Annotated in this window: 54 protein-coding genes (2 of these 54 running past the window's edge); 38 read left to right on the top strand and 16 right to left on the bottom strand. The window is 68.0% G+C overall.

Annotated features, from left to right (window positions below):
* A protein-coding gene (locus AC5W54_RS04630) for an inositol monophosphatase family protein (RefSeq protein WP_495960898.1) crosses the window boundary here: on the bottom strand, positions 1–641 show its 5' portion. It extends 181 nt beyond the left edge of the window; 641 of the gene's 822 nt are visible here — the first part of the coding sequence; the start codon lies at positions 639–641; the stop codon falls past the left edge of the window.
* A 117-nt stretch (positions 642–758) separates the two neighbouring features.
* Between AC5W54_RS04630 and hybE the strand changes: the two genes are divergently transcribed.
* Together hybE and AC5W54_RS04620 are read left to right on the top strand one after the other, a co-directional pair.
* A complete protein-coding gene (gene hybE, locus AC5W54_RS04625; protein ID WP_495960897.1) occupies positions 759–1,178 on the top strand; it encodes a [NiFe]-hydrogenase assembly chaperone HybE in 420 nt (139 codons plus the stop codon).
* Between the two features lie 82 nt (positions 1,179–1,260).
* Positions 1,261–2,034 carry a 3-hydroxybutyrate dehydrogenase gene (locus AC5W54_RS04620; protein ID WP_495960896.1) on the top strand — a complete coding sequence of 258 codons (774 nt, stop codon included), beginning with the start codon at positions 1,261–1,263 and terminating at the stop codon, positions 2,032–2,034.
* A 103-nt stretch (positions 2,035–2,137) separates the two neighbouring features.
* Here AC5W54_RS04620 and AC5W54_RS04615 read toward each other — a convergent pair whose 3' ends face one another.
* The 5 genes from AC5W54_RS04615 to purU all read right to left on the bottom strand — a co-directional run bounded on the left by AC5W54_RS04615 (position 2,138) and on the right by purU (position 7,689).
* Entirely contained in the window at positions 2,138–2,677 is a 540-nt protein-coding gene (locus AC5W54_RS04615) for a response regulator transcription factor (protein WP_495960895.1), read from the bottom strand.
* Positions 2,678–2,717: 40 nt separating this feature from the next.
* A complete protein-coding gene (locus AC5W54_RS04610) occupies positions 2,718–3,989 on the bottom strand; it encodes an ATP-binding protein (RefSeq protein WP_495960894.1) in 1,272 nt (423 codons plus the stop codon).
* Positions 3,990–4,198: 209 nt separating this feature from the next.
* Positions 4,199–5,761, bottom strand: a complete 1,563-nt coding sequence (locus tag AC5W54_RS04605) for a trimethylamine methyltransferase family protein (RefSeq protein ID WP_495960893.1) — start codon at positions 5,759–5,761, stop codon at positions 4,199–4,201.
* Positions 5,762–5,820: 59 nt separating this feature from the next.
* Positions 5,821–6,786 carry a bifunctional methylenetetrahydrofolate dehydrogenase/methenyltetrahydrofolate cyclohydrolase FolD gene (gene folD / locus AC5W54_RS04600; protein WP_495960892.1) on the bottom strand — a complete coding sequence of 322 codons (966 nt, stop codon included), beginning with the start codon at positions 6,784–6,786 and terminating at the stop codon, positions 5,821–5,823.
* Between the two features lie 24 nt (positions 6,787–6,810).
* Positions 6,811–7,689, bottom strand: a complete 879-nt coding sequence (purU, locus tag AC5W54_RS04595) for a formyltetrahydrofolate deformylase (RefSeq protein WP_495960891.1) — start codon at positions 7,687–7,689, stop codon at positions 6,811–6,813.
* 311 nt (positions 7,690–8,000) lie between these two features.
* On the opposite strand from purU, the gene AC5W54_RS04590 reads away from it, so the two are divergent.
* The 9 genes from AC5W54_RS04590 to AC5W54_RS04550 all read left to right on the top strand — a co-directional run bounded on the left by AC5W54_RS04590 (position 8,001) and on the right by AC5W54_RS04550 (position 17,140).
* Positions 8,001–8,702: a corrinoid protein gene (locus AC5W54_RS04590; RefSeq protein ID WP_495960890.1), complete on the top strand. Its 702-nt coding sequence runs from the start codon at positions 8,001–8,003 to the stop codon at positions 8,700–8,702.
* Positions 8,703–8,720: 18 nt separating this feature from the next.
* Positions 8,721–9,356: a DUF1638 domain-containing protein gene (locus tag AC5W54_RS04585; protein ID WP_495960889.1), complete on the top strand. Its 636-nt coding sequence runs from the start codon at positions 8,721–8,723 to the stop codon at positions 9,354–9,356.
* Positions 9,344–9,649, top strand: coding sequence for a virulence factor (locus AC5W54_RS04580; RefSeq protein WP_495960888.1), 306 nt, complete (start codon positions 9,344–9,346; stop codon positions 9,647–9,649). Before AC5W54_RS04585 ends, AC5W54_RS04580 begins: the two co-directional genes overlap by 13 nt.
* Before the next feature lie 71 nt (positions 9,650–9,720).
* Positions 9,721–10,203: a methylenetetrahydrofolate reductase C-terminal domain-containing protein gene (locus AC5W54_RS04575; RefSeq protein ID WP_495960887.1), complete on the top strand. Its 483-nt coding sequence runs from the start codon at positions 9,721–9,723 to the stop codon at positions 10,201–10,203.
* Positions 10,200–11,258: a methylenetetrahydrofolate reductase gene (locus AC5W54_RS04570; RefSeq protein WP_495960886.1), complete on the top strand. Its 1,059-nt coding sequence runs from the start codon at positions 10,200–10,202 to the stop codon at positions 11,256–11,258. Before AC5W54_RS04575 ends, AC5W54_RS04570 begins: the two co-directional genes overlap by 4 nt.
* Positions 11,259–11,353: 95 nt before the next feature.
* Entirely contained in the window at positions 11,354–12,268 is a 915-nt protein-coding gene (locus AC5W54_RS04565; protein ID WP_495960885.1) for a dihydropteroate synthase, read from the top strand.
* 87 nt (positions 12,269–12,355) lie between these two features.
* Positions 12,356–14,377, top strand: coding sequence for an ASKHA domain-containing protein (locus AC5W54_RS04560; protein ID WP_495960884.1), 2,022 nt, complete (start codon positions 12,356–12,358; stop codon positions 14,375–14,377).
* Between the two features lie 170 nt (positions 14,378–14,547).
* Positions 14,548–16,137 carry a peptide chain release factor 3 gene (gene prfC / locus AC5W54_RS04555; protein WP_495960883.1) on the top strand — a complete coding sequence of 530 codons (1,590 nt, stop codon included), beginning with the start codon at positions 14,548–14,550 and terminating at the stop codon, positions 16,135–16,137.
* Between the two features lie 235 nt (positions 16,138–16,372).
* A complete protein-coding gene (locus AC5W54_RS04550) occupies positions 16,373–17,140 on the top strand; it encodes a TatD family hydrolase (RefSeq protein ID WP_495960882.1) in 768 nt (255 codons plus the stop codon).
* A gap of 47 nt (positions 17,141–17,187) precedes the next feature.
* Here the strand turns inward: AC5W54_RS04550 and ygfZ are convergent, their stop codons facing one another.
* The gene (gene ygfZ, locus AC5W54_RS04545) at positions 17,188–18,237 is read right to left on the bottom strand and encodes a CAF17-like 4Fe-4S cluster assembly/insertion protein YgfZ (RefSeq protein WP_495960881.1); all 1,050 of its coding nucleotides are present in this window, start codon (positions 18,235–18,237) and stop codon (positions 17,188–17,190) included.
* Positions 18,238–18,404: 167 nt separating this feature from the next.
* Here ygfZ and AC5W54_RS04540 point away from each other — a divergent pair, with 167 nt between their 5' ends.
* From AC5W54_RS04540 to AC5W54_RS04515, 6 genes are all read left to right on the top strand, one after another.
* Positions 18,405–18,602 (top strand): hypothetical protein, encoded by a 198-nt coding sequence (locus AC5W54_RS04540; RefSeq protein ID WP_495960880.1) that lies wholly within the window; start codon positions 18,405–18,407, stop codon positions 18,600–18,602.
* Positions 18,603–18,620: 18 nt separating this feature from the next.
* Entirely contained in the window at positions 18,621–19,043 is a 423-nt protein-coding gene (locus tag AC5W54_RS04535) for an OsmC family protein (RefSeq protein WP_495960879.1), read from the top strand.
* Positions 19,044–19,101: 58 nt separating this feature from the next.
* A complete protein-coding gene (gene uvrB / locus AC5W54_RS04530) occupies positions 19,102–21,129 on the top strand; it encodes an excinuclease ABC subunit UvrB (RefSeq protein WP_495960878.1) in 2,028 nt (675 codons plus the stop codon).
* Positions 21,130–21,333: 204 nt separating this feature from the next.
* Positions 21,334–22,839, top strand: coding sequence for a fumarate hydratase (locus tag AC5W54_RS04525; RefSeq protein WP_495960877.1), 1,506 nt, complete (start codon positions 21,334–21,336; stop codon positions 22,837–22,839).
* Positions 22,840–22,986: 147 nt separating this feature from the next.
* The gene (gene cls / locus AC5W54_RS04520) at positions 22,987–24,405 is read left to right on the top strand and encodes a cardiolipin synthase (RefSeq protein WP_495960876.1); all 1,419 of its coding nucleotides are present in this window, start codon (positions 22,987–22,989) and stop codon (positions 24,403–24,405) included.
* Positions 24,406–24,469: 64 nt separating this feature from the next.
* Positions 24,470–25,387, top strand: a complete 918-nt coding sequence (locus AC5W54_RS04515; RefSeq protein ID WP_495960875.1) for a LysR substrate-binding domain-containing protein — start codon at positions 24,470–24,472, stop codon at positions 25,385–25,387.
* Positions 25,388–25,396: 9 nt separating this feature from the next.
* Here AC5W54_RS04515 and AC5W54_RS04510 read toward each other — a convergent pair whose 3' ends face one another.
* The gene (locus AC5W54_RS04510) at positions 25,397–26,491 is read right to left on the bottom strand and encodes a bifunctional nicotinamide-nucleotide adenylyltransferase/Nudix hydroxylase (protein ID WP_495960874.1); all 1,095 of its coding nucleotides are present in this window, start codon (positions 26,489–26,491) and stop codon (positions 25,397–25,399) included.
* Between the two features lie 146 nt (positions 26,492–26,637).
* Between AC5W54_RS04510 and AC5W54_RS04505 the strand changes: the two genes are divergently transcribed.
* Positions 26,638–27,558, top strand: coding sequence for a YihY/virulence factor BrkB family protein (locus AC5W54_RS04505; protein ID WP_495960873.1), 921 nt, complete (start codon positions 26,638–26,640; stop codon positions 27,556–27,558).
* 48 nt (positions 27,559–27,606) lie between these two features.
* Here the strand turns inward: AC5W54_RS04505 and AC5W54_RS04500 are convergent, their stop codons facing one another.
* Positions 27,607–28,650 carry a Glu/Leu/Phe/Val family dehydrogenase gene (locus AC5W54_RS04500; RefSeq protein WP_495960872.1) on the bottom strand — a complete coding sequence of 348 codons (1,044 nt, stop codon included), beginning with the start codon at positions 28,648–28,650 and terminating at the stop codon, positions 27,607–27,609.
* Positions 28,651–28,867: 217 nt separating this feature from the next.
* Between AC5W54_RS04500 and AC5W54_RS04495 the strand changes: the two genes are divergently transcribed.
* The gene (locus AC5W54_RS04495; protein ID WP_495960871.1) at positions 28,868–29,140 is read left to right on the top strand and encodes an acylphosphatase; all 273 of its coding nucleotides are present in this window, start codon (positions 28,868–28,870) and stop codon (positions 29,138–29,140) included.
* 12 nt (positions 29,141–29,152) lie between these two features.
* On the opposite strand, the gene AC5W54_RS04490 is transcribed toward AC5W54_RS04495, so the two are convergent.
* From AC5W54_RS04490 to AC5W54_RS04480, 3 genes are read right to left on the bottom strand one after another with little or no spacing between them, the layout of a single operon-like run.
* Entirely contained in the window at positions 29,153–30,094 is a 942-nt protein-coding gene (locus tag AC5W54_RS04490) for a nucleoside hydrolase (protein WP_495960870.1), read from the bottom strand.
* 29 nt (positions 30,095–30,123) lie between these two features.
* The gene (locus AC5W54_RS04485; RefSeq protein WP_495960869.1) at positions 30,124–31,080 is read right to left on the bottom strand and encodes a ribokinase; all 957 of its coding nucleotides are present in this window, start codon (positions 31,078–31,080) and stop codon (positions 30,124–30,126) included.
* Between the two features lie 15 nt (positions 31,081–31,095).
* Entirely contained in the window at positions 31,096–32,031 is a 936-nt protein-coding gene (locus tag AC5W54_RS04480; RefSeq protein WP_495960868.1) for a D-2-hydroxyacid dehydrogenase, read from the bottom strand.
* Between the two features lie 183 nt (positions 32,032–32,214).
* Between AC5W54_RS04480 and AC5W54_RS04475 the strand changes: the two genes are divergently transcribed.
* The 13 genes from AC5W54_RS04475 to AC5W54_RS04415 all read left to right on the top strand — a co-directional run bounded on the left by AC5W54_RS04475 (position 32,215) and on the right by AC5W54_RS04415 (position 42,969).
* Positions 32,215–32,481 carry an FmdB family zinc ribbon protein gene (locus AC5W54_RS04475; protein WP_495960867.1) on the top strand — a complete coding sequence of 89 codons (267 nt, stop codon included), beginning with the start codon at positions 32,215–32,217 and terminating at the stop codon, positions 32,479–32,481.
* Between the two features lie 57 nt (positions 32,482–32,538).
* Complete coding sequence (aspS, locus tag AC5W54_RS04470) at positions 32,539–34,320, top strand: aspartate--tRNA ligase (protein WP_495960866.1); 1,782 nt, start codon at positions 32,539–32,541, stop codon at positions 34,318–34,320.
* Between the two features lie 168 nt (positions 34,321–34,488).
* A complete protein-coding gene (ruvC, locus tag AC5W54_RS04465) occupies positions 34,489–35,028 on the top strand; it encodes a crossover junction endodeoxyribonuclease RuvC (protein ID WP_495960865.1) in 540 nt (179 codons plus the stop codon).
* Between the two features lie 109 nt (positions 35,029–35,137).
* A complete protein-coding gene (gene ruvA / locus AC5W54_RS04460; protein WP_495960864.1) occupies positions 35,138–35,749 on the top strand; it encodes a Holliday junction branch migration protein RuvA in 612 nt (203 codons plus the stop codon).
* A 48-nt stretch (positions 35,750–35,797) separates the two neighbouring features.
* A complete protein-coding gene (gene ruvB / locus AC5W54_RS04455) occupies positions 35,798–36,835 on the top strand; it encodes a Holliday junction branch migration DNA helicase RuvB (protein WP_495960863.1) in 1,038 nt (345 codons plus the stop codon).
* A complete protein-coding gene (ybgC, locus tag AC5W54_RS04450) occupies positions 36,832–37,266 on the top strand; it encodes a tol-pal system-associated acyl-CoA thioesterase (RefSeq protein ID WP_495960862.1) in 435 nt (144 codons plus the stop codon). The genes ruvB and ybgC overlap by 4 nt, the downstream gene beginning before the upstream one ends.
* Positions 37,267–37,289: 23 nt before the next feature.
* Complete coding sequence (gene tolQ / locus AC5W54_RS04445) at positions 37,290–37,967, top strand: protein TolQ (RefSeq protein WP_495960942.1); 678 nt, start codon at positions 37,290–37,292, stop codon at positions 37,965–37,967.
* Between the two features lie 12 nt (positions 37,968–37,979).
* On the top strand, positions 37,980–38,420 hold the full coding sequence (gene tolR / locus AC5W54_RS04440; protein ID WP_495960861.1) for a protein TolR: 441 nt from the start codon (positions 37,980–37,982) through the stop codon (positions 38,418–38,420).
* Positions 38,421–38,429: 9 nt separating this feature from the next.
* Complete coding sequence (gene tolA / locus AC5W54_RS04435) at positions 38,430–39,509, top strand: cell envelope integrity protein TolA (RefSeq protein ID WP_495960860.1); 1,080 nt, start codon at positions 38,430–38,432, stop codon at positions 39,507–39,509.
* Entirely contained in the window at positions 39,509–40,801 is a 1,293-nt protein-coding gene (gene tolB, locus AC5W54_RS04430) for a Tol-Pal system beta propeller repeat protein TolB (RefSeq protein ID WP_495960859.1), read from the top strand. The genes tolA and tolB overlap by 1 nt, the downstream gene beginning before the upstream one ends.
* Positions 40,802–40,847: 46 nt before the next feature.
* The gene (gene pal, locus AC5W54_RS04425) at positions 40,848–41,381 is read left to right on the top strand and encodes a peptidoglycan-associated lipoprotein Pal (RefSeq protein ID WP_495960858.1); all 534 of its coding nucleotides are present in this window, start codon (positions 40,848–40,850) and stop codon (positions 41,379–41,381) included.
* Between the two features lie 32 nt (positions 41,382–41,413).
* Positions 41,414–42,190: a tol-pal system protein YbgF gene (gene ybgF / locus AC5W54_RS04420; protein ID WP_495960857.1), complete on the top strand. Its 777-nt coding sequence runs from the start codon at positions 41,414–41,416 to the stop codon at positions 42,188–42,190.
* 17 nt (positions 42,191–42,207) lie between these two features.
* Positions 42,208–42,969, top strand: coding sequence for a YciK family oxidoreductase (locus AC5W54_RS04415; RefSeq protein WP_495960856.1), 762 nt, complete (start codon positions 42,208–42,210; stop codon positions 42,967–42,969).
* Between the two features lie 107 nt (positions 42,970–43,076).
* Here the strand turns inward: AC5W54_RS04415 and AC5W54_RS04410 are convergent, their stop codons facing one another.
* From AC5W54_RS04410 to ubiG, 3 genes are all read right to left on the bottom strand, one after another.
* Entirely contained in the window at positions 43,077–43,643 is a 567-nt protein-coding gene (locus AC5W54_RS04410; RefSeq protein WP_495960855.1) for a hypothetical protein, read from the bottom strand.
* A gap of 342 nt (positions 43,644–43,985) precedes the next feature.
* A complete protein-coding gene (locus tag AC5W54_RS04405; protein ID WP_495960854.1) occupies positions 43,986–44,654 on the bottom strand; it encodes an HAD-IA family hydrolase in 669 nt (222 codons plus the stop codon).
* Positions 44,651–45,376: a bifunctional 2-polyprenyl-6-hydroxyphenol methylase/3-demethylubiquinol 3-O-methyltransferase UbiG gene (gene ubiG / locus AC5W54_RS04400; protein ID WP_495960853.1), complete on the bottom strand. Its 726-nt coding sequence runs from the start codon at positions 45,374–45,376 to the stop codon at positions 44,651–44,653. The genes AC5W54_RS04405 and ubiG overlap by 4 nt, the downstream gene beginning before the upstream one ends.
* A 218-nt stretch (positions 45,377–45,594) precedes the next feature.
* Between ubiG and galU the strand changes: the two genes are divergently transcribed.
* Together galU and AC5W54_RS04390 are read left to right on the top strand one after the other, a co-directional pair.
* The gene (gene galU / locus AC5W54_RS04395; RefSeq protein WP_495960852.1) at positions 45,595–46,485 is read left to right on the top strand and encodes a UTP--glucose-1-phosphate uridylyltransferase GalU; all 891 of its coding nucleotides are present in this window, start codon (positions 45,595–45,597) and stop codon (positions 46,483–46,485) included.
* A gap of 5 nt (positions 46,486–46,490) precedes the next feature.
* Positions 46,491–47,786, top strand: coding sequence for a nucleotide sugar dehydrogenase (locus AC5W54_RS04390; RefSeq protein WP_495960851.1), 1,296 nt, complete (start codon positions 46,491–46,493; stop codon positions 47,784–47,786).
* Positions 47,787–47,869: 83 nt separating this feature from the next.
* Here the strand turns inward: AC5W54_RS04390 and AC5W54_RS04385 are convergent, their stop codons facing one another.
* Positions 47,870–48,448 carry a superoxide dismutase gene (locus AC5W54_RS04385; protein WP_495960850.1) on the bottom strand — a complete coding sequence of 193 codons (579 nt, stop codon included), beginning with the start codon at positions 48,446–48,448 and terminating at the stop codon, positions 47,870–47,872.
* Between the two features lie 284 nt (positions 48,449–48,732).
* Here AC5W54_RS04385 and AC5W54_RS04380 point away from each other — a divergent pair, with 284 nt between their 5' ends.
* The 4 genes in view from AC5W54_RS04380 to msrA are tightly spaced (at most 46 nt apart) and all read left to right on the top strand, a layout consistent with a single transcriptional unit that may run on beyond the window.
* Positions 48,733–49,644: a hypothetical protein gene (locus tag AC5W54_RS04380; RefSeq protein WP_495960849.1), complete on the top strand. Its 912-nt coding sequence runs from the start codon at positions 48,733–48,735 to the stop codon at positions 49,642–49,644.
* 46 nt (positions 49,645–49,690) lie between these two features.
* Positions 49,691–51,571: an autotransporter assembly complex protein TamA gene (gene tamA / locus AC5W54_RS04375; RefSeq protein ID WP_495960848.1), complete on the top strand. Its 1,881-nt coding sequence runs from the start codon at positions 49,691–49,693 to the stop codon at positions 51,569–51,571.
* Entirely contained in the window at positions 51,571–55,557 is a 3,987-nt protein-coding gene (gene tamB / locus AC5W54_RS04370; RefSeq protein WP_495960847.1) for an autotransporter assembly complex protein TamB, read from the top strand. Before tamA ends, tamB begins: the two co-directional genes overlap by 1 nt.
* A 33-nt stretch (positions 55,558–55,590) precedes the next feature.
* Positions 55,591–55,981, top strand: the 5' portion of a protein-coding gene (msrA, locus tag AC5W54_RS04365) for a peptide-methionine (S)-S-oxide reductase MsrA (RefSeq protein WP_495960846.1). It continues 224 nt past the right edge of the window; only the first 391 of its 615 coding nucleotides appear in the window; the start codon lies at positions 55,591–55,593; the stop codon falls past the right edge of the window.

Raw genomic sequence — 55,981 nt, 5'->3', positions numbered from 1 at the left:
AAGTCCCAGGGCGAGACGCTCTCGTAGTAGGCGTCGAGCCGGCCGCAGGCGACGTCGCACAGGTCCAGTGCCGCCGAGCCGTTGCGGCGCACGTCCTGGCAGTGGTCGAGCACGGCGGCGAGCCGTCGCATCAGCGGTGGGCGGCTGTCGCGGCGGTAGGGGAAGCCGGTGCCCACGAGACAGCGCTGGAGGTTGGCGGCCCGGCTGGCCTGGATCGGTGCGTCGTTGCACCAGGCGCCCTGGCCGGCAATGGCGGTGAAGGTCTCGTCGAGGAAGGGGGCGTGGACCACCCCCAGCCGGATGCGGCCGTCGTGCGCCCAGGCGATGGAGACGGCCACATGGCGCAGGCCATGGGCGAAATTGACGGTGCCATCGATGGGATCCACGATCCACAACGGCCCGTGCCGGGCCAGGTCGCGGCGGTCCGGTGCCAGCTCTTCGCTCAGGCGTGCCTCGTCGGCGAAGCGCTGCTGGAGATGCTCGCTGATCCGGGTGTCGACCGCCACATCGACGTCGGTGACCAGTTCGTGACCCTGTTTGTAGCGGTGACCGAAGGTCTGGCGGCTGCGCGCCTCGACGATCATCCGGCCGGCTTCTCGGGCGATGTCGACGGCGATCTTCAGGCGCTCGGCGGGCGTCATGGGCACTTCCTCGTGGCGATATCGAGTGGGGCTGGGCCCGTTCATGCTAGCAGCTCGAGGCGGTGCTGCCGACCGCCATGCCGCGCGGTATACTCGAGGGCCGCAAAGGAGGAAACGATGCAGGCCCCGAGTCCCGAACAGTATGCCCGGCTGGTTGCGCTGGCCGACGCCTGGACGCGCTGCCATCTCGAGGCGGCCAGGGGCGATCCGCGCTTCAACCCCCGACTGGTGGCCGATGCCCTCTGCTTCGAGCGCCATGGCGACCAGCTGCTGGGTGCCTTAATCACGCCGCTGTCGCTGTCGCTGGTGCTGCTGCCGGGGGACGCGACGCCCCCTGCGCCGGAAGAGCAGGAAGCCCGGCGCGTCACGCTGCCTTCGGGCGAATACGGCTTTCGTGCCGAGCGACTCGGTGAGGTCTGGCTATGGCGCTGCGAGCTCCTCGACGACCTCTCCGACGTCGCCTCGCGGGAGGAGGGTAGCCGGCTGGCCCAGCGGCTGATGGAGCGCGTCTTGACCCCGCCGCGGTCCGACGGCTGAGCTGGCGCCAGAAAGGGGCGCGCCTTATGCTGATGGGCGATTCGCTTTCCGCTACGACCCGAATACAACAAGGAGCCCATGCATGACATCGACCGCGTCTTCCACGCCTCGCGTCGCCCTGGTCACCGGTACCGGCAGCGGCATCGGCGAGGCCGTGGTTCGCCACTTCTGCGAACAGGGACACCAGGTGCTGGCGGTGGACTTCAACCCGGCCGCCAAGGCGGTCGCTGAAACGGCCGGGGCGGCCTTCTTCCAGGCCGATCTGACCGACGGTGAGGCCTGCAAGGCGGCGGTGGCCGAGGCGATCAAGCGCTTCGGCCACGTCGATATCCTGGTCAACAATGCCGGCATCCAGCACGTCGCGGCGATCGAGGAGTTCCCCGAGGCGAAGTGGCGCCAGATCCTCGACCTGATGCTCACCGCTCCCTTCCTGCTCAGCCAGGCCGTCTGGCCCGGCATGCGCGAGAACGGCTGGGGGCGCATCGTCAACATCGCCTCGGTGCATGCCCAAGTGGCCTCGCCGGGGAAGTCGGCCTACATCAGCGCCAAGCACGGCCTGATCGGCCTGACCAAGACCGCGGCGCTGGAGGGCGGCCCCCAGGGCATCACCGCCAACGCGATCTGCCCGGCCTACGTCAAGACCCCCTTGGTGGACAACCAGATCGCCGACCAGGCCCGGCTGCACGGCATGGAGGAGCAGGAGGTGATCGAGAAGATCATGCTCAAGAATGCCGCCGTGAAGCGGCTGATCGAGCCGTCCGAGGTGGCCGAGCTGGTGGCCTATCTCGCCTCCGATGCCGCCGGGGCCGTCACCGGCTCGAGCTGGAACATCGACCTGGGGTGGACGGCGCAATAGCGCTCCGCGCTGCGATCGAGCGACGGGCTACGAGCCGCGGGCCAGAATACTGCTCGAAGCTCGAAGCTCGAAGCTCGAAGCTCGAAGCTCGAAGCTCGAAGCGTCAGCGCCGCACCGGGCGCTTCTGCAGCTTGCGCTGCAGGGTGCGGCGGTGCATGCCCAGCGCGCGGGCGGTGGCGGAGATATTGCCGTCGTGCTCCTGCAGCACCTTCTGGATATGTTCCCAGGTGATGCGGTTGATCGATGGCGGATGCTCCGCCACCTCGGCATCCGGGTCGCCCTCCTGCTTGAACAGGGCGGCGACCACCTCGTCGGCGTCCGCCGGCTTGCACAGGTAGTTCACCGCGCCGAGTTTGATCGCCTCCACCGCGGTGGCGATGCTCGAGTAGCCGGTCAGCACCACCACGCGGCAGCCCGGCACCACCTCGAGCAGCTCGGGCAACAGCTTGAGCCCCGACTCGTGCTCGAGCTTCAGGTCCAGGGTAGCCAGTTCCGGCGAATGCCGCCGGGCCAGCGACAGGGCCTGCTCGGCATCGTGGGCCACCAGCACCGCATAGCCGCGGCGGGTCATGGCACGGTCCAGCACATGGCAGAACATCTCGTCGTCATCGATGATCAGCAGGCGTTGTGCGGTCTCTTGCATGGGATCCCTCGCAGGAAGTCGTCGAGTGAGCGCGACGGGGTCACTCCGCGGGCTCTCTTCGCGGCAGGGTCACCTCGGTGAGGGTCCCGCCTTCGGGATGATTGTACAGGCTGACGCCGCCACCGAAGCGGTTGATGGTGGCGTGAGTCAGGAACAGGCCGATGCCCATGCCCTTGCTCTTGGTCGAGACGAAGGTCTCGCCGAGCTGGTCGGCGATCGACAGGGCCACTCCGGGGCCGTGGTCGCGGATGTCGATGACCACCTCGTCGGCACCCCAGTCCAGGCGAATGGCGATATCGTCGGGGTTGGCGTCGGCGGCGTTGTTGAGCAGGTTGGTCAGCGCCTGGTCGAGGGTGGGGTCCACGGCCAGCCAGGGACGGCCGCGACGTTCGGCGATCTCGAGCCGGTGGCTGACATCGGGGCGCAGTACCAGCCAGCGTTGTACCACCTCGGCCAGCCAGCGCTCGGCGTCGAGAATCTGCGGTTCGGCCAGGCGACGTCGGTCGGCACTGGCCACCAGGTGTTGTAGGCGTGACTTGCAGATGCCGACCTGCTGGCGCAAGAGCTCCACGTCCTTCTCCAGCGACGGGTTGCCACGGGCCTCCTCACGCATCTCGGCGAGCAGCACCGCCATGGTCGAGAGCGGCGTGCCGAGCTCATGCGCCGTGCCGGCGGCCTGGGTGGCCACGGCCAGCACCTGTTCGTTGCGCAGCGCCGACTCCCGGGTACGTGACAGGGCCTGCTCCCGGCTACGCAGGGCATGGGCCATCTTGTAGATGAAGAAGGTCACCAACCCTGCCGAGAGGCCGAAGTTGAGCCACATGCCCAGCACGTGGAGGTTGACCGGGCCGGTGTCATGGCCGTGGCTGAGCTGGGGGACCGGATGGTAGAGCACCATCAGGAAGGTGTAGGCGCCCATGGCCGTTGCGGCGATCAGCCAGGCATAGCGCCAGGGCAGGGTGGCGGCGGCGATCGTCACCGGTACCAGGTAGTAGGTGATGAAGGGGTTGGTGGAGCCGCCGGTGAAGTAGAACAGCAGGGTCAGGCCCGCCACGTCGGCCAGCAGATGGGCGAGGTATTCGTCATGGGTGACCGCCCAGGGGCGGCCCAGGCGCCACCAGGTGGCCACATTGATCATCGCCATGCCGATGATCACCGCGATCACCGCTGGCACTTCGAGCTCGAAGCCGAGTAGCTCGATGCCGATGATGATGGCCGCGAGGAAGCCGGTCCAGGTGATCCCGCGAACGAAGGTCAGGCGCACCAGGTTGCGGTTGGGGGTGGACAACGGCAGGGGCAGGGCGGCGTGCATGGTGACTCCGTGGCGGCGGGTGGCCCCATGATAACGCGTTGCGCCCCCGGCGGTGGACTCGACGAGCCGGCGTTCCGATGTCTCAATCCTCTGGCGCTGCTGCCCGGGCTGGCGGAGGACCGACGGGGACCTGTGCCAGGAGTAGTGTCCCTGTCTCGTGGCCGCAGGGCGCCGACCGGCTTGGCTGGACCGGTCGGCGTCATGGGTGGTCAGACGTTGGAGTCGGGGAAGGCGGCCTTGCGCCTCGCCATGTAGTCGAGCAGGGCCTTGTCGATCGCCGGGTCCAGCGGCGGGGCCTCGTACTCGGCGAGCAGTTTCTTCCAGCGGGCATTGGCGCGCTGGGCCATGTCCAGCCGGCCATCGGCGTCCCACTGCTCGAAACTGTTGTTGTCGGTGATCGGCGAGAGGTAGAAGGCGTCCTTGAAGTTGGCCTGGGTATGCGCGCAGCCGAGGAAGTGCTTGCCGGGGCCGACCTCACGGATGGCATCCATCGCCTGGCCATTCTCCGACAGGTCGACGCCCTTGAGCAGGGTCTGCATCATGCCGGCCTGGTCGGCATCCATGACGAACTTCTCGTAGCCCATGGCGAGTCCGCCCTCCAGCCAGCCCGCCGTGTGCAGGGCGAAGTTGACCCCGCCGAGGGTGGTGGGCAGCAGGGTGTTGGCGCTCTCGCTGGCGGCCTGGGCGTCGGGCAGCTTGGAGCCGGTGAGCGAACCGCCGGAGCGGAAGGGCACACCGAGCCGACGGGCCAGGTGGGCCATCACGTAGAGCACCAGTGCCGGCTCCGGTGTGCCGAAGGTGGGGGCGCCGGACTGCATCGACATGGAACTGGCGAAACTGCCCAGCACCCCCGGTGCGCCCGGGTTGACCAGCTGCACGAAGGCCAGGCCGGCCATGGCCTCGGCCAGGGTCTGCGCCGCGGTGCCCGCCACGGTCACCGGTGACATGGCGCCGGCGAGGATGAAGGGGGTGATGATGCAGGCCTGGTTGGCGCGCGCATAGACCTTGGCAGCGCCCAGCATGGTGTCGTCGAAGGTCATCGGCGAGTTGGCGTTGATCAGGCCGATCACGCAGGTGCGCGGCTTGCCGGTGTCGGGATCGATCCAGCGCTCGCCGAACAGGATCCTGGCCATCTCCACGGTGTCCCGGGCGCGCTCCGGGTGCGTGACCGAGCCCATGAAACACTTGTCGGAGTACTTCATGTGGGCGTAGACCATGTCGAAATGGCGCTTGTTGACCGGCAGGTCGACCGGCTCGCAGATGGTGCCGCCGGAGTGATGAAGACTCGGTGACAGGTAGGCGAGCTTGACGAAGTTCTCGAAGTCCTCGAGCGTGCCGTAGCGACGTCCCCGATCGATGTCGTACACGAAGGGGCAGCCGTAGGCGGGCACATAGACGGTGTGCGGGCCGCCGATCTCCACGTTGCGTTCCGGGTTGCGTGCCTGCTGCGTGAACTGACGCGGGGCGCTCGCCTGAATCAGCCGACGGCACAGGCCACGGGGCATGCGCACCCGTTCGCCCTGCACGTCGGCACCGGCGTCGCGCCAGATCTGCAGGGCCTCCACATCGCCGCGGAAATCGATGCCGATCTCCTCGAGGATGGTGTCGGCATTGTCCTCGATGAGGGACAGTCCCGCCTCGTCGAGGACCTCGAAATGGGGAATGCGGCGCGTGGCGTAGGGCTGGGCCGGGGCTTGTGCGGTGCCTCTCCCGGCGCGGCGTGCGCCTGCGGAAGAGCGTGTGCGGCGACGAGGAGCGGTGGAGGAGTTCATGGAGTTCTCCGGCGTTGTTGTGGGAGACGGGGGCAGGTAGAGGACGGGGGGGGGGCGCGTCAACCGCTGCGGTGTGGTGCCATCGGGCGTGCCGACGGCGCGGGCCAGGCCGCCTCGGCCGTCGTGTCATCCCATGCCAGCGACAGGATGTCGTCGGGGAAGGGGATGCCATGCTGGCGGCAGGTGGCTTCCAGGGTGTTGAGCAACAGGCAGGCGATGGTCATGGGGCCGACTCCGCCGGGCACCGGTGTGATGGCGCCGGCGACCTCGCAGGCAGCGTCGAAGTCCACGTCGCCGACCAGGCGCGTTCGGCCGTCCGACTCGATGCGGTTGATGCCCACATCGATCACCGTGGCCCCGGGCTTGATCCAGTCTCCCTTGACCAGGCAGGCGCGGCCCACGGCGGCCACCAGGATATCGGCCTGTCGACACACCTCCTCGAGATGCTCCGTGCGCGAGTGCGCCAGGGTAACCGTGCAGTGCTCCTGCAGCAGCAGGCTCGCCATGGGCTTGCCGACGATGTTGGAACGCCCCAGCACCAGCGCCCGCTTCCCGCTCAGGTCGCCCAGCTGGTGCTTGAGCAGCAGCAGGCAGCCCAGCGGCGTGCAAGGCACCATGCCGTGTCCCCCGGTGGCGATGTAGCCCACATTGATGGGGTGGAAGCCATCGATGTCCTTGTCGGGATGGATGGCCTGGATCACGTGCGCCGTGTCGACCTGGGGGGGCAGCGGCAGCTGCACCAGGATGCCGTGAACCTCGGGGTCCCGGTTGAGCCGTGCGATCAGGTCGAGCAGCTTGCTCTGGGGCACGCTGTCGGCCAGGCGGTACTCGAACGAGGACATGCCGGATTCACGGGCCTGGGCCGCCTTGTTGCGCACATAGACCTGGCTGGCCGGATCCTCGCCGACGAGGATCACGGCAAGGCCGGGGGTGATCAGGCTGCGCTGGCGCAGTCGGCCGACCTGGCGACCGATCTCTGCACGCAGCCGGGCTGCCTGGGCCTTGCCGTCGATCACGATGGGCATGGTCGTTCCTCCTGCCGGGGGGCGTCAGCGGAACACCACGGTCTTGTTGCCGTTGGTGAAGACGCGGTGCTCCAGGTGATAGCGAACCGCCCGTGACAGCGCCATGTTCTCGGCATCCCGGCCGACGGCGGCCAGCTGGGCCGGGCTGTAGGTGTGATCGACGCGCTCGACGACCTGTTCGATGATCGGCCCCTCGTCCAGGTCGGTGGTGACATAGTGGGCGGTGGCGCCGATCAGCTTGACGCCACGCTCGAAGGCCTGGTGGTAGGGTTTGGCGCCCTTGAAGCCGGGCAGGAAGGAGTGGTGGATATTGATGGCGCGGCCGGAGAGCTCCTCACAGAGATTCGACGAAAGAATTTGCATGTAGCGGGCCAGTACGACCAGTTCGGCACCGGTTTCCTCGACGAGATCGAGTAGCTGACGCTCCTGTTCCTGCCGGGTCTCCGGAGTGACGGGAAGGTGGTAGAAGGGAATCTCGTACCAGTCGGCCAGCCGCTTGAGGTCGGGATGGTTGGAGACGATGGCCGGAATCTCCATCTTGATCTCGCCCGTGCGCTGCCGGTACAGCAGATCGTCCAGACAGTGATCGAACTTCGACACCATGATCAGCACCTTGGGTGGGGTCAGGGTGTCGTGCATCTCCCACTGCATGTCGTCGAGATGGGCAACCCCCTGGTCGAACTCTGCCTCGAGGTCCTCGAGTTTCGGCGTGACACCCGGTGTCGTCGAAAAGACGCAGCGGAAATAGAAATTTCCGGTGGCGGTTTCATCGAACTGCGCCAGCTCCATGATGTAGCAGTTGCGCTGGGCGAGGTAGGTGGTAAGGCGGGACACGGTACCGATGGCCCCCTTGCAGCTGGCCTTCAGCACATAGATGTTCTTTCCTTCGGTCATCGCGGACATGGCTATCCTCGGCGCAGCGTGACTGTTGTTGTTCAGCTATGCGTCGAAATGTACTCCGGTGGTGTCGTCGCGCATGCCTGACGGCGACCCGAAACGTTGTCACCGCGACCCGGGCAAGAGGGTTGGATGATCGTATAATTTGATGTAAATCAAGTAACTGTGAAAGGGGGTCGGTAAGGAGGACAATACGAATCGTGTGGCGTTTCTCGACATATGGACGTCGCTCGCATGGATGTGCTGCCCGCGGCGTGCACCTACTCTGCTTTCGCAACCTTGCCGTGGCCGGGTGGAATGATCAGGAGCGGAGTGCCATGACAGAACAGTATAATGAAGAAGAAGACTTCGACCTCAACGACCTGCCCGATGACGAATTGATCGAGCAGATGCACGATGATCTCTATAACGGGCTACGGGACGAGGTGGTCGAGGGGACCGAGATCCTGCTGGAACGCGGCTGGAGTGCCAGCCGGGTGCTCGACGAGGCACTGGTGGGCGGCATGGCCATCGTCGGCGTCGATTTTCGTGACGGCATCCTCTTCGTGCCGGAAGTGCTGATGGCGGCGAATGCGATGAAAGGGGGCATGGAAGTGCTGCGTCCCCTGCTGGCCGCCTCCGACTCCGAGACCGTCGGCAAGATCGTGATCGGCACCGTCAAGGGCGACATTCATGACATCGGTAAGAATCTCGTAGCGATGATGATGGAAGGGGCCGGTTTCGAGGTGATCGATATCGGTATCAACATCCCGGTCGAGACCTACCTCGAGGCCCTTGAAGAGCACAAACCCGACATTCTTGGCATGTCGGCACTGCTGACGACCACCATGCCCTACATGAAGGTGGTCATCGATACCCTGGTCGAGAAGGGCCTGCGCGACGATATCATCATCATGGTCGGTGGCGCCCCGCTCAATGAAGAGTTCGGCCGCGCCATCGGCGCCGATGCCTATTGCCGTGATGCCGGTGTGGCGGTCGACATGGCCAAGGAACTCATCGCGCAGCGTCGCGCCGCTTGAGTCGTGGAGGTCCCCGGCATGTCGCCGATATTGATCATCGCCTGTGGTGCGCTGGCCAGGGAAATCAAGGCCCTGATCGCTGCCAATGGCTGGCGGGAGGTGCGCCTGGAATGCCTGCCGGCGGCCCTGCACAATCGCCCGGAGCGGATCCCCGGTGCCGTGCGCGACAGGCTGGATCAGGTGGTGGGTGACCCGCGCATCTTCGTTGCCTATGCCGACTGCGGGACGGGAGGGCGGCTCGATGAGGTGCTGGCCGAGCATGGCGCCGAGAGGCTGCCGGGGGCGCACTGCTACGACGTCTATGCCGGGGCGTCGGTGATCGCGGCGCTGTCCGCCCGGGAGCCCGGGACCTTCTATCTGACCGACTTTCTCGTGCGCCACTTCGATCGCCTGGTCATCCAGGAACTGGGCATTGCGCGGCATCCCGAGCTCGCGAGCCTCTATTTCGGGCAGTATCGCCGCCTGGTCTACCTGTCGCAGCGTGACGATCCTGCCCTCAAGGCGGCGGCTCGGTGCGCCGCCGAACGGTTGGGGCTCTCCCTCGAATACCGCCACACCGGCTATGGCGACCTGGAGCGCGCTCTGGTGCGTCTGGTGGAGCCAGTCGCCAGGACGCACATCGAGACAGGCGAGGAGGTGACATGGCGGCACTGAGCATCGTCAGCTGGCGGGATATACCCGCTCAGGTCATCGCCAGGCAGGGGCGGAAAACCGCGAAGGTGCCGCTGTCATCGCGCTTCCAGCATGCCATCGACCGGGCGGCCATGCGTGCCGGCAAGGGGGGGTCGGAGGCCTACCTGGCCGATTGGCAGCGCAGCGCTCCCCGGGCGTGCGGTGACGACCTGCAGGCCGAGGCCGAGGCCGAAGCGGCGCGTCTCGAAGCGTGTTTCGATGACGAGACGCTCAAGCGGCTCGTGCGGCAGAAGGGGCAGGCCACGCCCGGCTGATGGTCGGGGCGCGGCGGCCGCGAAGACAAGGACAACAGGATCCGCCGTAACCGCGGGCGAGGATGGTGACAATGTACAAGGTGCGTCGCTGGGTGGTCCGCCATGCCAGGCTGTTCGAGATGCTGTACCGCGGCTTCGAGCCGCTGCTGGTGAAGCTGCATCCGCTCTGGCGGCGGATCGGCTATGCGCGGATCGAAGCCCCGGTGAAGGCCGTCGAGAAGCGGGTCAAGGGACTGCTGTTCGATTGCCGGATGTGCGGTCAGTGCGCACTCTCCGCGACCGGCATGTCCTGCCCCATGAACTGCCCCAAGAACCTGCGTAACGGCCCCTGCGGCGGCGTGAGGGCCAACGGTCACTGCGAGGTCGAGCCCGAGATGCGCTGCGTCTGGGTCGATGCCTGGGAAGGCAGCCGCCGGATGAAGTACGGCGATCGCATCCAGGTGGTGCAGCAACCGGTGGACTTTCGCCTGAAGGATTCCTCGTCCTGGCTACGCGTGGTGCGGCAGCTGGCTCATGGACCCCGCGACCGTGCCGACGGTGGAGCCGTGAAATGAAGTTCGACGACGAACCGGTGCCGGGCTATTCCCTGCCGATCCTGCCGGGGCATGTCTCTCCCGGGCGCCTGGAGCGCGTGCTGCGTGCCGGCAAGTTCGCCATCACCAGCGAGATCGATCCACCGGATTCCGCCGACCCGGCCGAGGTGCTCAAGCGGGCGGCGATCTTCGATGGCTTTGTCGATGCCATCAACGCCACCGATGGCTCCGGGGCACACTGTCACATGTCAAGCGTCGGGGTCTGCTCGCTGCTCACCCGGGTGGGTTACGCCACCATCCTGCAGATGTCGTGCCGTGACCGGAACCGCATCGCCATGCAGGGCGAGATCCTCGGGGCGGCGGCAATGGGCGCGTGCAACCTGCTGTGCCTGACCGGCGACGGTGTCCAGGCCGGTGACCACCCTCAGGCCAAGCCGGTGTTCGACCTGGACTCCATGTCCCTGCTGGAAATCGCGCGCGGCATGCGCGACGACCGCCGCTTCCAGAGCGGGCGGCGCATCGACACGCCGCCGCGCATCTTCCTGGGGGCGGCCGAGAATCCCTTCGTGCCGCCCTGTGAGTGGCGGCCGCATCGGCTGGCCAAGAAGGTGGCCGCCGGCGCGCAGTTCATCCAGACCCAGTACTGCTTCGACATCCCCCGGCTGCGTGACTTCATGCTCAAGGTGGGTGACCTGGGACTGCTCGAGGGGCCAGATCGTGTGTTCATCCTGCCCGGCATCGGGCCGCTCGCCTCGGCACGCAGCGCCCGCTGGATCCGCGACAACGTGCCCGGCGTGCACATCCCGGATGCCGTGATCGAGCGACTCGAAGGTGCTCGCGACCAGAGGGAGGAGGGCAAGCGGCTGTGCATGGACCTGCTGCAGCAGATCCGCGAGATCCCTGGAGTCAGCGGGGCCCACATCATGGCCTACCGCCAGGAGCACGCGGTGGCCGAGATCATCGAGACGACCGGGGTGCTGGAGGGGCGGGTGCCCTGGTACCCGGGACGCGACAACCCGGCGGAACTCAACCCCGAATCGCCCGATGCACAGCCGGAAGCGCTCGAGCCCATGTAGGGAAGGCGCGACCCGGCGCCATCATAGTGACGACAACAACGCTTGCCGCAAGCACCCGAATGGCAATGACAAGGCACCATCACCGAGGAAACACCATGACCGATACCGTCATCAGCTCACACAACAAGGAAGTCGTGATCGGCTTCGAGCGGCCCTTCGTGGTCATCGGCGAGCGCATCAACCCCACCGGGCGCAAGCAGCTGGCCGCGGAAATGGCCGCCGGCGACTTCACCGGGGTGGTCAAGGACGTGGCGGAGCAGTTGGCCCATGGTGCCCACATGCTGGACGTCAATGCCGGCATTCCGCTGGCCGACGAGCCGGCGATTCTGGCCCGGACCGTCGAGCTGGTGCAGTCGCTGACCGACGTGCCGCTGTGTCTCGACTCCTCGGTCATCAAGGCGCTGGAGGCGGGCCTGTCGGTCTACCGGGGCAAGGCCCTGGTGAATTCGGTCACCGGCGAGGACGAGAGCCTCGAGGCGGTGCTGCCGCTGGTCAGGAAGCACGGGGCGGCGGTGGTGGCGATCAGCAACGACGAGACGGGCATCTCCCAGGACCCGGACGTGCGCTTCGCCATCGCCCGGAAGATCGTCGAGCGCGCCGCCGACCACGGGATTCCCGCCTGCGACGTGGTGGTCGATCCGCTGGTGATGCCGATCGGTGCCGTGGGCTCGGCGGGCCGCCAGGTCTTCGCCCTGTGCCACCGCCTGCAGACGGAGCTCAAGGTCAACACCACCTGCGGGGCCTCCAATGTCAGCTTCGGCCTGCCCAACCGCAACGGCATCAACGGTGCGTTCATGAGCATGGCCATCGCCTCGGGGCTGACCTCGGCGATCACCAACCCGCTGCACAGCGAGATCATGACCGCCATCATGGGCGCCGACGTGATGATGGGGCACGACCCCGATTGCATGCGCTGGATCCAGAAGTTTCGCGAGCCGCCGGCGGCAGGGGCGGATGGCGTCGAGGGGCGCGGGCGACGCCAGACCCGGCGTCGGCGTGCCGTCACCTGAGCTCGGCCTAGCGTGCCCCAGCGAGAGTCGAAGCGCCTCGCCCGAGGTGCTTCGCTCTCCTCATCGCCCCCGCGGATGGAGGTCCCCATGTCCGATGCCGACGAGGCGCTCGTAGTCTTCACCCCCTCCGGACGCCGTGGGCGCTTCCCGGTGGGCACCCCGCTGCTCGAGGCGGCCCGCGCGCTGGGGGTCGACATCGATTCGGTGTGTGGTGGGCGCGGGCTGTGCGGCCGCTGCCAGGTGGACCTCTGCGAAGGGCACTTCGCCAAGCATGGGGTCGAGTCGTGGTCGGATCACCTCACCGGCCAGAGCGATGTCGAGCAGGCCTGGGAGAAGCGCCGCGGGACGCTGCGCGACGGCCGTCGGCTGAGCTGCTCGGCCCGGCTGCTCGGCGATGCCGTGATCGATGTGCCGTCCGCCAGCCAGGTGCACCGCCAGGTCGTGCGCAAGCGGGCAGAGGTGCTCGACATCGAGCTCGACCCGATCGTGCGTCTCTACTATGTGGAGGTGCAGGAGCCAGACATGCACGTCCCGGCCTCGGATCTGCGCCGCCTCAAGGATGCCCTGGCCTACGAGTGGCACCTGAGTGAACTTGAGAACGACATTCGCGTCCTCCAGCAGCTGCAGGCGGCCCTGCGCCAGGGGGGCTGGGGGGTGACGGTGGCGGTCCACGACGACCGACGCCTCATCGGGGTGTGGCCGGGCTTCCAGGCGCAGGTCTACGGCATGGCCGTGGACGTGGGCTCGACGACCATCGCCGCCCACCTGTGCCAGCTGCAGACCGGCGAGGTGGTCGCCTCCGCCGGGCGCATGAACCCGCAGATCCGCTACGGCGAGGACCTGATGAGCCGGGTCTCCTATATCATGATGCACCCCGGCGGCGACCAGGCCATGACACGCTCGGTGCGCGACGCCTTGAACGAGCTGACGGTGGAACTGGCCACCGAGGCAGACGTACCCGTGGATGCCATCCTCGAGGCGACCTTCGTCGGCAACCCGATCATGCAGAGCCTGGTGTTCGGCATCAACCCGGTGGAACTGGGTGGTGCGCCCTTTGCGCTGGCCACCGACGAGGCCATCGACGGGCTGTGGGCCACCGAAATGGACCTTGTCATCCACCCCAACGCTCGTGTCTACGGGCTGCCCTGCATCGCCGGCCACGTGGGGGCCGATGCCGCCGGCATGATCCTCTCGGAGACACCCTACCTGGGCGAGGAACTGATGCTGCTGGTCGACGTGGGCACCAACGCCGAGATCGTGCTGGGCAACCGCCATCGCCTGCTGGCCTGCTCCAGCCCCACGGGACCGGCCTTCGAGGGCGCCCAGATCAGCGGCGGGCAGCGTGCCGCACCGGGTGCCATCGAGCGGGTGCGCATCGATCCCCTGACGCTCGAGCCACGCTTCAAGGTCATCGGCTGCGAGTTGTGGTCCGACGACCCGGGCTTCGACGAGGCGGTGGCGCCCCACGGTGTCACCGGCATCTGCGGCTCGGGCATCATCGAGGTCATCGCCGAGATGTACCTGGCCGGTATCATCAACCGGGACGGGGTGGTGCGCGGTACGCTCGCCGAGCGCAGCGCGCGTGTCGCCGCCGACGGGCGCACCTTCTCCTATGTGCTGCACCGCGACGACGCCCGCACCCTGGCCATTACCCAGACCGACATCCGCGCCGTCCAGTTGGCCAAGGCCGCGCTGTACGCGGGCATCCGCCTGCTGATGGAGCACTTCGGCACCGATCGCGTCGACCGCATTCGCCTCGCCGGCGCCTTCGGGGCTCACATCGACGTCAAGTACGCCATGATCCTGGGACTGATCCCCGACTGCGCTCTGGAATACGTCACGTCGGCGGGCAACGCCGCCGGCACCGGGGCGCGCATCGCCCTGCTGAGCCGCAAGGCGCGTCGCGAGATCGAGTCGGTAGTGCGGCGCGTGGAGAAGGTGGAGACCGCCACCGAGCCGCGCTTCCAGGAGCACTTCGTGGACGCCATGGCGATCCCCCATCGCCACGACCCCTTCCCGCAGCTCAGCGCTCACGTGACCCTGCCGGCCGCGGCTGAGGCCAGCGCCGCACCGCGCGGTGGCCGGCGGCGGCGTCGCCAACGGGCCTGAGGGGAGGGCCGGCAGGGCCATCGCCGCTGGCTATGCCTGACTCGTCGATGGCGCAACTGAGCAGCCGGCCCTACAACTGCCGCCCGTGAAGGCTTAGAATGCCGCCAATTCTCCATTCACGCAGGGTGCCGACCGCGGTCGGCACCGTACAGAAGGCGACACGCAACTCCATGGCGGATTCCACCCTGGCCCGGGAAGTCGGGCTACGACGCACCTTCGCGATCATCTCGCACCCCGATGCGGGCAAGACCACCATCACCGAGAAGATGCTGCTGTTCGGCAACGCCATCCAGCTGGCCGGTTCGGTGAAGAGCAAGCGCGCCGATCGTCACGCCACCTCCGACTGGATGAAGATGGAGCAGGAGCGTGGCATCTCGGTGACCACCTCGGTGATGCAGTTTCCCTACGGAGGGCGCATCGTCAACCTGCTCGACACCCCGGGTCACGAGGACTTCTCCGAGGACACCTACCGCACCCTGACGGCGGTGGATTCGGCGCTGATGGTGATCGACGGGGCCAAGGGCGTCGAGGCGCGCACCATCAAGCTGATGGAGGTCTGTCGCCTGCGTACCACGCCGATCCTCACCTTCGTCAACAAGATGGACCGCGACATCCGCGACCCCATCGAGGTGATGGACGAGGTGGAGACGGTGCTCGATATCCAGTGCGCACCGATGACCTGGCCGATCGGCATGGGCCGTGGCTTCAAGGGGGTCTATCACCTCTACAACGACGTGATCCACCTCTACACCCAGGGGCAGGGCAGCCGCATTCCCGAGGACAGGCGCATCGAGGGGCTCGACAACCCCGAGGTGGACGCGGTGCTCGGCGAGGACCTGGCCGAGGAGCTGCGCATGGAGGTGGAGCTGGTGCGCGGCGCCTCCCACGCGTTCGATCACGACGCGTATCTGCGCGGCGAGCTGACCCCGGTCTACTTCGGCACGGCCATGGGCAACTTCGGCGTGCGCGAGATGCTCGACGGCTTCGTCGAGTATGCCCCGCCGCCCCAGCCCCGCGAGACCGATACCCGCACCGTCGAGGCCGAGGACGGTCGCTTCACCGGCTTCGTGTTCAAGATCCAGGCCAACATGGACCCGAACCACCGCGACCGCATCGCTTTCCTGCGGGTTTGCTCGGGGAAGTACGAGAAGAACATGAAGATGCGCCATGTGCGCATCGGCAAGGACGTCAAGATAGCGGATGCGTTGACCTTCATGGCCTCGGACCGCTCCCACGTGGAGGAGGCCTGGCCCGGCGACATCATCGGCCTGCACAACCATGGCACCATCCAGATCGGCGACACTTTCACCCAGGGCGAGGAGATGCGCTTCACCGGCATCCCGCACTTCGCGCCGGAGCTGTTCAAGCGCGTGCGCTTGAAGGACCCGCTGAAGATGAAGGCGCTGCAGAAGGGCCTGCAGCAGCTCTCCGAGGAGGGCGCGACCCAGGTGTTCATGCCGCTCGACAACAACGACCTGATCCTCGGCGCCGTGGGCACCCTGCAGTTCGACGTGGTCGCCCATCGCCTCAAGGAGGAGTACAAGGTCGATTGCGTCTACGAGGGGGTGAACGTCCACACCGCCCGCTGGGTCTATAGCGACGACGCCAGGAAGCTCGAGGAGTTCAAGCGCAAGGCGAGCACCAACCTGGCCATGGACGGCGGCAGCTACCTGACCTATATCGCCCCGACCCGGGTCAACCTGCAGATGACCCAGGAGCGCTGGCCGGAGATCCGCTTCCAGCCGACGCGGGAGCATTGATCGCTACGGGCTGCGAGCCACGAGTCTCGAGCGGTTAGGCTCTTAGCGGAGCCCGAAGCCCGAAGCCCGAAGCCCGGCAGGATGATGTCAACCCCAGCGGCGCCGGGGACAGGTCGAAGCGGAGGTCCGATGCCAGGGATGGCATCGGTAGCGTCCAGGGAGGGATTCACAGCGCCTCCGCGCAGGCCTGTCGCCGGGAAAGCCGCGGGTCGAGGCCACCCAGTGGAGATGCGCGATGCTGATCGACGCCCACTGCCATCTGGACTTCCCCGACTTCGATGCCGACCGCGAGGCGGTCATCGCGCGGGCCGGGGCGGTGGGTGTGCGTCGTTTCGTGGTGCCGGCCACCACTCGTACCCGCTGGGCGGAGGTGCTGGCGCTGGGTCAGCGCGATGAGGTCGATATCTGCCTGGGGCTGCATCCCTGTTTCATGGATGAGCACGCCGAGGGGGATATCGAGGCGTTGGCGCAGGCTCTCGACCAATGTCCCGAAGTGGTCGCCGTGGGCGAGTGCGGCATCGATGCCCGCTTCGCGGAGACCCTCGACGCCCAGTGGCGGCTCTTCGATGCCCAACTGCGCCTGGCCAAGTCTCGCCGCTTGCCCGTGGTGATCCACTGCGTGCGGGCCAACGACCAGGTCGCCAAGCGGCTGCGCCAGCTCGACCTGCCCGCGGGCGGCTTGATCCACGCCTACGCCGGCTCACCGGAGCAGGCGCGCCGCTTCCTCGACCTGGGGTTCGTGGTGGGGCTGGGGGGCGCGGTCACCCACGAGCGCGCCCAGCGGCTGCGCCGCGCCGTGGCCTCGCTGCCCGACGACGGCTATGTGCTGGAGAGCGACAGCCCCGACATGCCGCTCGCCGGGCATCGCGGCGAGCGCAACGAGCCGGTGTGGGTGGCCGAGATATGCCGGGTGGTGGCGCGGCTTCGCCGGCAGAGCGAGGCGCAGGTGGCGGCGTACAGCACCGCCACCGCCAGGCGGCTGTTCAAGTTGGATGGCCGCTGAGGTCATGGGCGCGCCTGCCATGTCGGAGCCCAGCCCACCATGGGGTCTTACTTCGCCGCCAGGGCCTCCGGGTCCAGCCGCTCGATGGGGTAGGGCAGCTTCAGCAGCTTGAGCTTCTGGCCGGCGACGCGCAGCGGCAGCGTCGGTTCCTTCGTGCTAATCACCGCTACCACCTCGGCCTCGCCGTAGGCATCCAGCTCGGCGGCCAGCACCTCGCCCAGCGACTTGTCCTCGGCATCCTGGACGGGGCTGCCGGGCTCGGGCAGCAGGCTGCCGTCGAGCTGGGCGCGGACCAGGCGCTTCTTCACCTGGCCGCGGAAGTGGGCCCGGGCGACCACCTCCTGCCCCGTGTAGCAGCCCTTCTTGAAGCTGATACCGCCCAGCGCCTCCCAGTTGATCATCTGGGGCAGGTAGGCATCGCGCTGGCTGGCGTCGAGCCAGGCCAGGCCGGCCTGGATGTCGTGCAGCCGCCATACCGCATTGCCCACCGGCGTGGCGTGGTCCCGAAGGCGCTGCCAGGCCTCGACGGCCCCATCGCTGGGCAGGCAGGCCAGCAGACGGGGGCGTGGGCCGGGATGGGCGAGCACCTGAAGCTCGTCATCACCGGCCTGATGCCAGGGCTTCGGCGGGATGACGTCGAAACGCACCTCGGCGAGCGCGGCCGCCTCGCGCCCGATCAGCCCGATCAGGGCCAGGTCGTCACGCACCTCGAGCGCCACCTTGTAGAAGGCGGCGAACTTCTTCAGGTGATCGGCCAGCGAATCCAGCAGGCTACGGTGCATCATCAGCCGGTAGCGCTCCGGCGCGACCCGCCAGAGCTGGGCATTGGCGAGCATGCGTCCCTTGGGGGTGCAGAAGCAGGTCAGCGGGGCGAACTCGCCATCGGCCAGGGTCACCTGGGCGCTGGTCTGGCCCTGCAGGAACTTCTCGGCATCGGAGCCGGTCACGTCCAGCACGCCGAGGTGGACCAAGGGTGTCATCACCGTGGCTTCCAGGGCCAGCCGCGCCGGTTCGAAAGCGCCCGGCGAGGCGTGCTCGAACTCGACCCGGTCCTCGGCCTCCTGCCGGCCCCCCAGGGCGGCGATCCATTCGTTCATTCCGGAGCTCCTGTCATCGGTCTCGTTCGCTCGGTGTTTCCAGAGTAATGCGGGCACCGGCACCACATTGCAAGCGCTGCCGGAGCGCCGTGGCCATGCTAGACTCGAGCCCTGCACTTACGTATTCACGACAGCTTATGCATGTCGGGCCACGCCGGGAGGCAGTCATGGCACACCAGTCGCTGAGCTTCGAGGGCGTCGAGAACGCCGACCAGATCAACCGCATCACCACGGCCTTGATGATGCTCGACGGTGTCGACAGTGTCGAGGTCGGCCGCCACGGTGCCGAGGTCGAGGGAAGGGCGAAGCGCGAGGTGCTGATCAAGGCGGTGAAAGCGCTCAAACTCCCCATCGAGGTCCGGTGACCGACGCGAGGCCCCCTCATGAAGAAGACCATCGAGGTCATCAGCGAACGCAACAGCATCTACCGCCAGCGGGTCGAGCTCGACGGCTTCGAGGACCTCTACGTGGATGTGCCCGTGGTTGTCGGGGGGGAGGACAGTGCACCGGATCCCCATGACTACTTCGACCTCTCGCTGGGCGCCTGCAAGGCGATCACCGCCCAGATGTATGCCCGGCGCAAGCAGTGGCCGCTCGAGGGGGTCAGCGTCAGGGTCAATCGCGACGACAGCGAGGAACGCAAGGGGACCTATCGACTCGAAGTGGTGATGACCTTCCACGGCATCGACGACTCGGTGCAGCGCGAGCGCCTCGAGGAGATCAGCAACAAGTGTCCGATCCACCGGTTGATGACCAGCGCCACCGTGGAGGTCACCACGCGCACCGCCAGTACCGCCGAGGCCTGAGGCCCGTCGTTCATTCCCGGGGCGTCGGTGCGGCGCCCGACACCTTCCCGGAGCGACCATGAGCAAGCCCTTTCGTCTGCAGTCCAGGTTCCAGCCCGCCGGCGATCAACCCTCGGCCATCGAGGGCCTGGTGACGGGGCTCGAGGCGGGGCTCGCCCACCAGACCCTGCTCGGCGTCACCGGGTCGGGCAAGACCTTCACCATGGCCAACGTGGTGCAGCGGTTGCAGCGCCCGACCATCGTCATGGCGCCCAACAAGACCCTGGCGGCCCAGCTCTACGGCGAGTTCAAGGCGTTCTTTCCCGACAACGCCGTCGAGTACTTCGTCTCCTACTACGACTACTACCAGCCCGAGGCCTATGTGCCGTCGTCGGACACCTTCATCGAGAAGGACGCCTCGATCAACGACCACATCGAGCAGATGCGCCTCTCGGCCACCAAGGCGCTGCTCGAACGCCGCGATGCCCTGATCGTGGTCTCGGTTTCGGCGATCTACGGCCTCGGCGACCCGGACCAGTACCTGAAGATGCGGCTGCACTTCACCCGCGGCGAGCTGATCGACCAGCGCGCCTTCCTGCGCCGCCTCGCCGAGCTGCAATACACCCGCAACGACATGGACTTCAAGCGCGGTACCTACCGCGTGCGTGGCGACGTCATCGATATCTATCCCGCCGACTCCGACGAGGAGGCGGTGCGGGTCGAGCTGTTCGACGACGAGATCGATACCATCAGCCTGTTCGACCCGCTGACCGGCGAGGTGCGTGGCAAGGTGCCGCGCATGACCATCTACCCCAAGAGCCACTACGTGACACCGCGGGAGACGATCCTGGGGGCGGCGGCACAGATCAAGAGCGAACTGGTCGAGCGCCTGGAGTGGCTCCGGCAGCACGACAAGCTGGTGGAGGCCCAGCGGCTGGAGCAGCGCACCCTCTACGACATCGAGATGATGCACGAGCTCGGCTACTGCAACGGCATCGAGAACTACTCGCGCTACCTCTCGGGGCGGGCGCCGGGCGAGCCGCCGCCTACGTTCTTCGACTATCTCCCCGGTGACGCGCTGCTGTTCATCGACGAATCCCATGTCAGCGTTCCCCAGGTGGGCGGCATGTACAAGGGTGACCGCTCGCGCAAGGAGACCCTGGTGGAATACGGCTTCCGCCTGCCCTCGGCGCTGGACAACCGCCCCATGACCTTCCAGGAGTGGGAGTCGATCTCCCCCCAGACCATCTTCGTCTCGGCCACCCCGGGCCCCTACGAGGCCGAGCACGCCGGCCAGGTGGTGGAGCAGGTGGTGCGCCCCACCGGGCTGGTCGATCCGGAGATCGAGGTGCGCCCGGCGTCGACCCAAGTCGACGACCTGCTCTCCGAGATCCGCCTGCGTGCCGAGGTGGGGGAGCGGGTGCTGGTCACCACCCTGACCAAGCGCATGGCCGAGGACCTCACCGAGTACCTCGACGAGCACGACGTGCGGGTGCGCTACCTGCATTCGGACATCGACACCGTCGAGCGGGTCGAGATCATCCGCGATCTGCGTCTGGGCCGGTTCGACGTGCTGGTGGGCATCAACCTGCTGCGCGAGGGGCTCGACATCCCCGAGGTATCGCTGGTGGCGATCCTCGATGCCGACAAGGAGGGCTTCCTGCGCAACGAGCGCTCGCTCATCCAGACCATCGGCCGGGCGGCGCGCAACGCCCACGGCAAGGCGATCCTCTACGGTGACCGGACCACCGACTCGATGCGCCGAGCGATCGACGAGACCGAGCGGCGGCGCGCCAAGCAGATTGCCCACAACGCCGCACATGGCATCACCCCCCGGACCGTGACCCGCTCGGTGGCCGATATCATGGAGGCCGCCCAGGCGCCCGGCAGGAAGGGCAAGGGACGCAAGGTCGAGCGCAAGGTGGCCGAAGGCTCGGCGATCTACGATCCCGCCGATCTCTCGCCGAGCGAGCTGCTCAAGGAGCTGTCGCGGGTCGAGGATGCCATGTTCGAGGCCGCCCAGAATCTCGAGTTCGAGGAGGCCGCACGGCTGCGCGACCGGCTGCACGAGCTCAAGGAGCGGCAGTTGCTGCTGGGGTCGGCCTGAGCGGGCGGCCGCAGCGCTTCGCGCAGAAGGGATTATACCGTTATCTTTCATCCCAGCCACACAGTGACCCCCACTATTGGTGGTAGAACGCTGCCGGCAGGTCGGCGGGTGAGGTATAATCCGCCCCCGTTCGAGCCTGCCAGGCCGGTGCCAGACACCGGGCCGGGAGCGGGCATGCCGATAACGCCAAGGAGTCCCTTGCCCATGACCGTGATCCGCCAGGACGACCTGATCCAGAGCGTCGCCGATGCCCTGCAGTACATCTCCTACTACCACCCCAAGGACTTCATCGACGCCATGGCGGCGGCCCATGAGCGCGAGGAGAATCCCGCGGCCAAGGACGCCATCGCCCAGATCCTGATCAACTCGCGGATGTGCGCCACCGGGCATCGCCCGATCTGCCAGGACACCGGCATCGTCACCGTCTTCGTCCACGTGGGCATGAACGTGCGCTTCGAGGCCGAGATGAGCCTCGACGACATGATCAACGAGGGCGTGCGCCGCGCCTACCGGTTGCCCGACAACGTGCTGCGCGCCTCGGTGCTCGCCGACCCGGACGGCAAGCGCCAGAACACCGGTGACAATACCCCGGCGGTGATCCACCACAAGCTGGTGCCGGGCGACACCGTCGAGGTGCACGTGGCCGCCAAGGGCGGCGGTAGCGAGGCCAAGTCCAAGTTCGCCATGCTCAATCCCTCCGACAGCGTGGTCGACTGGGTACTGGAGCAGTTGCCGAAGATGGGCGCCGGCTGGTGCCCGCCCGGCATGCTCGGTATCGGGATCGGCGGCACCGCCGAGAAGGCCATGGAGATCGCCAAGGAGGCGCTGCTCGAGCCCATCGATATCCAGGAACTGCAGGCCCGTGGTCCCGCCAACCGCGCCGAGGAGCTGCGCCTGGAGCTGTTCGACAAGGTCAACAAGAGCGGCATCGGCGCCCAGGGCCTGGGCGGACTGACCACGGTGCTCGACATCAAGGTCAAGGACTACCCGACCCACGCCGCCAACAAGCCGGTGGCGATCATCCCCAACTGTGCGGCCACCCGGCATGCCCACTTCACCCTGGACGGCAGCGGTCCTGCGGCCCTGGCGGCGCCGAAGCTCGAGGACTGGCCGGAGATCACCCGCGAGGCGGGCGACAACGTCAAGCGCGTCGACCTCGACGCCGTGACCCCGGAAGAGGTGCAGACCTGGCAGCCCGGTGACACCCTGCTGCTCAATGGCAAGCTGCTCACCGGTCGTGACGCCGCCCACAAGCGCATGGTCGACATGATCGCCAATGGAGAGCCGCTGCCGGTCGACTTGAGAGGGCGCTTTATCTACTACGTGGGCCCGGTGGATCCGGTGCGCGACGAGGTGGTCGGCCCGGCCGGCCCCACCACCGCCACGCGCATGGACAAGTTCACCCGCACCATGCTGGAGGAGACCGGCCTGCTGGGCATGGTCGGCAAGGCTGAACGCGGTCCAGCCGCCATCGAGGCGATTCGCGACAACCAGGCCGTCTACCTGATGGCCGTGGGCGGCTCCGCCTACCTGGTCGCCCAGGCGATCAAGAAGTCCCGCGTCGTGGGCTTCGAGGATCTCGGCATGGAGGCCATCTACGAGTTCGAGGTCGAGGACATGCCGGTGACCGTGGCGGTGGACAGTCAGGGAACTTCGGTGCACCAGACCGGTCCGGCGAAGTGGAAGGAGATCATCGCCGAGCGCGCCTGACGCCTGCCGATGTCTCCCCGCGACCCCGCCATCTGGCGGGGTCGCGCGTTTCGGGAGTATGCTGTAGGCCCCTGTTTTCGTGGGGCGAGTTTTCCCGAGACCGATGGCCGTCGATGGAGCCGGCGGCCGGTGACTGATGGAGCGCGCATGACCTCGTGGCTGATCGGCTGGGCGATTTTCCTGTTGCACCTGCTGGGTATCCTCTCGGCGGTGCTGGCCCTGATGTCCAGTCGGACCTCCCAGGGCGCCATCGCCTGGATCATTTCCCTGGTCACGCTGCCCTACCTGGCGGTGCCGGCCTACTGGGTCTTCGGGCGGCCTCGCTTCTATGGTTACGTCTCGGCGCGGGGCGAGCGAGATACGGTGCTTCGCCGCGTGCTGGCACGCTATCGCGATCAGGTCGACCCCTTCGTTGCTGAACCTCAGGATGCCGATATCCGGGCGGTGGAGCAGCTGGCCATGATGCCGTTGACCCACGGCAATCGCGCCGAGCTGCTGATCGACGGCGAGGCGACCTTCGACAGCCTGTTCGAGGGCATCGGGCGGGCCGAGGAGTACGTCCTGATCCAGTTCTTCATCGTGCGCAACGATGCCCTGGGGATCGAGCTCAAGCAGCGACTGCAAGGGGCCGCCGATCGCGGGGTACGGGTCTACTTCCTCTACGACGAGATCGGCAGCCACAAGCTCAACGAGGGCTACCTGCGTGATCTGGCCGAGTCGGGGGTGGCGGTAAGCGCCTTCCGCTCGTCGCGGGGCTTCCGCCACCGCTTCCAGCTCAACTTCCGCAACCATCGCAAGGTGCTGGTGATCGATGGTCGAGAGGGGTGGCTGGGTGGTTTCAACGTGGGCGTGGAGTACCTGGGCCAGGGCCGTCGCCACGGCCCCTGGCGGGACACCCACCTCAAGCTCGTCGGTCCCAGCGTGCTGGGGCTGCAGGAAGCGTTCTGGGAGGACTGGCACTGGGCCACCGGCGAGGTGATCAACCTGGCCTGGACCCCGCAGCTGACCTGCGAGGAGAACCAGCGCGTGGTGATCGTGCCGTCGGGACCGGCGGATCGCCAGGAGACCGCCAGCCTGCTGGTCCAGCACGCCATCCACAGCGCCCATGAGCGCTTCTGGGTGACCAGCCCCTACTTCGTTCCCGACCAGGGGGTCCAGGATGCCCTGCGGCTGGCCGCCATGCGCGGGGTCGACGTGCGCATCATGATGCCCGAGCGTCCGGACCATCTGCTGGTGTTTCTCTCGGCGTTCTCCTTCCTGCCCGACATGCTGCAGGCCGGGGTCAAGGTCTACCGTTACCAGCCGGGCTTCCTGCACCAGAAGGTGATGCTGATCGACGATGTCGCGGCAAGCGTGGGCACGGTCAACCTCGACAACCGCTCCTTCCGGCTCAATTTCGAGATCACAGCGGTCATCCCCGATCGTCGCTTCGCCGCCGAGGTGCGCCTGATGCTGGAGCAGGATTTCGCCAACTGCCGCCGCGTCACCCGCGATGAACTGACCTCGCGGCCGCTGTGGCGCAAGCTCGTGTCCCGTGCCGCCTACCTCCTGTCGCCGATCCAGTGATACATTACCGCCTGCGAAGGCCCGCGGGATGCGGCCGACAACTCACCTGCGATCGGGAGCCCCGGTGAACCTCGAGACCAAGTGGCTGGAAGACTTCGTTGCCCTGGCCAACACCCGCAGCTTTTCTGCCTCGGCGCGTCAACGTCACGTCACCCAGCCGGCCTTCAGCCGCCGCATTCGTGCCCTGGAGCAGGCCGTGGGTGTGACCCTCGTGGATCGTTCGACCACCCCGGTGGACTTGACCTCCGAGGGGCGGCTGTTCCTGGTCACCGCCCGCAACCTGGTGGAGCAACTCAACGAGAGCCTGGGCCATCTACGGGGGCTCTCCATGGCCAACGAGGCGCTGGACATCGTCGCCGCCCACTCCCTGGCCCTGAGTTTCTATCCGCAGTGGATCTCGCGGCTTCAGAAGGGCCTGGGCGAACTGCCTACTCGGCTGGTGGCCATGAACGTGGGAGAGGCGATCCACGTGCTGCGCGAGGGCAACTGCGACCTGATGCTGGCCTACTACGACCCCTACGCCAGCATGCAGCTCGACGCCGAGGTATTCCCCTCCTTCTCCATCGGCCAGGTGAAGATGATTCCGGTGTGTCTGCCCAACGAACTGGGGGAGCCCCGCCTGCCGCTGGAGGGGCGCGACCCCATTCCCTACCTCTCCTACACCCAGGGTGCCTTCCTCGGCCGCAGCGTGCGCATGCTGCTGAAGAACGACCCGCTGCGGATGCGCCTGCGCACCGTCTACGAGACGGCCATGGCCGAGGGACTCAAGGGCATGGTGCTGCAGGGGGTGGGCATGGCCTGGATTCCCGACTTCTGCATCCGCGAGGAGTTGACGCACGGCCGGTTGGTGCGCGCCGGTGGCGAGAAGTGGGACGTCCCGCTGGAGATTCGCCTCTACCGTTGCTCCCTGGTGCACAAGCCCGGCGTCGAGAAGCTCTGGCGGCAGATGATGAAGTTGCCGCGGGATTTCCTGCAGGCCTGAATACCTCCTTCAGGCACCGCCGAGGTCCGCCGGCAGGCCGAGGAAGTCCTGGATGATGAAGAAATGGTCCTCGAACAGGCTCTCCGGCTCGAGATCGGCCAGGGCGACCCAGCGGGCATGATCGCCGCCCTGGACCGGCTTGAGCTGGGGCAACTGCTGCTCGGGGCGCAGGGCGAAGTAGAAGGCTTCGGCGAGGGTGCGCCCTCGCCAGCTCCGGTGGGGTTCGTCGAACAGCCGCTGGCCGCGCAGGGAGCCCTTGAGCACCGGTTCCGGTACCTTGAGACGCACCCGTTCGCGCAGTTCGCGCAGGCAGGCCTCCAGCAGTCGCTCATGGGGGTTGATGAACCCTCCCGGCAGGGCGAAGAGCCCCTTGCCGGGGGCGGCGGTGCGCCGCACCAGCAGCACGTGGCCGGATTGCACCACCACCGCGTTGACCGTGACGAAGATGGGGGGATAGGGGGCCTGGGCCCAGGCGGACCGATACTGGTCGAGCAGCCGCTGCTCCTCGATCAGCTGGCGATAGCTGTCGCCCGTGCAGAAGCCGCGTACCTCGTCGAGCACTCCCGGGGGCAGGTCGTGGGCGGCGCCGGTACTCAGGTAGTCCTCGGCGGAGGAGGCCGAGCGGAACAGGCGCTCGCGGATCTGGCTCGCCGAGATGCCCTCGACCAGGGGGACGCTCACCGATTCCCACTGGGGAAACAGCGAAAGATAATAGCTGGACTGGCCGCGACTGGCGCCGATCAGACCGATACGCGGCAGGCGCGCCTGGTCGTGGCTGGCGATGTCGCGCACCTTGCGCTGCACGTCGCGCACCCAGACGTCGTTGTTGTAGAGCGCATCCAGCAGCGGCACGATCTCGAGCCGGGCATTCTCCTCCTCGTCGAAGGCGCTGCGCAGCATGCGCTGGCGTTCGTCGAAACGCCAGGGATTGCGCAGCGAGCGGGCCTGCCAGGCGGACCCCGCCAGCACGATCACTTGACGGGCGCGCTTGAGTGCCTCGTGGATCACCGCCAGGTGCCCCAGGTGAGGGGGCTGGAAGCGTCCGATGAAGACCAGACAGTCGAAGTCGCAGGCGGGCAATTCGGTGTCCGGACGGGCGGTCATGGGCGTTCCTGGCAGGCTGGGAGTGCGCCGCCCATTATGGTCAGCCGGGGCGGACGGTGCAATGACGTGCCCCTCGCAGTCGTCGCGGCGAACCCGCTTTCATTCGCGTATGCTGAAAGACTGGACGGAGACGCAAGGAGGCCGACGTGATCAAGCTAGTCGGCATCAAGGACGCGGGACGCTTCTGGTGGAATGTCGTGCAGGGGGCCATCCGGCTCTGGCTGGAGCGCAATGCCTTCAGTTATGCCGGTTCGCTGGCCTTCTACACGCTCTTCTCGTTGGCCCCCACGATGATCATCGCCGTGACGGTGATCGGCGTGGTGCTCGGCGAGGAGGCCGCCCAGGGGCAGATCGTCGCGCAGCTGCAGGAGACCATGGGGGCGGAGGCGGCGCAGGCCATCGAACAGGCCGTGGCCCAGTCGCGCCTCGAGGAATCGGGGCTGCTGCCGACCCTGCTCGGCGTCGGTGCCCTGCTGATCGGGGCCACCACGGTGTTTGCCCAGATGCAGTTCTCGCTCAATACCATCTGGGGCGTCACCGCCCGCCCCAGCAGCAACAGCCTGCTGGTCTTCCTCAAGAACCGGGTACTGTCGCTGACCGTGGTGCTGTCGATCGGCTTCATCCTGCTGGTGTCGCTGGTCTTCGGCGTGATGCTGCGCGCCATGCTGCAGCATGCCGACGACCTGCTGCCCTTCGTGGAGCTGTTGACCACCGGGGCGGAGTTCCTGATCTCGCTGGCGGTGATCGCCGCGCTCTTCGCGACCATCTTCAAGGTGCTGCCCGACGTGGTGCTGCGCTGGCACGATGTGCTGGTCGGCGCCGTGGTCACCGCGGTGCTGTTCGCCATCGGCCGCTGGGCGATCGCCGTCTACCTGGCGCACACCGCCACGGCGTCCACCTACGGTGCCGCCGGCTCGGTGGTGATGATCCTGCTGTGGGTCTACTACAGTTCGTTGATCCTGCTGTTTGGTGCGGCTTTCACCCGCTGCCACCTGCTGGCACGCGGGCGCCCGCTGGTGCCGCGCAATACCGCAGTGGTGGTAAGGCGCGAGCTGCTCGACGGCTGAAGGGGCACGAGGCAGGCCGGCACGAGGCCGACCTGCCGTGGTCCGGAATCAGCCACGGCCGAAGCGTTCCCGGGCCAGATCGTCGGCGACCCGGGCGGGACTGCGCCGCTCACGGGTGGCCCGGGCGAAGATCTCGTCCAGGGTGGTGCCGATGCCCTCGATGCGGGCCATTGCCGCCTCGCGCCGATAGTCGCTGCGGCGCCGCCAGGCGATCTCGATCACCCCGCCGGCATTGGCCACATAGTCCGGGGTATAGAGAATGCCGCGTGCCATCAGCCGCTCGGCGATCTCGGGGCTGGCCAGCTGGTTGTTGGCCGCCCCGCATACCACCTTCGCCTGGAGTCGCTCGACCACCTCCGGCGTCAGCGCCGCGCCGAGGGCGCAGGGCGCCATCACGTCGACCTCGGCGTCGAAGATCGACTCCGGGGCCGTGAGCTCGGCGCCCAGCTCCTCGCCGAGATGGGTCAAGGCCTCGCGATCGACGTCGGTGAGCACCAGGCGGGCACCGGCGGCGTGCAGGTGGCGGGCCAGGTGTTCGCCCACGTGCCCGACCCCCTGGATGGCGACCCGCAGGCCCTCGAGGTCACGCCGCCCGAGGCCGTGGCGCACGGCGCTCTTCAGGGCACAGAACACGCCCCAGGCGGTGAAGGGAGAGGGATCGCCCGATTCGCCGTCTTCGCGCCCCAGGCCGGTGACATGGCGGGTGGTCTCGGCGATGACCCGCATGTCCGCCTCGCTGGAGCCGGAATCCTCGGCGGTGATGTAGGCACCGCCCAGGGAGTCGACGAGGCGGCCCATGGCGCGCAGCAGCTCGGGAGTCTTGTCGGTGCGCGGGTCGGCGATGATCACCGCCTTGCCGCCGCCCAGGGGCAGGTCGGCCAGCGCCGACTTGTAGCTCATGCCGCGGGAGAGGCGCAGCACGTCGGTGATGGCCTCGGCCTCGCTGGCATAGGGATAGATGCGCAGGCCGCCGAGGGCGGGGCCGCGGTAGGTGTCGTGGATGGCGATGATGGCGCGCAGGCCGCTCGCCTCGTCGCTGCCGAAGACGACCTGCTGGTGGTGGTCGAAGTCGGGGTGCTCGAAGACCGGCATGATGGGTCACTCCCTCGTGAGGATGAACGTTGTGGTTGTGTTGCCCGGGTAGGGCGTCACCCGGGGCAGCGGCTTGTGGCCGCGAATTCCCCGAGTCTGGTCATTAGCCTAGAGCATCGCTGAGTCGGCGGGAAGCCCGGACGAACCACTGGCCCACTACCGGTCGAGGCTGGTAGAAAGAGAGGCGAGGGTGAACCGAAGCGGGGAGGAGATGGCCATGGACAAGTGCTGCGTCAAGGCCCTGGTGGTGGGCAAGGTACAGGGGGTCTGGTATCGCCGGGCGGCCCAGGAGCAGGCCCTGCGGCATGGCGTGACCGGTCATGCCAGGAACCTGCCCGACGGGCGCGTGGAGATCCTGATGTGCGGCGATCGGGAGGCGATCAAGACGCTGAGTGAGTGGCTGTGGAAGGGACCGCCCAACGCCCGGGTCACCCATGTGGAACTCGAGGTGGTCGAGGCACACGACCCCGACACCTTCAGCACCTTGTAGCGACCCTCCGGGTCAGGCCAGGGTGTCGGCGATCCACTCGCTGACGGCCGCACCGTCGACGCCCAGGCAGACATCCACCAGCGGCGTGCGCGACCAGCGCGCCTCAATGAAGGCGCGCCCCTCGGGGGCGAAGATCGTCTGCCCCTCGGCGTCGCCCGCGGTCGCCACCGTTAGGTGGCCGCGGGCGGTGATGAACAACTCCGGGCGCAGCAACCAGGCCAGGGCACAGCTGTCGTGCGGGCAGCAGCCGTCGATGCCGAGAAACTCGTAGTAGAAATCACGATAGAAGGCGTAGCTGCCCGCCAGGACCTGGCCGAGTGCCGCCTGGCCGGCCTCGATGCGCGCCATGTGCGCCGGGGTGAGCACGCAGCGATGGGTGACGTCGAGCCCCACCAGGGTCAGCGGCCAGCCGGCGGTGAGTACCCGGGCGGCGGCATCGGGGTCGTTGAAGATGTTGGCCTCGGCCACCGGGGTGACGTTGCCCCCCTCACGGATCGAGCCCCCCATGATCACCACTTGCCTGACCTTGTCGACGATCGCCGGGTCGAGCTGCAGCGCCGCCGCCAGGTTGCCCACCGGCCCCACCGCCACCAATGTGACTTCCCCGGGCCTGGCGTTCACCGTGTCGACGATGAAGCGAGCGGCGCTGCGTGGATCGGGCTGGCCCTTCACTGGGGGCAGCTCGATGTTGCCCAGGCCATTGGCGCCGTGGATATGTGCCGGCGCCGGATGGCGTAGCTTGACCATCGGGGCGGCGGCTCCCTGGGCGACAGGAATCTCCTGTCCCGCCAGTTCGGCGAGCAGCAGGGCGTTGTGGGTGGCGGTCTCCACATCCACGTTGCCGTAGGTCGTGGTCATGCCCAGCAACTCGATGTCGGGATGGCACAGGGCGATGGCGATGGCCTGGGCGTCGTCGACGCCCGGGTCGGTGTCGAAGATGATCGGGTGCGGCACGGCGGTATCTCCTCGTGCGATGAAAGGGATCAGGGGGCGGCGGGGGCGTGGCCCAGGGCGCGTTCGACCTCATCGCGCTCGGGGATGCTCTCGGCGGCGCCCGGGCGCTGCACGCCCAGCGCCGCCGCGGTGGCGGCACGCCACAGGCACTCGGTGACCGGCCGCGCTTCCTGCAACGCGGCCATGAAATAGCCGATGAAGGTGTCTCCCGCGGCGGTGGTATCCACCGCCCTCACGGCCAACGCCGGCTGATGTACGCGCTCGCCGCTGTGCTGGTACCAGGCGCCTTCTCCGCCCAGGGTCAGCACCGTCTCGCAGCCCGGCAGCTTCGCCGCCAGGGCGTCGAGCAGGGTCTCGGCGACGGCCGTCTCGTCGACCCCTGTCAGCCCGGCCGCCTCGACGCGGTTGACGAACAGCAGGCGACACGCCGCCAGGGGAAGCGTCAGCACGTCCCGGGTCATCGGCGCCGGGTTGAAGGCGACGTGCAAGCCATGGTCGGCGGCCCGGCCGATGGCCTCGGCCAGGGCGTTGCATTCGTTCTGCAGCAACAGCCAGTCGCCGGGCCGGGTAGCCTCGATCAGGGCCCCGAGCTGTGTCGGGCCGAAGCCGTGATTGGCCCCGGGGAAGAGGATGATGGCGTTCTCCCCCCGATCGTCGACCTGGATGACGGCGTGCCCACTGGGTTCGTCCACCAGCTCGACACGGGAGATGTCGACGCCGGCTCGGGCCAGGGTGTCACGGGCCCAGGCGTCCTGGCGCCCCAGGCGCCCCCAGTGGCCGACCCGGCCGCCGGCGCGGGCCATGGCCAACGACTGATTGGCTCCCTTGCCACCGAGCCCGACCCGGTAGTCGTGGCTGGCCAGGGTCTCGCCGGGCTTGACCAGATGGGGCACCCGGTAGAAGTGGTCGAGGTTGATCGAGCCGTAGTTGTGAACATGGTGATGAACACAGTCATGAACATCGCTGTGGATACCGCGGTGGGGCATGGCCGCTTTCCTCGATCAGTGGGTCTGCCAGGCACGCAGGTTCTCGACGGTCAGGGCCACCACCCGTTGTCGGGCCTCGGGGGTGATCCAGGCGTTGTGGGGCGTGACGATCAGGTTGAGCGGCTCGGCGAGGGCATCGAGCAGTGCATGGCCATCGCGGGGCGGCTCCACCGGCAGCACGTCGACGCCGAGCCCGCCCAGGCGCCCGTCGCGCAGGGATTTCAGAGCCGCTTCCTCGTCGATGATGCCGCCGCGGGCACAGTTCACCAGCAGGGCGCCGGGTTTCATGGTGGCCAGCAGGCCGGCATCGACCAGGTGTCGGGTGGCATCGGTGAGGGGGCAGTGCAGGCTGATGACGTCGGCCTCGGACGCCAGCTCGGCCAGGTCGGGTCGATCGTCGTTCGCCTCGTTGCCGGGCCGGGCAGCGAAGCTCACGCGCATGCCGAAGGCCTCGGCAAGCTGCGCCACCTTCGAGCCCAGCGCACCCTGGCCGACCACCACCAGGTGCTTGCCCTCGAGTTGCAGGGTGCCGTGATCCATCAGGCAAAAGAAGGCGCTCTCGCCCCAGCGGCCAGCGGCCACGTCGCGCTGGTAGAGCGGCAGGCGATTGGCCAGGGCCAGCATGAGCATCAGGGTATGCTGGGCGACGCTGGCGGTCCCGTAGGCGGTGACGTTGCGCACCGCGATCCCGAGCCGTGCGGCGGCGGCCATGTCGATGTTGTTGGTGCCGGTGGCCAGCACGCAGATCAGCTTGAGCTCGGGCAGCGCCTCCAGGGTCGGCCCGTCGAGCACCACCTTGTTGACGATGGCGACCTGGGCCCCGGCCAATCGCTCGGCGCTCTGGGCGGTGGTGCTCTGCGGGTACACCTCGAGCGACGCGACGCGCTCGCGGATCGGGGTGAGGTCGATATCGGGGCCGAGGCTGGCGGCATCGAGAATCACGGCTTTCATGCGGTTTCCTTCCAGTGAGCGGGACGCGGATGCCTTGCCCGCACGGGTGGTGAGCACGCTATAATGTCGAGCTTCCGGGCAGGCTTGGATTACCCGCGGGCCGGCCACATATTCGTCTCTCGCCGGGCCCGGTGCCCGGCTTCGTCCTGATCTGGGTAATGTCGTCTCCGGAGTGATCAAACCATGCCCATCTACGAATACGAGTGCAAGGCCTGCGGCCATCGTCTGGAAAAGCTCCAGAAGCTCAGCGCCGCCCCCCTGACCGACTGCCCCGCCTGCGAGGCCGGTGAGCTCTCCCGCCTGGTCTCGGCGGCGGGCTTCCGGCTGGCCGGCGGCGGCTGGTACGAGACCGATTTCAAGTCCGGCAGCAAGAAGAACCTCGTCGGCGACGCGGCCGGCAGCGGCGACGGCAAGGCGCCGGCCACGAAGAAGGATGGCGCGGCGGCCTGAGGGCCGCCCATCGCCCCGTTTTCCGTTTCTACACAACGCAACAGAACAGGATATGACATGCGCAGCCATTATTGCGGCCAGCTGAACGAGAGCCTGGTGGATCAGACGGTCACCCTGTGCGGCTGGGTGCACCGCCGCCGTGACCACGGGGGCGTGATCTTCCTCGACATGCGCGATCGCGACGGCATCGCCCAGGTCGTGGTCGACCCCGATACCGCCGAGGCCTTCGCCACTGCCGACCGCGCTCGCAGCGAGTTCGTGCTGCGCATCCAGGGCCGTGTACGGCTGCGCCCGGAAGGTACCCAGAATCCCAACATGCCCACCGGCATGATCGAGGTGCTGGCCAAGGAGGTGGACGTCCTCAACACCGCGGTCACCCCACCGTTCCAGCTCGACGAACACGGCAAGGTGGGCGAGGAGGTGCGCCTCAAGCACCGCTACATCGATCTGCGCCGCCCGGAGATGATCGAGAAGCTGCGCCTGCGCTCACGGATCACCCACAGCGTACGTACCTTCCTCGAGGGGCAGGGCTTCCTCGACATCGAGACCCCGATCCTGACCCGTGCCACCCCGGAAGGGGCGCGTGACTACCTGGTGCCGAGCCGTACGCATCCCGGCAACTTCTTTGCCCTGCCGCAGTCGCCCCAGCTGTTCAAGCAGTTGCTGATGGTGTCGGGGCTCGACCGCTACTACCAGATCGCCCGCTGCTTCCGCGACGAGGACCTGCGTGCCGATCGTCAGCCGGAATTCACCCAGATCGACATCGAGGCCTCGTTCGTCGACGAAGACGATATCATGGCCATCACCGAGTCGATGGTTCGCCAGCTGTTCCGGGACGTGCTCGCGGTCGAACTGCCCGACTTCCCGCGCATGCCCTACGGCGAGGCGATGAGCCGCTACGGTTCCGACAAGCCGGACCTGCGCATCCCGCTCGAACTCACCGACGTCGACGACCTGATGCAGCGGGTCGACTTCAAGGTCTTCTCCGGCCCAGCCAAGGCCGACGACGGCCGCGTCGCCGCACTCCGGGTGCCGGGTGGTGCCAGGCTGTCGCGCAAGGAGATCGACGAATACACCAGGTTCGTCGGCATCTACGGTGCCAAGGGGCTGGCCTGGATCAAGGTCAACGAGCGTGCCCGCGGCCTCGAGGGCCTGCAGTCGCCCATCGTCAAGTTCATGGAGGAGGTGGTCGAGGAACTGCTCGACCGCCTCGGCGCGGAGGACGGCGATATCATCTTCTTCGGTGCCGACCAGGCACGCATCGTCAACGAGGCAATCGGTGCCCTGCGGGTCAAGCTGGGCGAGGACCTCGACCTCTACACTCAGGCGTGGGCGCCGCTGTGGGTGGTCGACTTCCCGATGTTCGAAGAGGATGGCAGCGCGCGGATGCAAGCCCTGCATCACCCCTTCACCGCCCCCTCCTGCGATGTGGCGACGCTCAAGGCCAAGCCGATCGCGGCGCTGTCACGGGCCTACGACATGGTGCTCAACGGCACCGAGCTGGGCGGCGGCTCGATCCGTATCCACGACCCGGCCATGCAACAGGCGGTGCTCGAGGTACTGGGCATCGACGAACAGGAGGCCCGCGAGAAGTTCGGCTTCCTGCTCGACGCCCTGCAGTACGGCGCGCCGCCCCACGGTGGCCTGGCCTTCGGCCTGGACCGCCTGGTCATGCTGATGGCCGGTGCCCGCACCATCCGCGAGGTGATCGCCTTCCCCAAGACCCAGAGCGCGGCGTGCCTGATGACCGATGCCCCGGGCGAGGTGAGCGGCGAGCAGCTACGTGAACTCAGCATCCGCCTGCGCCAGAAGGCCAAGGCGGAAGGCGCCGGCGAATAGGGCGATTCCCGACCCCGGCAGCATGGCACCGGCGCCCCAGGGCGCCGGTGTCGTCTGGAATCCAGCCGATCAGGAGGATGTCATGGCCGGCCATAGCCATTGGGCCAATATCAAGCATCGCAAGGCGGCGCCCGGGGCATCCTCGATCCCCTTGCCCGGTCGAGCCCGATGCTGATCCTCGGCATCGACCCCGGCTCGCGGATCACCGGCTACGGAGTGCTCGACGTTTCGACCGCGACGCCGTCCTATGTCGCCAGCGGCTGTATCCGCACCCGGGCCGACGACCTGGCCCAGCGCCTGGCTCAGGTCTATGCGGGCATCGGTGAACTGATCGCCGTGCACCGCCCCGGGGAGTTCGCCATCGAGCAGGTGTTCATGTCGAAGAATGCCGATTCGGCGCTCAAGCTCGGCCAGGCGCGGGGCACGGCCATCGTCTGTGCCGCCAACCATGGCCTGCCGGTCAGCGAGTACGGGCCACGCCAGATCAAGCAGGCGGTGACCGGCAGCGGTCGCGCCGACAAGGGCCAGGTGCAGCACATGGTCGCGGCGATCCTGGGGCTCGATGGCTCGCCCCAGGCCGACGCCGCCGATGCGCTGGCCATCGCCCTGACCCATGCCCATGCCCGGCTGGGACTGCTCACCGAGGGCAGCTTCGGTGGCCATCGTGCGCGCCGTCGCGGCACCGGCTGGCGAGACTTTCACCCGTGACGACAAATTCTCGAACGCTGTTTGATGACGGACTGGTCAGCTGGCAGGATGACCAGTATAGTGGACGCCATGTCTCGATGGACCCATTGCCGACGGATATGACAGCCCCATGATCGGACGCCTGCGTGGCACACTGCTGGAGAAGCAGCCGCCCTGGCTGGTGGTGGACGTAGCCGGCGTCGGCTATGAACTGGAAGCCTCCATGAACACCCTGGTGGCGCTCCCCGGGCCCGGGGAGTCCATCTCCCTGTACACCCACCTCAGCGTGCGGGACGACGCCCATCTGCTCTACGGCTTCGTCCGCGAGCAGGAGAGGGCGCTGTTTCGTGCCCTGATCAAGGTCAACGGCATCGGGCCCAAGCTGGCCCTGGCGATCCTCTCCGGCATGGACGAGGCGGCCTTCATGCGTTGCGTGATGGACGACGATGCCAAGGCCTTGACCCGCCTGCCCGGGGTCGGCAAGAAGACCGCCGAACGCCTGATCATCGAGATGCGGGATCGCTTTCCCCATTGGGAGCCGGTCGAGGCGGGGCTCGGCGTGGCGATCGGCGGCGGCGCTGCGGCGGATGCCCGGCAGGACCCGCTGGCGGATGCCGAGGCGGCGCTGGTCAGTCTGGGCTACAAGCCCACCGAGGCGGCGAGGATGCTCGCCGGGCTCGAGGGCGAGGCATCCACCGAGGCGATGATCAAGGCGGCGCTGAGCCGGCGCCTGGCCGGGTGAACGTGATGTCGCCGCTGCCTGTCTCCCTGTCGACCGCGGGTGCCGCCCATGCTTGAGAATGATCGCCTGATCGCCGCCGATCCCCGCGAGGGGGAAGGACGCATCGATCACGCCATTCGCCCGAAGCGGCTGGCCGACTACATCGGCCAGCCGCGAGTGCGCGAGCAGCTCGACATCTTCATCAGCGCCGCCCGCGGCCGCAGCGAGAGCCTCGACCATACCCTGGTGTTCGGCCCCCCGGGGCTCGGCAAGACCACCCTGGCCAACATCATCGCCGCAGAGATGGAGGTGGGGCTCAAGTCCACCTCCGGGCCGGTACTGGAGCGGGCGGGCGACCTCGCCGCCATGCTCACCAACCTGCAGCCCGGGGACGTGCTGTTCATCGACGAGATCCATCGCCTCTCGCCGGTGGTCGAGGAGATCCTCTATCCGGCCATGGAGGACTTCCAGCTCGACATCGTGATCGGTGAGGGGCCGGCGGCACGCTCGATCAAGCTCGACCTGCCGCGCTTCACCCTGGTCGGGGCGACCACCCGAGCGGGGCTGCTGACTTCGCCGCTGCGTGACCGCTTCGGTATCGTCCAGCGCCTCGAATTCTACGACATCGACGAACTGACCGAGATCGTCGCCCGCTCGGCACGGCTCCTCGGGGTCGAGGCCGACCGCGGCGGCGCCCTGGAGATCGCGCGTCGTTCACGGGGCACGCCGCGCATCGCCAACCGTCTGCTGCGCCGGGTGCGCGATTATGCCGAGGTGCGGGGCAGCGGTCGCGTCGATGCAGTCATCGCCGACCAGGCGCTGAACATGCTCCATGTGGACCATCACGGCCTCGATCACATGGACCGTCGCCTGCTGCTGGCGATGATCGAGAAGTTCGACGGTGGCCCGGTGGGGGTGGACTCGCTCGCCGCCGCCATCGGCGAGGAGCGTGATACCATCGAGGACGTCATCGAGCCCTACCTGATCCAGCAGGGGCTGATGATGCGCACCGCCCGCGGGCGCGTCGTGACCCGCCAGGCCTGGCAACACTTCGACCTGGTGCCCGCCGAGCAGGCCGTGGATGCCCAGGGGGAGGTGCGGCCGTGAATGGTTTCCGGCTGCCGGTGCGTGTCTATATCGAGGATACCGATGCCGGTGGCATCGTCTATTACGTCAACTACCTCAAGTACATGGAGCGGGCACGCAGCGAGTGGCTAAGGGCGCAGGGCTTCACCCAGCGCGGGCTGCTGGAAGCCGGCGTCCAGCTGGTGGTCCACCGCCTGGAGTGTCGCTATGCCAAGCCCGCCCACCTGGATGACGGCCTCGAGGTCGGGGTCGACATCCTGTCGCACGGTCGCTGCCGGCTGCGGTTCGGCCAGGTAGTGACGCGTCGCGGGGAACCCTTATGCGAGGCGAGAGTCGACATCGCCTGTATCGATGCCGATCGTCTCAAGCCCGTGTCCTGGCCACCGGCCCTGGCCGCGGTACTCGCTCGACAACCTTCTGCCCCATCGCAAGACGTTCAACCGCCAGTCTGACGAGGATTCCCGTGAACGACTCCATGTCCATTCCCCACCTGATCATGAGCGCCAGCACCGTGGTGCAGCTGGTGATGCTGCTGCTCACGGTGGGATCGATCCTTTCCTGGGTGGTGATCTTCCAACGCACCTTCGTGATGCGTCGTGCCCGCCGATCCCACCAGATCTTCGAGGAACGCTTCTGGTCCGGCGTCGACCTCAACGAGCTCTACCGCGAAACCCCGGCGGAGCAGGAGACCCAGGGCGCCGAGCACGTCTTTCGTGCCGGCTTTCGTGAATTCAATCGCCTGTTGCCCAAGACCCGCAGTCCCCAGGCAATCCTCGACGGTGTCCAGCGCAGCATGCGTGTCGCCTGGTCCCGCGAGGAGGAGCGCCTCAACCTGCACCTGGTGTTCCTCGCCACCGTGGCCTCGGCCAGTCCCTATATCGGGCTGTTCGGCACCGTCTGGGGCATCATGGGCTCCTTCCAGTCGCTCTCCATGGCCCAGCAGGCCACGCTCGCCACCGTGGCGCCGTGGATCGCCGAGGCCCTGATCGCCACCGCCATGGGCCTGTTCGCGGCCATCCCCGCGGTGATCTTCTACAACCGGCTCTCCGCCGAATCCGGCCGGCTGCTGGGCAAGTACGAAGACTTCGCCGAGGAGTTCCATTCCATCCTGCACCGCAACCTGCAGGGCCGGACCGAACCCGCCACCGCCTGAGGGAGTCGCACCATGCACGGACCTTTCAATCGCGGCGGCGGTCGTAAACCCATGGGCGAGATCAACGTCGTGCCCTTCATCGATGTCATGCTGGTGCTGCTGGTGATCTTCATGATCACCGCGCCGATGCTCACCCAGGGGGTCCAGGTCGACCTGCCCCAGGTGACCTCGGAGCCCATGGAAGACGTCGAGGACAACGAACCGATCATCGTCTCGGTGGATCGCGAGGGGCAGTACTTCATCTCGCTGGGAGACGACCAGACCCCGGTCAGCCTGAACGACATCGCCGACCGGGTGATCATCATTCTCGAGCGGCGCCCGGGAACCCCGGTGATGGTGCGTGGCGATCGCAACGTGCCCTATGGCCAGGTCGTCAGCCTGATGAGTACCCTGCAGATCGCCGGCGTCAGCAATGTCGGGCTGATCTCGGAACCGCCGCCCGGGGAGGGTTGAGGAATCGACATGGCCAGACACGACCAGCGCGTGGGCTATGGTCTGCCGACGATCCTCGCCATCGCCCTGCACGTTGCCGTGGTGGTGTTCAGCGTGATCAGCCTGCCCGACCGGGACCCGGAGCCGACCTCGTCCTCCATCGTGCAGGCCACGCTCATCAGCACCGAGACCACCACCGATCAGGCGCAGCGGGCCGAAGAGGCACGGGCCCGCGCCCAGGCCCGGGAGGCCGAGGAGCAGCGCCAGGCCGAGGAGGCCGCCCGTCAGGCCGAAGAAGCGGCCGCCGAGGAAGCCGCTCGCCAGGCCGCGCAGCAGGAGCAACACGAGGCCGAGGCCCAGGCCCGCGAGGAAGCGCGCCAGGCCGCCGAGGAGGAAGCGGCGAGGCGCGCCGAGGAAGCCGAGCAACAGGCACGCCTGCGAGAGCAGCAGGAGGAGGAGCGACGCCAGCAGGAAGAGGAAGCCCGTCGCCAGCGGGAAGCCGAGGAGCAGCGTCGCCGCGAGGAGGAGGCCGAGCGCCAGCGCCAGGCCGAGGAGCAGCGCCAGCGGGAAGCCGAGGAACAGCGTCGCCGCGAGGAGGAGGCCGAGCGCCAGCGCCAGGCCGAGGAGCAGCGGCAGCGGGAAGCCGAGGAACAGCGTCGCCGCGAGGAGGAGGCCGAGCGCCAGCGCCAGGCCGAGGAGCAGCGCCGGCGGGAAGCCGAGGAGGCTGCCCGACGCGCCGCCGAAGAGGCCGAGGCCGCCCTGCAGCGGGCCATCGAGGGCGAGCGCGAGGCCGCGGCCAATGCCCAGCAGGGCCAGGAGGCGGCCAACAGCTTCATCAACGTGGTGCGCCGCGCAGTGGAACAGGCCTGGGTGATCCCGCTCAACGTGTCACAGGGCGCGACCGCCGAGGTGGCGGTGCGCCTCGGGCCGTCGGGCGAACTGTTCGCGGCCACGATCTCGCAAAGCAGTGGCGACAGCGCCTTCGATCGCTCGGCCATCCAGGCCGTCGAGACCGCCGCGCCGTTCGCCGAGCTGCGCCAGTTGCCAGCCGCGGTACAACGAGATTACCGTCAATTCAATCTGCGATTCAGACCGGGGGATGTACGCTGATGAAAGCCCTGATGACCACCTGGTTGGCCGCCATGCTGCTGATGGTCGGCAGCCTGGCCCATGCCCAGGCCAACCTGACCATCGAGATCACGCGTGGCAGCGACCGGGCCACCCCGGTCGCCGTGGTGCCCTTCGCCGGCAACGAGAACCTGCCCGAGGACGTCGCCCAGGTGATTCACGACAACCTCGAGCGCAGCGGCTACTTCGACCCATTGCCGCGCCGCTCCATGATCGAGCAACCCTCCGAGAGCAGCGAGGTGCGCTACCGCGACTGGCGTGTCCTGGATGTACGTTACCTGGTGGTGGGGCGCGTCAGCCAGGAGGGCAGCGGCTACCGCATCCAGTTCGAGCTGATGGACATCAGCGGCGAACGCCGCATGCTCGGCGAGGTGGTGACCACCACCCAGGGCCAGCTGCGCAAGGCTAGCCATCACATCAGCGACCAGATCTTCGAGGCGATCACCGGTATCCGCGGAGCCTTCTCGACCCGCATCGCCTACGTCACCGCCCAGGGCGTCGGCGACGACATGCAATTCGGCCTGTACGTGGCCGATGCCGATGGCCGCAACAGCCAGCAAGTCCTCACCTCGGTCGAGCCGATCCTCTCGCCGGCCTGGTCACCAGACGGGAGCAAGCTGGCCTATGTCTCCTTCGAGACCGAGCGTCCGGCGATCTACATCCAGGACCTGGCCTCGGGTCAGCGGATACGCGCGACCTCCTTCGAGGGCATCAACGGTGCCCCGGCCTGGTCGCCGGATGGTCGCAAGCTGGCGATGTCGCTGTCGAAGGACGGCCAGCCGGAGATCTACGTGATGGACGTGGGCTCGCGCAATTTCGAGCGCATCACCAACAGTTCCAGCATCGACACCGAACCTTCCTGGGCGCCGGACGGGCGCAGCCTGCTGTTCACCTCGGATCGGAGCGGCGGCCCCCAGATCTATCGCCACGACCTGGCCAGCGGACAGCCGGAGCGCCTGACCTTCACCGGCAACTACAATGCCCGGGGACGCTTCGCGCCGGACGGCGAGTCGATCTTTTTGATTCACCGCAGCAACAACGGCTACCAGGTCGCCAGGCAGGATCTCGACAGCGGTCGGCTGGTGGTGATCAGCGAGTCGAACCGGGATGAATCTCCCAGTGTTGCGCCCAATGGGACCATGGTAATCTTCGCCACCCAGCAGGGAAACAGCGGGGTGTTGGGGGCGGTATCGGCCGACGGGCGCGCTTCTTTCCGGCTGCCCTCGGCGCAGGGTGACGTGCGCGAACCCGCCTGGTCACCCTTTCTGAACTGACCAGATCGAACGACGGTGTCTTTCGTAACCAGCAAGGAGTAAGACGATGCAACTCAAGCCCTACGCCAGGACTCTGGTGGTCGCCCTGTCCCTGGCCTTCGTGGCCGGTTGTTCCAGCAGTGGCGGCACCCAGGACGGGACCATGGATGGTTCGCGTGACGGGGGTGTCGCCGGCAGCGGTGTGGCCGGCAGCGGTCAGGTCAGTGGCAGCGGCCTGGGGAATGGCGCCGGCCAGCAGGCCGATGGCCGCATTCCCGAGCAGCGCACCATCTACTTCGAATTCGACAGCGACCGCATTCGCAGCGAGTTCGAGCCGGTGCTCGCCGCTCACGCGCGCTACCTGCGCTCCAACGGCAATGCCCGCGTGGTGCTGCAGGGGCACACCGACGAACGGGGGACCCGCGAGTACAACATGGGCCTGGGCGAGCGTCGCGCCCGCGCCGTCGAGCGCTTCATGAGCGTTCAGGGCGTGTCTCCCTCCCAGGTCGAGGTGGTGAGCTACGGCGAGGAGCGCCCGGCCGCCCGCGGTAACAACGAGGAGGCCTACGCCCAGAACCGTCGGGTCGTCTTCGCCTACTGAGTCGAGCGCAACCCGCGCCGATGGAGACACGCATGAAACACGGTCTGAAAGGACTGTGCGGCGCGGGAGCCCTGGTGCTCCCGCTGTCCGTATGGCTCCCAGCAATGGCGCAGCAGCCGGTGGTCGAGGATCTCACCGGCCAGCCGCGCTCCTTCTACCAACAGGCGGAAACCCGCGAGGAAGCGGGGGGCAGCCTGGTGATCTTCAACCAGGTCCAGCAGCATGACGAGGAGCTTCGTCAACTGCGCGGCCAGGTCGAGGAACTGCGCCACCAGCTCGACCAGCTGCGTCGGCAGAGTCGCGAACAGTACCTGGACCTCGAGGAGCGTCTGGCCTCCGGCGGCACAGGCGTGGGCGTCGACGCCTCCGCCCAGGTCGACGACCAGGCCGCACGCGAGGTCGCCCGGACGCCGTCGCCGAGCGGTGCCAGCGCCGATGCACAGGCGGCCTACCAGGCCGCCTTCGCCAGGGTCCAGTCGCGTGAGTTCGGCGAGGCGATCGCTGCCTTCAATCGTTTCGTGGCCGCGCACCCGGACGACACCCTGACGGCCAACGCCTACTACTGGCTCGGCGAACTGTACTCCGCGGAAGGCGCACTGGACGAGGCCGAAGGGGCCTTCCAGACCGTGCTCGAACAGTTCCCGCAGAGCAGCAAGGTGCCCGATGCCCTCTACAAGCAGGGCCTGCTCAAGGCGCGTCAGGGGCAGCCCAACGAGAGCCGTGAACTGCTCGAACGGGTCCGCGAGACGTATCCCGAGAGCAGTGCGGCGGGGCTCGCCAACGACTTCCTGCGCCAGTCCGGCAACTGATCCACCAAGGAGCATCGATGACCAGCAAGATCGATTACCAGGCACCGGACGGGCTGCTCGACAACCGCATCATCCTGGTCACCGGGGCCGGCGACGGCATCGGTCGGGCGGCGGCGCTCGTCTTTGCCCGTCACGGGGCCACGGTGATCCTGCTCGGCCGCACCATCGCCAAGCTTGAGAAGGTGTACGACGAGATCGAGGCCGCCGGAGGGCCGCAGCCGGCGATCTTCCCGCTGAACTTCGAGGGTGCCACGCTCAAGGATTACCACGACATGGCCGAGACCCTGGACAAGGAGTTCGGCCGCCTGGATGGTCTGCTCCACAATGCCGGGCTGCTCGGGCGCATCACGCCCTTCGAGCAGTACAATCCGGAGCTCTGGGAGCAGGTGATGCAGGTCAACATCAACGGCCCGATCTGGATGACCCAGGCGCTGCTGCCACTGCTCAAGAACTCCGCGGACGCCTCGGTGATCTTCACCTCCTCCAGCGTCGGCCGTCGCGGCCGGGCCTACTGGGGCGCCTATGCGGTCTCCAAGTTCGCCACCGAGGGGTTCGTCGAGGTGCTGGCCGACGAGGTGGAGCACCTGGGCAACCTCCGCGTCAACAGCCTCAACCCCGGGGCAACTCGCACCCAGATGCGCAAGACCGCCTACCCCGGCGAGGACCCGAACTCACTGCGCAGCCCTGAGGAGATCATGCCCACCTACCTGTGGTTGATGGGGCCGGAGAGCCGCGGCCACAACGGCGAGAAGTTCGACGCCCAGCCCCCCCGGCCCTGAACGGTGGTCAGGGGGAGTGTGGCTCGAACTCCTCCCTGCGTCATGGGGCCCCTTCGGGAGGCGTAGGGGCCCCGGTCGCTTCGTACCCGCCGGCCCAGGTGCCATCCTTAGATGCGCCGGCGCGAGCGGACCTCGCTCATGCTGGGCAAGGGGTCTCCCCGAGCAGCCCCGACCTCGAAGACCACGGTGCCCGCTGGAACGGCATCCGGAGCGACGCCCCGGCGAATGGTGGAGACATCCTCGCTACTGATCAGGCCGGCCCGATCGCCGATCGGGCCGAGGTGAGCGACCAGGCGGCCTTCGTGTTGCCAGCAGCGTTGAGGCACGTGCGAGACCTGCCAGGATCGCCCCTGCCACCGTGCGCAGGTGGAATGCTCGATGCAGAGTGCCTCGAGGGGAATCAGCGCCGTGAAGAGTCGACTGTTGAGGACGATGCCGGTCTGCCCGAGGCGTACACCGCCATGGTAGCTCCCCTGGTTCAAGGCATCGATCATGCCCCGGCGTCGCTGTTCGGATTGCAGGGTGCCGATGCCGCACAGGTGCAGGATGTCGCCATCGATCTGCTTGATCACCCAGACATCGATCGGTGCTCGCCACAGCCGTTGCCCCAGCGATCCCAGCCACGCCCGCGCTTGCGGGCCATGGGCCAGGAACCGCGAGCGGACGACACTCATGGCAGTCCGGCGCACCCTCTGCACGACACCGGGCGCAGGCATGGCCTCCTTGGCTGACGCCGTGACGAGGGCGTCATGATGGCGAAAGGTGGCCCCGCAATCGATGCAGCCGTAGGTGTGAGGGCGCCTGACGAGACGCTTCCAGAGGCGCCGCCGATGCTTGACGACACCATAGCTGCGGCAGTGTGGGCAACACTTCCTCATGGCGTGTTCTCTGATAGGGGCCTGGTCGCGGTGGCCGCAGGAGCAGCGGCCACCTACCACAGTGTCGCCCTGTGGGCGCCCCTCTGCCAGACTGAAAATGGCCATGCTTCACCGCATGATGCCAGGCCGGGCGCCTCCTCAGTGTTCCAGCAGTGCCGCTACCAGTGCCTCGCCGGTCTCGAACCACTGGTCGGCCGGCCAGGCGCGATAATCATCGTGCTCCTCGATATAGCCATACCCCACTGCCACCGCCGCCATGCCGGCAGCCCGCGCGGCCTCGATATCGCGCAGGTGGTCGCCGATGTACCAGCAGTCGGCAGCCGCCGTCTGCAATCGGCGGGCGGCTTCCCACAGCGGCTCCGGCGACGGTTTTCTCACCGGCAGGTCGTCGGCGCAGATCAGGACCCCCGGCGTCAGCCCGAGTGCCGCGATCAGTGGCGCGGCGTAGCCGCGGGGCTTGTTGGTGACGATGCCCCAGGGGCGTGCCCGGGCTTCCCAGCCGGCCAGCAGGCGCTCGAGCGGGGGGAAGATCCGGCTCTCCTCGGCAACGGCCCGGCCATAGGCCTCCAGCAGGAAGGCGCGGGCCTCGTCGTGGCCGGCAGCTTCCTTCGCCAGCCCCAGCGCCAGGGTCACCAGGGCGCTGCCGCCATTGGAGACCTGGGCCCGGATCACCGGGTACTCGAGCGGTGCGAGCCCATGGTGGGCGCGCAGGGCATTGGTGGCCCTGGCCAGGTCCGGCGCGGTATCCACCAGGGTCCCGTCCAGGTCGAAGAGCAGTGCATGCGGTCGCGAGACGGCAGCTTTCACGTGACCTCCCGCCGACAGTGCATCAGGTAATTGACCGAGACATCGCGGGTGGAGAGGCGGTAGCGGCGAGTCAGGGGGTTATAGACCAGGCCGCTCTGTTCGCGCACCTCGAGTCCCGCCTCGCGACACCAAGCGGCCAGCTCCGAGGGACGAATGAACTTCGCGTAGTCGTGGGTACCGCGGGGCAGCATGTGCAGCAGGTATTCGGCGCCGAGAATCGCCAGGGCATAGGCCTTGGGGTTGCGGTTCAGCGTCGAGAAGAACACCTGGCCGTCGGGCTTGACCAGCCGGGCGCAGGCATGCACCACTGCGGCCGGATCGGGCACGTGTTCGAGCATTTCCAGGCAGGTCACGACGTCGAAGGTGTCGGGCTGCTCCGCGGCCAGCGCCTCGACGCTCACGTGGCGGTACTCGAGCTCGACGCCGCTCTCGGTGGCGTGCAGGCGCGCCACCGCCAGGGGAGCCTCTCCCAGGTCGATGCCGGTGACCACGGCGCCACGCTGTGCCATGGCCTCGGCCAGCAGGCCGCCGCCGCAGCCCACGTCGACCACCCGCCGCCCGGCCAGCCCGGCGCGGGCATCGATGAAGTCGAGACGCAACGGGTTGATGTCGTGCAACGGCTTGAACTCGCTCTCCGGGTCCCACCAGCGTTCGGCCAGGGCCTCGAACTTGGCGATCTCGCCGGGATCGACGTTGCCCGCTTCCGTGTGACTTGCGCTCATCCGAGCTCTCCCTTCAGGAATCAACTTGAGTTGTCGCCGAGCCGACACGGTGGCAGGGCGGTGCTCGTTCGGTATCATGGCCATTCTACCCGTTACGGGGGGCGCATTCCCATGACCCGCCCCGGGTGAGAGGGGTTCACCGGCGCGTCTCATCCGGTGACAAGCGTCACACGTCGACATTCACCGACGATGATTACTCACAGGACAAGGATTGCACCATGATCAACAAGGCCGTGCTTCCCGTCGCCGGCTTCGGCACCCGCTGCCTGCCGGCGTCCAAGGCGATTCCCAAGGAGATGATCACCATCGTCGACCGACCGGTGATCCAGTATGTGGTGGAAGAGGCGGTGTCCGCCGGCATTCGCGACATCGTGCTGGTGACCCACGGCAGCAAGGGCGCCATCGAGAACCACTTCGACAAGCATTTCGAGCTCGAGGCGAGCCTCGAAGCCAAGGGCAAGCACGAGTTGCTCGAGGAACTGCGCTCCATCGTGCCCGGCGACGTCAACATCATCAGCGTGCGCCAGTCGGAACCGCTCGGGCTGGGCCACGCGGTGCTCTGCGCCCGACCGGTGGTGGGCGACGACGCGCCCTTCGCGGTACTGCTGCCCGATGTGCTGGTCGACGACGAGGGGCTCGCGCGCAACGACCTGGCCGGCATGCTCGATGCCTTCGAGCGGTCCGGCCGTGCCCAGCTCATGGTCGAGGAGGTACCCCGTGATCTGGTCCACAAGTACGGCATCGTGGCGCCACAGGGCAGTGCCCCGGCGCCGGGCGAGTCGTGCCCGCTGGCCGGGGTGGTGGAGAAGCCGGCCGTCGACGAGGCTCCCTCGAACCTGGCGGTGATCGGCCGCTACGCGCTGCCGGGCAGGATCTTCCCACTCCTCGCCGAGACCCCCCCGGGTGCCGGCAACGAGATCCAGCTCACCGATGCCATCGAGACCCTGCGTCGAGCCGAGGGCGTGGATGCCTGGCGCATGTGCGGCAAGACCTACGACTGTGGCCATCAGCTCGGCTATCTGGAGGCGATTCTCGCCTATGGGCGCCGACATCCGCGTTATGGCCAGGGGTTCCGCGAGCTGCTCGCTCGCTACGCCACCGAGGAGTGAGGCATATGCGGGTACTGATTCATGGCAGTGAACTCTCTGCCGCCACGGCGGCGGCGGCGCTGTCCTGGGTGGGGCACCGGGTCACCTGGGTGCCCCATGCCAGCGCCCCCTGGGCACTGCTTTCCCGCGCCGACTGGCTCAACCGCGAGCCCCGGCTTGCCCAGCAGCTCGAGGAGGGCCTCGCGCGGGGGACGCTTCGCCTGGTCGAGGCCGATGTCCTGGTACCGACCGATGGCGAGGATGCCGAGGTGCTCTGGCTGGCCCTGTCGCCCGAGCAGCGCGGTGATCTCGCCGCGCCGATCGGCACGCTCGCCGAGCGCGCCGCCGACGGCCTGGTACTGGTCAACAACTCCACCTTCCCGGTGGGCGAGACCGAACGACTCGAGGCACTGCTGAACGGCCGTGGCGTGGCCGTGGCACTCCCCGACCTGCTGGAAGAAGGGCGCAGTTGGGAGACCTTCACCCGCCCCGGTCGCTGGCTGCTGGGCTGCGACGACGACCCGGCCGAGAGGCGAGTGAGAGAGCTGCTGCGCGCCTTCAACCGTCGCAGCGAAGTGTTCCAGCGCATGCCCCGGCGCGCCGCCGAGCTGACCAAGCTGGCAATCAACGGCATGCTGGCGACCCGCATCAGCTACATGAACGAGATCGCCGGCCTGGCCGACAGCCTGGGGGTGGACGTCGAATACGTGCGTCGCGGCATGGGGGCCGACTCGCGCATCGGCTACGAGTATCTCTACCCCGGCTGTGGCTTCGGCGGTCCCAACTTCTCCCGTGACCTGATGCGGCTGGCCGACGTGCAATCGGCGAGCGGGCGGCACTCGGCGTTGCTCGAACAGGTGCTCGACATCAATGAGCACAAGAAGGAGACGCTGTTCCGCAAGCTGTGGATCCACTTCCACGGCCGCCTGCAAGGGCGCACCGTGGCGATCTGGGGGGCGGCTTTCAAGCCTGGGACGGCGCGCATCGACCACGCCCCGGTATTGACCCTGCTCCGCGCCCTCTGGGCCCAGGGCGTCAGGGTGCGATTGCACGACCCTTCGGCCACCCACGCCCTGCTGGCCGAGGTCGGCGAGCATCCGCTGCTCGAGGTGTTCGAAGGGGATCCCTACGACGCCTGCGAAGGCGCCGATGCGCTGATGCTGGTCACCGAGTGGAAGGAGTACTGGAACCCGGACTGGCCGCGGCTCACCGGGCTGCTCGGCGAGAAGCTGCTGCTCGACGGACGCAATATCTACGACCCGGCCTGGGCCGCCTCCCAGGGGCTGCACTACCGAGGAATCGGCCGGCGAGCCGATCCGTGACCCGGTTCTGCAGGGAGGCAATGACCCCGCCATTGGGCGGGGTCATTGCGTATCGGCCGGGGTGACGCCGCAGCGTCAGGCCATCAGCTGAAGTTCTGGGCGACGAAATCCCAGTTGAGCAGGGCCCACACGCTCTCCATGTACTTGGGACGCGCGTTGCGGTAGTCGATGTAGTAGGCGTGTTCCCAGACATCGATGGTCAACAGCGGGGTCTGGCCATGGGCGATGGGGGTGTCGGCATTGCTGGTATTGACGATGTCGACGCCGCCATCGGCGGTCTTGATCAGCCAGGTCCAGCCGGAGCCGAAGTTGCCGATGGCATTGGCGTTGAAGGTTTCCTTGAACTTGTCGAAGGAGCCGAACTTGGCATTGATGGCGTCGGCCAGGGGGCCGGAAGGCTCACCACCTCCGTTGGGCGACAGGCAGTGCCAGTAGAAGGTGTGGTTCCAGACCTGAGCCGCCTGGTTGAAGAGGCCGCCGGAAGAGGACTTGATGATCTCTTCCAGGGACTTGCCGGCGTTCTCGGTGCCCTCGACCAGCTCGTTGAGCTTGGTGACATAGGCCTGGTGGTGCTTGCCGTAATGGTAGTCGAGTGTCTCGGCGGAGATGTGCGGTTCCAGTGCGTTCTTCTCGTACGGCAGGGCGGGAAGTTCAAATGCCATTCAGGTTCTCTCCTTGGGTCGTCACGGGGTGAAAACAGCGCGTCATGGTGAAGGATTCCTCGACGTCACTGCAAGGGCCGGCCTCGAGGGCATTGGGGCTGGCCCGTGCGTTCGGGGCAAAAAAAACCTTACACTATGAAAACGCTGTGCAACTATTGTCGCGGCATCATAGCACCCGGGTCGGGAGGCGCCAATTCCGATCGTCAGGCTCGGGTTACCGATACAAGGCTGCCGTGCCTGCCAGCCGCGGCAGGCGTCATCGCTCGAGAGCTAAGGAGTTCGCCATGGCAGAGCGCCCGGATGACCGCCGGCATGCGCGACCGATCGTCCCGGACCCGGATTCCAGCCTGGCACCTCACCGTCTGCGCCATCCGCCGCCTCCGCGTGTCTGGCCGCTGTGGCTTCTGATCCTGGTCTTGATCGCTGCCGGTGGCGCCCTGGCCTGGGCCAGCTGGGTGGAGCGAGCACGCTTCGAGCGCGAGCTCGCGCGGGTCAGTGGCGAGGTCTCCAATGTCCATGCCCGCTTCGATGCGGAAGAGGGTCGCGGCGAGGCTCTCGAGCGTCTCGAATCACGCCTCGAGGCCCTGGAAGCCCGGGACGAGGAACTCGACGAACGCTTGGCGGGTCTGGAAGAGAGCACCCCATCCCGACTCGCGGCGATCGACGAGCGAATCGACGAGCTTCAGCAGCGGCAAGCAGGCATTGCCGAGGAGTCGGAGACTCGCGAGGCGGTGCTGGCGGCGACCCGACGCTCGCTTGATGCCCTGGAGCGCGTCGGCGACGAAGGCCGGGCGGCGTTGAACGAGCGGCTCGAGGCGCTGAGCGACGCTCGGGAGCGTGACGGTGAACGCCTCGCCGCCCTGGGTGAGCGACTGGAATCGCTCGAGGCCGAGGCGGGGCAGGGCGAGGCCCTGGCCCGGCTCGAGGCCGCCCAGGAGGAGCTGATGATGGCGCATGGCGAACTCGAGGAGCGCCTGACCCGCGAGGAGCGCCTGCTGCAGGAACGGCTCGACGAACTGGTCGCGCGGGTGGCGGGACTCGGCGACGAGGTTGAAGCCGTGGCGGCATCACGGGATGATGCAAGCGAGCGCACCGCTGCCATGACGGGCAGGGTGGACGCGCTTGAGGCCGAGTTGAGGGAGCTACGCCGCTCACAGCTCGCCCTGAGCGCGCGGATCGAGGCTCTGCAGCGCTGAGATGACAAGGTGGTGGTGGCAACGCCAAGCTAGGGAAGCCGTTGGTATGGAGAATCGCGTGTTTGCACGCCTGGGGGCAGCGGCCTTGTGTCTTGGCATGACCCACTCGGCCATGGGGCTCGAAGCACGTATCGACGGCGTGAGCGGCGATGTCGCCGAGAATGTCCGATACTACCTGGAGGGGCTGGACGCGGAGCGCTACAGCCGCTCGCGGGTCGAAAGCGAGGTGCAGCGACGTACCCGCGAGGCGCTGCGGGTCTACGGTTACTATTCGCCCCAGGTGGCCCACCGGTTGGCCGAGGGCGATCCGCCCGACCATGTCGAATTGATGATCGATCCGGGGCCTCGGGTGAGAATCGAGACCCTCGACATTCGCGTCGAGGGCGATGCCGCCGAGGATCCGAGTTTTCGCGAGGCCGTCGCGGCCTTTCCGCTGGCCGAGGGCGATCCCCTGGTGCACGCCCCCTACGACCGACTCCGCAGCCGGTTGGCCAACCTCTCGCTGGAACGCGGTTACTTCGACTGGCGCTTCGTCGACCGTCGCATGGAGGTGCGCCCCCACGCCGAGAGTGCCCGACTCTACCTGGCGCTGGACAGCGGCCCTCGCCACCGCTTCGGCGAGGTCACCATCGACGGCAGCCATATCGAGGAGGCACGGCTGCGGCGCATGCTGCCGTTCACCCCCGGGGATCCCTATCTCGCCGGCGAACTGGCACGCTACAACCAGCGACTGGGCCAGACCGGCTGGTTCGGCTCCATCGCCGTGCGCCCGCGGTTGGGCGAGGCGGCGAGCCTGGCGCTGCCGGAACCCCGGCTCGGCTTCTGGAACGAGGTGGAGGTCGCGGGCCGTGAGCTGTCTGGCCCGGCGCCCGCGACGGCGCCGCTCCCTCCCGGGCCGCGGTTGAGCGGTCCAGCCCTTGAGGGAGCCACGGCCCTGCATCGCCCCGACCGGCCCGAGGTCCCCATCGACGTCAGCGTGACACCGGCCGACCGCCACCGGTTCGAGATCGGCGTGGGGTATGCCACCGACGTGGGGCCGCGCACCCGCTTCGCCTGGAATCAGCCCTGGATCAATCGCTACGGCCATGGCCTCGATCACAGCCTGTTTCTCTCCGCACCGGAGCAGCGCTTCACCGGCTCCTACAACATGCCGCTGGCCGATCCACTGCGCGACAGCTACCGCTTCCAGTACGGCTTTCGCCATCGCGACAACGAGGATACCCGATCCCTGGAAGCCACCCTCGAGGGCGCCCGGCGCTGGGAGTTCGAGAACCTCTGGGTGCAGACGATCTACATGCGTACCACCTACGAGGACTTCACCCAGGCGGGCGAGGAAGCGCAGGTGCTGATCCTCTATCCCGGCATCAGCTGGTCGCGCACCCGTACCCGCAACCCCACCTTTCCCCGCTGGGGGGATCGCCAGCGCATCGCCTTCGAAGTATCCGACGGCATGTGGGGCTCCGACGCCGACTTCCTGCGCATGACCGGGGAGACCCAGTGGATCCGCATGTTCGGCGAGGACACCCGCTTCGTCACCCGGCTCGGCCTCGGCGCCATCGAGACCGACGACTTCGACAAGATCCCCCCTTCGCTGCGCTTCTTCGCCGGCGGCGACCGCAGCGTCCGCGGTTACGCCTACGAGAGCCTGGCGCCACGCAACGAGGAGGGGCGCCTGACCGGCGGCCAGCAGTTGCTCACCGCCAGCGCCGAGCTGCAGCGCCGGCTCACCGGTGCCTGGTGGGGCGCGGCCTTCGTCGATACCGGCGACGCCTTCGACGAATGGGGGCCGGATGCCCTCAATACCGGTGCCGGCCTCGGCGTGCGCTGGATCTCGCCGGTCGGTCCGGTCCGGCTCGATATCGCCCACCCCTTCGATGACGAGGACGATTCGTGGCGCATCCACTTCGCCATCGGTCCGGAGTTCTAATGGCTTGGCGCCTGAGCTGGGCCCTGTTTCGCCTTCTGATCCTCCTCCCCCTCTGGCTGCTCGGCCTCGCCGTGCTCGCCCTGGGCCTGGCCCTGTCGCCCTGGGGCACGGGACTGCTGCTCGAGGAGGGCGCCAAGCGCGGCTTCTATGAGCTCGAGGCCGCCGAGGGCGCCCCCCTCGACACCCTGGTCCTGCATGGGCTGCGCCTCGAGGCGGGCCCGGCCAGGATCGCCGCCGAGCGTATCGAACTCGCCTGGGCCGACGACTGCCTGCTCGGCGGGCGGCTCTGCCTCGACACCCTGGTGGTGGAGGGGGCGCGGATCCGCCTCTCCGAGGCGGGGGGCGACGACGTGGATGACCGCGAGCCGAGGGAGCCGCCGGAGCCCCTCTCGCTGCCCTTCCCGGTGGAGGTCCGTTCCCTGGTACTGCGCGACGTGGCGGTGCAGTTGGCCGACGGCACCCGGATCGCCTGGGAGCATTTCGGCACCGGCGCCGTGGCCGAGGCGGACACCCTGACCCTGCTGCCGACCCGACTGGCCGGCACGCGGGTCCGGTTGCCGATCTCCCCCGGGGCCCGCCTCGCCCTCAGCGAGGCCGAGCACGAGGGGCCGCGGCTCAGTGTCGAGGCGATCGACGCCGCCATCGCGCTGCGCTCGCCGTTGCCGGCGGCGGCCGCCGCCGAACTCGAGGGGCTCGCCAGCCTGCCGCTGGAGGAGCAGCCGCGGCGCGAGCTGCCCGAGGTGCGTCTACCGCTGCGCATCGAGGCGCCCGAGCTGCGGGTCGAGGACTTCGCCATCGCCGGGCCGGTGGACTACGGCGTGCAACGCCTGGATCTGGCGCTGACCGCCGAGGGATACGGGGTCGAGATCGCGCCGCTCGAGGTGATGACGGTGGACGCCGATGCCCGGCTGGAGGCCCGGCTCGAGCTGCGCGGCGACTATCCCCTCGAGGCCCGGCTGGAGGCTGCCCTCTGGTTGCCCGAGGTGATGCCCGAGCTGGCCGGGGAGCGCATCGACCTGTCGCTCGATGGCGACCTTGGCGATCTCGTCGTCCGCCTGGCGCTCTCCGGGCCGGTCACCGCTACCCTCGATGCTCGCCTGGACGCCCTGGCCCCGACCCTGCCTGTCACCGCGACACTGCGCAGCGACCTGATCCAATGGCCCTTCCCCGGGGCGGTGCCCGAGGAGGCGCCAACGGCCGAGCCGTACCTGGTTGAGGACCTCGTCCTGCGCCTGGAGGGCAACCTGCTGTCCTATCGGGTCGCCGCCTCGATGCTGGCGGAAGGTCCCGAGATCCCCTATACCCGGGTGGCCCTCACCGGTACCGGCGATGCCGAGCATTTCGCCTGGAGCCCACTTTCGTTGAGCCTCGGCCGGGCCTCGGCGGTCACCCGCGGACGGGTCGACTGGGCCGAGGAGCTCGCCGTCGAGGCGGTGGTGCGCCTGGACAACCTCGACCCCGGCGATTTCGTCGATGGCATCGCCGGGCGGCTCGATGGCGATGTCGCACTCGACTTCGTCCAGTCGCCGGCGGGCTGGCGACTGGGCATTCCCCGGCTCGCCCTCGATGGCGAGCTCCAGGAGCTGCCGATGTCGCTGCGGGCCAGTCTCGCCGGCGACAGCCAGATGCGCTGGCAGATCGACACCCTGGATTTCCGCCAGGGCGACAACCGCCTGACCGCCGCCGGCGGCGTGAGCGAACGCGCCATCGACCTCGCCGGTGAGCTGAACCTGCCGGCGCTGGCCAGCCTGCACGACGAACTCTCGGGCCGCCTGGCCGGCGGGTTCACCGCATCCGGCACCCTCGAATCCCCCCGACTCGATCTGGACCTCACCGGCGAGGCGTTGCGCTTCGCCGAGCACCGGCTCGAGCGTCTGCGCCTCGCCGGCCGGGTCAGCGGCCTGGATGACCCCGCGCTGGACCTGCGCCTGGACATCGAGCGGCTCAATGCCGCCGGGCAGCGCTTCAGCGAGATCGCGCTGACCCTCGCCGGCCGGCTCTCCGACCATCGCCTGACGCTGGACGCCACCGCCGGTCGGGGCATGCCACTCGGCCGGGTGGCCCTGGTCCTGCAGGGCGCCCTGGGGGGAGATCGCGAGCGCTATGTGGGCCGCCTGATGCCGTTGGAGATCGATACCGACTTCGGCGCTATCCGCCTGGCCGAGGCCCTGGCCTTCGAGGCCGACCTGCCGGGCGGCAGCGTGCGGGTTCAGCCCTTCTGCCTGGGGCGAGAGCAGGGTGGCGCCCTGTGCCTCGAGGAACCCATGCAGGCCTCGGTCGAGCGCGGCCGGGCGGTCCTGGCGGTCCGTGAGCTGCCGATGTCGCTGATCGAGGCGGCGGTGCCCGAGGACTGGGAGCTGACGGGCTCCACCGATGCCACCCTGGTCGCCGACTGGCGCCAGGGCGGTGCCCGCTGGCAGGCCGCACTGGAGCTGGCCAGCGAGCTGGCCGTGCGCGGCCTGGATGCCTATGGCCAGCCCTGGGAGCTGCCCGCCTCGCGGCTATCGCTGGGCCTGGAGGCCACCCAGTCGAACGCCGATCTCGACCTGGCGCTGCGCCTCGCCGAGGCCGGCGACCTGCGCCTGGCACTGCGCATCGATGACCCGGCCGGGAGCGGCGACCTGGACGGCCGGCTGACCCTCGATGACTTCCAGCTCTCCCGCTATCGTACCCTGGTGGCCGGCATGGACACCCTGGAAGGCGTGCTCGAGGGGGAGGTGCGTATCGGCGGCAACCGCGAGGCCCCGGTCCTCGATGGCGTCATCGGCCTCGCCGGCCTGCAGGTGGTCGGGGGCGAGGTGCCGCTGGAGGTGCGCGACGGTGAACTCGAGGTGCGTCTGGCCGGGGACCGGGGCCAGATCAACGGCTTCGTCGCCGCCGAAGAGGGACGGCTCGAGATCGACGGCGACGCCAGCTGGCCGAGCCCCGACGACTGGGGTATCGCCGTTAACCTGAATGCCCGCGAGCGGCCGCTGCTGGCGGTACTGCCGGAATTCGGCCGCCTGCGGATCGCCCCGGACCTGCGGGTGCGGGTGCGCCCGGATCGACTCCAGGTGCGCGGCCAGGTGCAGGTGCCCTGGGCGCGGCTCGAGGTGGGCGAGATGCCGGCATCGGCGGTGACGCCGAGCCCGGACGAGGTGATCATCACCCGTCGCGACGAGATGCGTGCCCAGCGTCAGGCCGAGCGGGCGGCGGAAGTGGGCGAGGAGGGCGCCGACGCCTCGGCGGCCCGGGCGCTGGCCGAGGCGGGCATGGCCGTCGACGTGCGGTTCGACCTGCAACTCGGCCCCGACATGCAGCTCCTGGCCTACGGCCTGGAGTCGGGACTGGCCGGCACCCTCGAGGTGCGTCAGCAGAGCGGTCCGGTGCAGCTGTTCGGCGACGTCAACCTGGTCGACGGACGTTTCCGCGCTTACGGGCAGGACCTGCTGATCCGCCGGGGCGAGCTGCTGTTCAGCGGCCCCCCGGACCAGCCGCTGCTCAACTTCGAGGCGATCCGCAACCCCGCGGTGACCCAGGACGAGGTGATCGCCGGCCTGCGCGTCACCGGCACCGCCGCCGAGCCGCAGCTGCGGGTGTTCTCCGAACCGACCATGGACGAGGCCCGGGCACTCTCCTACCTGCTGCGGGGGCGCCCGCCCGAGGACGGCGATGGCGAGGGGGCGCTGGCGTCGGCGCTGCTGGGCCTGACCCTGGGCCGCACCGGCGGGGCGGTGGGCGCCATCGGCGAGGCCTTCGGCATCGATGACCTGACGCTGGAGACCGCCGGCGTCGGCGACGAGAGCCAGGTGCGAGTGAGCGGACAGCTCACCGAGGACCTGCGGGTCAGCTACGGGGTGGGGGTCTTCTCGCCGATCGCCGAGCTGACGCTGCGCTACACCCTGTGGCGGAACCTCTACCTCGAGGCGGTGTCCGGTGTCGCACAGGCGGTAGATCTCGTCTATGCCTTCAGTCGGCCGGGCAGGCCGCCCACACCGAACGAGTGATCCCTGCCACCCCGAGTTCGAGAGGAGCCCGCAATGAGCGTCGACCCTTCCCATGCCCTGCCGGGGCGCGATACGCCGCTGGAGATCAGCGGTGTGCATGCGGTGAACGGCCGCCGGATGATCCCTCCCTTCCCCGGGGGACTCCACGAGATCGTGCTCGGCCTGGGCTGTTTCTGGGGCGCCGAGCGCCTCTTCTGGCAGCTATCGGGGGTTCATGTCACCGCGGTGGGCTATGCCGGTGGTGTCACACCGAATCCGACGTATGAGGAGACCTGTACCGGCATGACCGGGCATGCCGAGGTGGTGAGGGTGGTCTTCGATCCCGCCGAGATAGACCTCGCGCGGCTGCTGCGGGTGTTCTGGGAAGCCCACGATCCGACGCAGGGCAACCGCCAGGGCAACGACATCGGCTCCCAGTACCGTT

This window comes from Halomonas sp. LMYGS-3, from assembly GCF_059509875.1.
The sequence above is the reverse complement of the archived record's forward strand: the minus strand, read 5'-3'. Positions and strand labels throughout refer to the sequence as shown.

Bases quoted from the DNA above. Each gene is read 5' to 3' on its own strand.
- hybE (WP_495960897.1), top strand. From the start codon at position 759: ATGCAGGCCCCGAGTCCCGAACAGTATGCCCGGCTGGTTGCGCTGGCC.
- AC5W54_RS04620 (WP_495960896.1), top strand. From the start codon at position 1,261: ATGACATCGACCGCGTCTTCCACGCCTCGCGTCGCCCTGGTCACCGGT.
- AC5W54_RS04615 (WP_495960895.1), bottom strand. From the start codon at position 2,677: ATGCAAGAGACCGCACAACGCCTGCTGATCATCGATGACGACGAGATG.
- AC5W54_RS04610 (WP_495960894.1), bottom strand. From the start codon at position 3,989: ATGCACGCCGCCCTGCCCCTGCCGTTGTCCACCCCCAACCGCAACCTG.
- AC5W54_RS04605 (WP_495960893.1), bottom strand. From the start codon at position 5,761: ATGAACTCCTCCACCGCTCCTCGTCGCCGCACACGCTCTTCCGCAGGC.
- folD (WP_495960892.1), bottom strand. From the start codon at position 6,786: ATGCCCATCGTGATCGACGGCAAGGCCCAGGCAGCCCGGCTGCGTGCA.
- purU (WP_495960891.1), bottom strand. From the start codon at position 7,689: ATGTCCGCGATGACCGAAGGAAAGAACATCTATGTGCTGAAGGCCAGC.
- AC5W54_RS04590 (WP_495960890.1), top strand. From the start codon at position 8,001: ATGACAGAACAGTATAATGAAGAAGAAGACTTCGACCTCAACGACCTG.
- AC5W54_RS04585 (WP_495960889.1), top strand. From the start codon at position 8,721: ATGTCGCCGATATTGATCATCGCCTGTGGTGCGCTGGCCAGGGAAATC.
- AC5W54_RS04580 (WP_495960888.1), top strand. From the start codon at position 9,344: ATGGCGGCACTGAGCATCGTCAGCTGGCGGGATATACCCGCTCAGGTC.
- AC5W54_RS04575 (WP_495960887.1), top strand. From the start codon at position 9,721: ATGTACAAGGTGCGTCGCTGGGTGGTCCGCCATGCCAGGCTGTTCGAG.
- AC5W54_RS04570 (WP_495960886.1), top strand. From the start codon at position 10,200: ATGAAGTTCGACGACGAACCGGTGCCGGGCTATTCCCTGCCGATCCTG.
- AC5W54_RS04565 (WP_495960885.1), top strand. From the start codon at position 11,354: ATGACCGATACCGTCATCAGCTCACACAACAAGGAAGTCGTGATCGGC.
- AC5W54_RS04560 (WP_495960884.1), top strand. From the start codon at position 12,356: ATGTCCGATGCCGACGAGGCGCTCGTAGTCTTCACCCCCTCCGGACGC.
- prfC (WP_495960883.1), top strand. From the start codon at position 14,548: ATGGCGGATTCCACCCTGGCCCGGGAAGTCGGGCTACGACGCACCTTC.
- AC5W54_RS04550 (WP_495960882.1), top strand. From the start codon at position 16,373: ATGCTGATCGACGCCCACTGCCATCTGGACTTCCCCGACTTCGATGCC.
- ygfZ (WP_495960881.1), bottom strand. From the start codon at position 18,237: ATGAACGAATGGATCGCCGCCCTGGGGGGCCGGCAGGAGGCCGAGGAC.
- AC5W54_RS04540 (WP_495960880.1), top strand. From the start codon at position 18,405: ATGGCACACCAGTCGCTGAGCTTCGAGGGCGTCGAGAACGCCGACCAG.
- AC5W54_RS04535 (WP_495960879.1), top strand. From the start codon at position 18,621: ATGAAGAAGACCATCGAGGTCATCAGCGAACGCAACAGCATCTACCGC.
- uvrB (WP_495960878.1), top strand. From the start codon at position 19,102: ATGAGCAAGCCCTTTCGTCTGCAGTCCAGGTTCCAGCCCGCCGGCGAT.
- AC5W54_RS04525 (WP_495960877.1), top strand. From the start codon at position 21,334: ATGACCGTGATCCGCCAGGACGACCTGATCCAGAGCGTCGCCGATGCC.
- cls (WP_495960876.1), top strand. From the start codon at position 22,987: ATGACCTCGTGGCTGATCGGCTGGGCGATTTTCCTGTTGCACCTGCTG.
- AC5W54_RS04510 (WP_495960874.1), bottom strand. From the start codon at position 26,491: ATGACCGCCCGTCCGGACACCGAATTGCCCGCCTGCGACTTCGACTGT.
- AC5W54_RS04500 (WP_495960872.1), bottom strand. From the start codon at position 28,650: ATGCCGGTCTTCGAGCACCCCGACTTCGACCACCACCAGCAGGTCGTC.
- AC5W54_RS04495 (WP_495960871.1), top strand. From the start codon at position 28,868: ATGGACAAGTGCTGCGTCAAGGCCCTGGTGGTGGGCAAGGTACAGGGG.
- AC5W54_RS04485 (WP_495960869.1), bottom strand. From the start codon at position 31,080: ATGCCCCACCGCGGTATCCACAGCGATGTTCATGACTGTGTTCATCAC.
- AC5W54_RS04480 (WP_495960868.1), bottom strand. From the start codon at position 32,031: ATGAAAGCCGTGATTCTCGATGCCGCCAGCCTCGGCCCCGATATCGAC.
- AC5W54_RS04475 (WP_495960867.1), top strand. From the start codon at position 32,215: ATGCCCATCTACGAATACGAGTGCAAGGCCTGCGGCCATCGTCTGGAA.
- aspS (WP_495960866.1), top strand. From the start codon at position 32,539: ATGCGCAGCCATTATTGCGGCCAGCTGAACGAGAGCCTGGTGGATCAG.
- ruvC (WP_495960865.1), top strand. From the start codon at position 34,489: ATGCTGATCCTCGGCATCGACCCCGGCTCGCGGATCACCGGCTACGGA.
- ruvA (WP_495960864.1), top strand. From the start codon at position 35,138: ATGATCGGACGCCTGCGTGGCACACTGCTGGAGAAGCAGCCGCCCTGG.
- ruvB (WP_495960863.1), top strand. From the start codon at position 35,798: ATGCTTGAGAATGATCGCCTGATCGCCGCCGATCCCCGCGAGGGGGAA.
- tolQ (WP_495960942.1), top strand. From the start codon at position 37,290: ATGTCCATTCCCCACCTGATCATGAGCGCCAGCACCGTGGTGCAGCTG.
- tolR (WP_495960861.1), top strand. From the start codon at position 37,980: ATGCACGGACCTTTCAATCGCGGCGGCGGTCGTAAACCCATGGGCGAG.
- tolA (WP_495960860.1), top strand. From the start codon at position 38,430: ATGGCCAGACACGACCAGCGCGTGGGCTATGGTCTGCCGACGATCCTC.
- tolB (WP_495960859.1), top strand. From the start codon at position 39,509: ATGAAAGCCCTGATGACCACCTGGTTGGCCGCCATGCTGCTGATGGTC.
- pal (WP_495960858.1), top strand. From the start codon at position 40,848: ATGCAACTCAAGCCCTACGCCAGGACTCTGGTGGTCGCCCTGTCCCTG.
- ybgF (WP_495960857.1), top strand. From the start codon at position 41,414: ATGAAACACGGTCTGAAAGGACTGTGCGGCGCGGGAGCCCTGGTGCTC.
- AC5W54_RS04415 (WP_495960856.1), top strand. From the start codon at position 42,208: ATGACCAGCAAGATCGATTACCAGGCACCGGACGGGCTGCTCGACAAC.
- AC5W54_RS04410 (WP_495960855.1), bottom strand. From the start codon at position 43,643: ATGAGTGTCGTCCGCTCGCGGTTCCTGGCCCATGGCCCGCAAGCGCGG.
- ubiG (WP_495960853.1), bottom strand. From the start codon at position 45,376: ATGAGCGCAAGTCACACGGAAGCGGGCAACGTCGATCCCGGCGAGATC.
- galU (WP_495960852.1), top strand. From the start codon at position 45,595: ATGATCAACAAGGCCGTGCTTCCCGTCGCCGGCTTCGGCACCCGCTGC.
- AC5W54_RS04390 (WP_495960851.1), top strand. From the start codon at position 46,491: ATGCGGGTACTGATTCATGGCAGTGAACTCTCTGCCGCCACGGCGGCG.
- AC5W54_RS04385 (WP_495960850.1), bottom strand. From the start codon at position 48,448: ATGGCATTTGAACTTCCCGCCCTGCCGTACGAGAAGAACGCACTGGAA.
- AC5W54_RS04380 (WP_495960849.1), top strand. From the start codon at position 48,733: ATGGCAGAGCGCCCGGATGACCGCCGGCATGCGCGACCGATCGTCCCG.
- tamA (WP_495960848.1), top strand. From the start codon at position 49,691: ATGGAGAATCGCGTGTTTGCACGCCTGGGGGCAGCGGCCTTGTGTCTT.
- tamB (WP_495960847.1), top strand. From the start codon at position 51,571: ATGGCTTGGCGCCTGAGCTGGGCCCTGTTTCGCCTTCTGATCCTCCTC.